Origin of the sequence: Azospirillum sp. B21, assembly GCF_008364825.1 — a bacterium.
GTDB lineage: Bacteria > Pseudomonadota > Alphaproteobacteria > Azospirillales > Azospirillaceae > Azospirillum.
The window spans coordinates 1-57,671 of the sequence record NZ_VTTO01000021.1 but is presented as its reverse complement, the minus strand read 5'-3'; the positions used below and the strand labels follow the sequence as shown (position 1 = coordinate 57,671).

Annotated in this window: 44 protein-coding genes (1 of these 44 running past the window's edge); 22 read left to right on the top strand and 22 right to left on the bottom strand. The window is 67.3% G+C overall.

Annotated elements, in window-relative coordinates; genetic code table 11:
* The 8 genes from treY to FZ983_RS29405 all read right to left on the bottom strand — a co-directional run.
* Positions 1-1,818, bottom strand: partial view of a malto-oligosyltrehalose synthase gene (treY, locus tag FZ983_RS29440; RefSeq protein WP_149228114.1) — the 5' portion only. Its footprint begins 963 nt before the window's first position; the window shows 1,818 of its 2,781 coding nt (coding positions 1-1,818); its start codon is at positions 1,816-1,818; its stop codon lies beyond the left edge, outside the window.
* Between the two features lie 65 nt (positions 1,819-1,883).
* Positions 1,884-7,490 carry a malto-oligosyltrehalose trehalohydrolase gene (gene treZ, locus FZ983_RS29435; RefSeq protein ID WP_149228112.1) on the bottom strand — a complete coding sequence of 1,869 codons (5,607 nt, stop codon included), beginning with the start codon at positions 7,488-7,490 and terminating at the stop codon, positions 1,884-1,886.
* Positions 7,491-7,623: 133 nt separating this feature from the next.
* Positions 7,624-7,932 carry a hypothetical protein gene (locus FZ983_RS29430; RefSeq protein WP_109086367.1) on the bottom strand — a complete coding sequence of 103 codons (309 nt, stop codon included), beginning with the start codon at positions 7,930-7,932 and terminating at the stop codon, positions 7,624-7,626.
* A 224-nt stretch (positions 7,933-8,156) separates the two neighbouring features.
* The gene (locus tag FZ983_RS29425; RefSeq protein ID WP_282187066.1) at positions 8,157-9,845 is read right to left on the bottom strand and encodes a hypothetical protein; all 1,689 of its coding nucleotides are present in this window, start codon (positions 9,843-9,845) and stop codon (positions 8,157-8,159) included.
* A 104-nt stretch (positions 9,846-9,949) separates the two neighbouring features.
* Positions 9,950-11,095 carry a hypothetical protein gene (locus tag FZ983_RS29420; RefSeq protein ID WP_149228108.1) on the bottom strand — a complete coding sequence of 382 codons (1,146 nt, stop codon included), beginning with the start codon at positions 11,093-11,095 and terminating at the stop codon, positions 9,950-9,952.
* A 2-nt stretch (positions 11,096-11,097) separates the two neighbouring features.
* Positions 11,098-12,399, bottom strand: a complete 1,302-nt coding sequence (locus tag FZ983_RS29415; protein WP_247884031.1) for an MBOAT family protein — start codon at positions 12,397-12,399, stop codon at positions 11,098-11,100.
* Positions 12,400-12,838: 439 nt separating this feature from the next.
* Entirely contained in the window at positions 12,839-14,209 is a 1,371-nt protein-coding gene (locus tag FZ983_RS29410; protein ID WP_149228104.1) for a sigma-54 dependent transcriptional regulator, read from the bottom strand.
* A complete protein-coding gene (locus tag FZ983_RS29405) occupies positions 14,206-16,050 on the bottom strand; it encodes an ATP-binding protein (protein ID WP_247884030.1) in 1,845 nt (614 codons plus the stop codon). Before FZ983_RS29405 ends, FZ983_RS29410 begins: the two co-directional genes overlap by 4 nt.
* Before the next feature lie 271 nt (positions 16,051-16,321).
* Here FZ983_RS29405 and FZ983_RS29400 point away from each other — a divergent pair, with 271 nt between their 5' ends.
* From FZ983_RS29400 to pseG, 6 genes are all read left to right on the top strand, one after another.
* On the top strand, positions 16,322-17,638 hold the full coding sequence (locus FZ983_RS29400) for a dicarboxylate/amino acid:cation symporter (protein WP_149228102.1): 1,317 nt from the start codon (positions 16,322-16,324) through the stop codon (positions 17,636-17,638).
* A gap of 240 nt (positions 17,639-17,878) precedes the next feature.
* The gene (locus FZ983_RS29395) at positions 17,879-20,191 is read left to right on the top strand and encodes an NADP-dependent malic enzyme (protein ID WP_149228100.1); all 2,313 of its coding nucleotides are present in this window, start codon (positions 17,879-17,881) and stop codon (positions 20,189-20,191) included.
* Positions 20,192-20,408: 217 nt separating this feature from the next.
* Complete coding sequence (locus FZ983_RS29390) at positions 20,409-22,412, top strand: tetratricopeptide repeat protein (protein ID WP_149228098.1); 2,004 nt, start codon at positions 20,409-20,411, stop codon at positions 22,410-22,412.
* On the top strand, positions 22,409-26,425 hold the full coding sequence (locus FZ983_RS29385) for a tetratricopeptide repeat protein (protein WP_149228096.1): 4,017 nt from the start codon (positions 22,409-22,411) through the stop codon (positions 26,423-26,425). Before FZ983_RS29390 ends, FZ983_RS29385 begins: the two co-directional genes overlap by 4 nt.
* Before the next feature lie 168 nt (positions 26,426-26,593).
* A complete protein-coding gene (locus FZ983_RS29380; protein WP_149228094.1) occupies positions 26,594-27,319 on the top strand; it encodes a nucleotidyltransferase family protein in 726 nt (241 codons plus the stop codon).
* Between the two features lie 147 nt (positions 27,320-27,466).
* On the top strand, positions 27,467-28,558 hold the full coding sequence (gene pseG, locus FZ983_RS29375; RefSeq protein WP_149228093.1) for a UDP-2,4-diacetamido-2,4,6-trideoxy-beta-L-altropyranose hydrolase: 1,092 nt from the start codon (positions 27,467-27,469) through the stop codon (positions 28,556-28,558).
* An 18-nt stretch (positions 28,559-28,576) separates the two neighbouring features.
* Here pseG and FZ983_RS29370 read toward each other — a convergent pair whose 3' ends face one another.
* Positions 28,577-29,086, bottom strand: coding sequence for an RT0821/Lpp0805 family surface protein (locus FZ983_RS29370; RefSeq protein ID WP_014188323.1), 510 nt, complete (start codon positions 29,084-29,086; stop codon positions 28,577-28,579).
* Between the two features lie 180 nt (positions 29,087-29,266).
* On the opposite strand from FZ983_RS29370, the gene FZ983_RS29365 reads away from it, so the two are divergent.
* Genes FZ983_RS29365 through FZ983_RS29355 form a run of 3 tightly spaced genes read left to right on the top strand, consistent with a single transcriptional unit; the run spans position 29,267 to position 32,386 of the window.
* Positions 29,267-30,883, top strand: coding sequence for an acyl-CoA synthetase (locus tag FZ983_RS29365; protein WP_149228091.1), 1,617 nt, complete (start codon positions 29,267-29,269; stop codon positions 30,881-30,883).
* A 4-nt stretch (positions 30,884-30,887) separates the two neighbouring features.
* Complete coding sequence (locus FZ983_RS29360) at positions 30,888-31,625, top strand: sulfite exporter TauE/SafE family protein (RefSeq protein ID WP_149228089.1); 738 nt, start codon at positions 30,888-30,890, stop codon at positions 31,623-31,625.
* Positions 31,626-31,681: 56 nt separating this feature from the next.
* Positions 31,682-32,386, top strand: a complete 705-nt coding sequence (locus tag FZ983_RS29355) for an ABC transporter ATP-binding protein (RefSeq protein ID WP_149228087.1) — start codon at positions 31,682-31,684, stop codon at positions 32,384-32,386.
* A 50-nt stretch (positions 32,387-32,436) separates the two neighbouring features.
* On the opposite strand, the gene FZ983_RS29350 is transcribed toward FZ983_RS29355, so the two are convergent.
* The gene (locus FZ983_RS29350) at positions 32,437-33,714 is read right to left on the bottom strand and encodes a tetratricopeptide repeat protein (RefSeq protein WP_247884029.1); all 1,278 of its coding nucleotides are present in this window, start codon (positions 33,712-33,714) and stop codon (positions 32,437-32,439) included.
* A 232-nt stretch (positions 33,715-33,946) separates the two neighbouring features.
* On the opposite strand from FZ983_RS29350, the gene FZ983_RS29345 reads away from it, so the two are divergent.
* The 4 genes from FZ983_RS29345 to FZ983_RS29330 all read left to right on the top strand — a co-directional run bounded on the left by FZ983_RS29345 (position 33,947) and on the right by FZ983_RS29330 (position 37,622).
* Positions 33,947-34,894: a L,D-transpeptidase gene (locus FZ983_RS29345; protein ID WP_247884028.1), complete on the top strand. Its 948-nt coding sequence runs from the start codon at positions 33,947-33,949 to the stop codon at positions 34,892-34,894.
* Positions 34,895-35,006: 112 nt separating this feature from the next.
* A complete protein-coding gene (locus tag FZ983_RS29340) occupies positions 35,007-35,876 on the top strand; it encodes a branched-chain amino acid ABC transporter permease (protein WP_149228085.1) in 870 nt (289 codons plus the stop codon).
* Complete coding sequence (locus FZ983_RS29335) at positions 35,873-36,892, top strand: branched-chain amino acid ABC transporter permease (RefSeq protein WP_149228083.1); 1,020 nt, start codon at positions 35,873-35,875, stop codon at positions 36,890-36,892. The genes FZ983_RS29340 and FZ983_RS29335 overlap by 4 nt, the downstream gene beginning before the upstream one ends.
* Position 36,893: 1 nt before the next feature.
* Positions 36,894-37,622, top strand: a complete 729-nt coding sequence (locus FZ983_RS29330; protein WP_149228081.1) for an ABC transporter ATP-binding protein — start codon at positions 36,894-36,896, stop codon at positions 37,620-37,622.
* A gap of 10 nt (positions 37,623-37,632) precedes the next feature.
* Here the strand turns inward: FZ983_RS29330 and FZ983_RS29325 are convergent, their stop codons facing one another.
* The 4 genes from FZ983_RS29325 to FZ983_RS29310 form a co-directional block, all read right to left on the bottom strand.
* On the bottom strand, positions 37,633-38,439 hold the full coding sequence (locus tag FZ983_RS29325; protein WP_149228079.1) for a family 16 glycosylhydrolase: 807 nt from the start codon (positions 38,437-38,439) through the stop codon (positions 37,633-37,635).
* A 145-nt stretch (positions 38,440-38,584) separates the two neighbouring features.
* On the bottom strand, positions 38,585-39,751 hold the full coding sequence (gene rodA, locus FZ983_RS29320) for a rod shape-determining protein RodA (RefSeq protein ID WP_149228077.1): 1,167 nt from the start codon (positions 39,749-39,751) through the stop codon (positions 38,585-38,587).
* A 207-nt stretch (positions 39,752-39,958) separates the two neighbouring features.
* A complete protein-coding gene (locus FZ983_RS29315; protein WP_149228075.1) occupies positions 39,959-41,152 on the bottom strand; it encodes a GGDEF domain-containing protein in 1,194 nt (397 codons plus the stop codon).
* 149 nt (positions 41,153-41,301) lie between these two features.
* Positions 41,302-41,931, bottom strand: coding sequence for a TetR/AcrR family transcriptional regulator (locus FZ983_RS29310; protein WP_247884027.1), 630 nt, complete (start codon positions 41,929-41,931; stop codon positions 41,302-41,304).
* Between the two features lie 235 nt (positions 41,932-42,166).
* Here FZ983_RS29310 and FZ983_RS29305 point away from each other — a divergent pair, with 235 nt between their 5' ends.
* The 3 genes from FZ983_RS29305 to FZ983_RS29295 all read left to right on the top strand — a co-directional run bounded on the left by FZ983_RS29305 (position 42,167) and on the right by FZ983_RS29295 (position 45,591).
* Positions 42,167-43,276 carry an HlyD family secretion protein gene (locus tag FZ983_RS29305; protein ID WP_149228071.1) on the top strand — a complete coding sequence of 370 codons (1,110 nt, stop codon included), beginning with the start codon at positions 42,167-42,169 and terminating at the stop codon, positions 43,274-43,276.
* A 138-nt stretch (positions 43,277-43,414) separates the two neighbouring features.
* Entirely contained in the window at positions 43,415-44,968 is a 1,554-nt protein-coding gene (locus FZ983_RS29300; protein WP_149228069.1) for a DHA2 family efflux MFS transporter permease subunit, read from the top strand.
* A 95-nt stretch (positions 44,969-45,063) separates the two neighbouring features.
* Positions 45,064-45,591: a hypothetical protein gene (locus tag FZ983_RS29295; protein ID WP_149228067.1), complete on the top strand. Its 528-nt coding sequence runs from the start codon at positions 45,064-45,066 to the stop codon at positions 45,589-45,591.
* Between the two features lie 170 nt (positions 45,592-45,761).
* Here the strand turns inward: FZ983_RS29295 and FZ983_RS29290 are convergent, their stop codons facing one another.
* From FZ983_RS29290 to FZ983_RS29275, 4 genes are all read right to left on the bottom strand, one after another.
* A complete protein-coding gene (locus tag FZ983_RS29290; protein WP_211103010.1) occupies positions 45,762-46,565 on the bottom strand; it encodes an ankyrin repeat domain-containing protein in 804 nt (267 codons plus the stop codon).
* A gap of 44 nt (positions 46,566-46,609) precedes the next feature.
* Complete coding sequence (locus FZ983_RS29285) at positions 46,610-46,825, bottom strand: hypothetical protein (protein ID WP_149228062.1); 216 nt, start codon at positions 46,823-46,825, stop codon at positions 46,610-46,612.
* A gap of 291 nt (positions 46,826-47,116) precedes the next feature.
* On the bottom strand, positions 47,117-48,331 hold the full coding sequence (locus tag FZ983_RS29280) for a homoserine O-acetyltransferase (protein WP_149228060.1): 1,215 nt from the start codon (positions 48,329-48,331) through the stop codon (positions 47,117-47,119).
* Between the two features lie 97 nt (positions 48,332-48,428).
* A complete protein-coding gene (locus FZ983_RS29275) occupies positions 48,429-48,749 on the bottom strand; it encodes a heavy metal-binding domain-containing protein (protein ID WP_014188340.1) in 321 nt (106 codons plus the stop codon).
* A 181-nt stretch (positions 48,750-48,930) separates the two neighbouring features.
* Between FZ983_RS29275 and FZ983_RS29270 the strand changes: the two genes are divergently transcribed.
* The 6 genes from FZ983_RS29270 (at position 48,931) to FZ983_RS29245 (ending at position 53,133) form a co-directional block, all read left to right on the top strand.
* On the top strand, positions 48,931-49,566 hold the full coding sequence (locus tag FZ983_RS29270; protein WP_149228058.1) for an XRE family transcriptional regulator: 636 nt from the start codon (positions 48,931-48,933) through the stop codon (positions 49,564-49,566).
* 317 nt (positions 49,567-49,883) lie between these two features.
* Positions 49,884-50,858, top strand: a complete 975-nt coding sequence (locus FZ983_RS29265) for a YqaJ viral recombinase family protein (protein ID WP_149228056.1) — start codon at positions 49,884-49,886, stop codon at positions 50,856-50,858.
* Positions 50,846-51,730 (top strand): hypothetical protein, encoded by an 885-nt coding sequence (locus FZ983_RS29260; RefSeq protein WP_247884026.1) that lies wholly within the window; start codon positions 50,846-50,848, stop codon positions 51,728-51,730. Before FZ983_RS29265 ends, FZ983_RS29260 begins: the two co-directional genes overlap by 13 nt.
* A 9-nt stretch (positions 51,731-51,739) precedes the next feature.
* Positions 51,740-52,069, top strand: a complete 330-nt coding sequence (locus FZ983_RS29255) for a hypothetical protein (protein ID WP_149228054.1) — start codon at positions 51,740-51,742, stop codon at positions 52,067-52,069.
* Positions 52,070-52,102: 33 nt separating this feature from the next.
* Positions 52,103-52,363, top strand: coding sequence for a hypothetical protein (locus FZ983_RS29250; RefSeq protein ID WP_149228052.1), 261 nt, complete (start codon positions 52,103-52,105; stop codon positions 52,361-52,363).
* A gap of 134 nt (positions 52,364-52,497) precedes the next feature.
* Positions 52,498-53,133, top strand: a complete 636-nt coding sequence (locus FZ983_RS29245) for a LysE family transporter (protein ID WP_149228050.1) — start codon at positions 52,498-52,500, stop codon at positions 53,131-53,133.
* 101 nt (positions 53,134-53,234) lie between these two features.
* Here FZ983_RS29245 and FZ983_RS29240 read toward each other — a convergent pair whose 3' ends face one another.
* From FZ983_RS29240 to FZ983_RS29225, 4 genes are all read right to left on the bottom strand, one after another.
* Positions 53,235-55,595 (bottom strand): Tex family protein, encoded by a 2,361-nt coding sequence (locus tag FZ983_RS29240; RefSeq protein ID WP_149228048.1) that lies wholly within the window; start codon positions 55,593-55,595, stop codon positions 53,235-53,237.
* Positions 55,596-55,997: 402 nt separating this feature from the next.
* Positions 55,998-56,441: a periplasmic heavy metal sensor gene (locus FZ983_RS29235; protein WP_149228046.1), complete on the bottom strand. Its 444-nt coding sequence runs from the start codon at positions 56,439-56,441 to the stop codon at positions 55,998-56,000.
* Positions 56,441-56,866 carry a hypothetical protein gene (locus tag FZ983_RS29230; RefSeq protein WP_149228044.1) on the bottom strand — a complete coding sequence of 142 codons (426 nt, stop codon included), beginning with the start codon at positions 56,864-56,866 and terminating at the stop codon, positions 56,441-56,443. The genes FZ983_RS29235 and FZ983_RS29230 overlap by 1 nt, the downstream gene beginning before the upstream one ends.
* Complete coding sequence (locus tag FZ983_RS29225) at positions 56,863-57,417, bottom strand: sigma-70 family RNA polymerase sigma factor (RefSeq protein WP_244442570.1); 555 nt, start codon at positions 57,415-57,417, stop codon at positions 56,863-56,865. Before FZ983_RS29225 ends, FZ983_RS29230 begins: the two co-directional genes overlap by 4 nt.
* Between the last annotated feature and the right edge of the window lie 254 nt (positions 57,418-57,671).

Here is a 57,671-nt window from a genome sequence, read left to right as displayed (position 1 = left end):
GGCGCGGGTGTCCTCGCCACGCTTGGTGTCGTGGGTGGTGCTGGCCAGCATGTTGCCCGGCCAGTTGCGCGCGCGGTCCTGGTTGGCGCGGTGGAAGGCGGAGACGCTGACGCCGAAATGGTCGGGATGGCCGCCGACCTCGTTCAGCGCCGCCAACCGGTTGTAGCGGTAGAAGGCGGTGTCCTCCAGCCCCTTGGCCATCACGGGGCCGCTATACTGCTGGAACCGCATGGCGAAGCGGGTGACTTGCCGGTGGCTGTAGCCGCTCTTGGGTGCGGCCACCAGATCGGTGGTCAGCAGCCGCTGCAGGAAATCATAGACCGATCCGTCCGGCCCCTGTTCCGCCCGCCGCGCCTGGGAGATCGCCCAGTCGATGTCGCGGCGGTCGAGATCACTCGGCACGCCGCCGTCGACATAGGTGCGGTAGACGGGGAAGCGGGCGATGGTCTCCTTCAGCGCCTGATGCAGGATGTTGGCGGTGAAGTCGGCGGTGGCGGGGTTGGAGCGGGCGATGCGCGCCGCCTTGCGCGACAGCACGTTCAGCTCGCTCGCCATCTCGCTTTCCATGATGCGGATCTTGCACTGCCGCACCACCTCTTCGAAATCGTCGCGCCGGCCGATGAAGTCGGCGTAGAGGCGGGTGAAGGCTTCCTCCGCCTTGGGATCGACGAACAGGCCTCCCATCAGGTTGGCGTATTCATAACCGGTGGTGCCGTCGATCGGCCAATCCTCGCGCAGCCGCTCATGCCGGGCCAGGATCTTCTCCACCACCAGATAGAAGGGCTTGGAGGACGCCGCGACCAGCCGCTCGCAATAGCCCTTGGGGTCGATCAGCCCGTCGATGTGGTCGATGCGGATGCCGTCGAGCGTGCCGTCCTCCACCATCTTCAGAACCATGCGGTGGGCGACGTCGAACAGCTCCGGCTCGTCCATGCGCAGGCCGGCCAGCTCGTTGATGTTGAAGAAGCGGCGATAGTTGATGTCGTCGGCCGCCACCTTGAAATAGGCGACGCGCCAGTTCTGGCAGCCGATCAGCTCGTGCAGGTGGACCCAGCTGTCGATTTCTCCCTGGTAGCCGCGGAAGACGGACAGGCGCTGGTTGATCGCGTCGGCCACGTCCGGCCGCGTCGCGACCAGTGTCGCCAGTTCCGCCTTCTGAACGCCGGCCCGTGCGATCTGATGGGGCCGGGCATAGGCGAGATGGGCGAATGCGTCGCCGATCCGCTCCAGATCCGGGTGGTCGGTGCCGAGGATGGTGCCGTAATCCTGCGGCCGCACCGGCAGCTTGTGGCTGTCATAGGCCCACACCGCGAAGCTGCCGGTCTCACTGTCGAAGCGCAGCTCCAGCCCGCCCGACACCAGCACCGCGCCATACTGGTCGCCCAGGAAGGGCACCAGCACCTTGCCCTGGAGATAGCGGTAATCTGATTCCCATTCGATGTCGAAATACCCGGCATACGGGCTATCAGGTCCCCACTCCAGCACGTTCAACCACCATTCGTTGTCGGACCCGCCGACACCCATGTGGTTGGGAACGAAGTCCAGGATTTGGCCGAGGTTGTTGCGCTTCAGCGCCTCCACCAGATCGCGGAAGTCGTTCTGGTCGCCGACCTCCGGGTTCAGTTCGTTGTGGTTGACGATGTCATAGCCATGGGTGCTGCCCGGCCGCGCCTTCATGTAGGGGGAGGCGTAGAGATGGCTGACGCCCAGGCGGGCGATATAGTCGGCGATGGCGGTCGTCCGGTCGAAGCCGAATTCGCCATTCAGTTGGACCCGGTACGTCGCACGAGGGATCGGCTTGCCGGCGGCGGGGGCCATGGGTGTGTGCTCCTCGGAGTATGGAAGGGCGGAGTTGGGAAGAGCCATTAGGATCGGCTGCGTGATCAGCGGCGAGCAGGGGAAGAGGACGGGCGCGCCGCGGCCAGGATGGCGGCGACCGCCGCCGGTTCGGGCGCGTCGGCCAACTCCTCCAGCGTCATCGACAGCTTGCGGCGCCAGTTGGGGTATTGGTCGGTGGTGCCCGGCAGGTTGACCTGATCGCGCTCGCGCGTCAGGTCGTCCAGCTGCGCCACCGCCAGCGCCGCATTGGTGCGGGCAAGGAAGGCATGCACCGCATGGTCCAGCGTGTCGTCATAGGAACTGTCGGCACCGAAGCCGGCGGGCAGGGCGATCTCGGCCGCGCGCAGTGCATCCACCAGGGCGCCGCGGTCCGCCGACCGGCGGACCTGCTGCTTCTCCTCCTCGTCATCCGCCGGGTAGAGGCCCTTCTCGGCCTTCAGCGCGATGTCGTCGCCCTCCCACCAGCCGCGCAGCGTGGCGAGGTCGTGGCTGCCGACGGTGGCGAGCGCCAGTTCCGGATACTCGTCCGGTCCCTTGAAGGCGCCGTCCTCGGTCCATTCGAAGAAGACGACGCGGTAGCTCAGCACCCCGGCCTCGGTCATCCGCTCGCGGAAGCCCTCCGGCACGGTGCCGAGATCCTCACCGACGACGAGACAGCGCTGACGCTGGCTCTCCAGCGCCAGGATGCCCAACAGATCCTCCATCGGATAGCCGACATAGGCACCCTCGCCCGGCGGATTGCCGTCGGGAATCCAGTAGACATGCTGGAGCGCCATCGCGTGGTCGATGCGCAGCGCGCCGGCATGGCGCATGTTGGCGCGCACCAGATCGATGAAGGGCTGATAGCCGGCATCGCGAAGTGCCCGCGGATGGAAGGGCGGCAGGCCCCAATCCTGGCCGGCCGGATTGAACAGGTCGGGCGGGGCGCCGACATGGGCGGCGTCGACCACCGCCTGCGGCGTCATCCAGGTTTCCGCCCCGCCGGCATCGGCCCCGACCGCGAGGTCGCGGTAGAAGCCGATCGTCATCCCGAGTTCCGACGCCCGCTCCGCCGCCGCGCGCAGCTGGTCGTCCGCCACCCATTGCAGCCAGGCGAAATAGGCGACGCGGTCAGAATGCTCATTCGCGAACTGCTCCACCGCCGGTGCCGCGGCATCGTGGAACTCGGCCGGCCACTGGTGCCAATCCGCCTTGCCCTCGACCGCGAATCGTTCGCGCAGCGCCTGGAAGGTGGCGAAGCGCTCCAGTCCGATGCCGCCCTCGGTCCAAAAAGCGTCGAAGGCGACGCGACGTTCCGGCTTGGCTGAGCTCTGGAAGGCGGCGAACAGCTTTTCCAGGATCGGCAGCTTCAGCCTGGATACGGCGGTGTAATCGACGTTGGTGGAGGCGCGCGCCGCGTCCAGCGCCTGCCGGAACTCGGGCGAGGCGACCTCCCGGCGCAACTCCGCATCGTCCAGGAACTCCGGCACCGCGGTGACGTCGATGTAGAGCGGGTTCAGGAACAGCCGGCTGGCCGGAGAATAGGGGCTGGCATGCTCGGGATTGTCGAGGAACATGGCGTGCAGCGGGTTCAGCCCTATCACCGCCGCCCCGCGCGATGCCGCGATGTCGGCCAACGTCCGCAAATCGCCGAAATCGCCGATGCCCCAGTCATGGTCGCTGCGCAGGGTATAGAGTTGCGCCGACAAGCCCCACAGCTTCTCCCCCACCAGCATCGGCGTCGGCAGATGGCAGCGGGCCGGCGCCAGAATCAGGCGGGTTTCCGCCACGCCATGCTCCGTCTCCACCCGCAGCGTGTGGTAGCCGGCCCTGTCGAGCTTGCCCAGCGGCAGGCGCCGCTCGGCATAGGTCACGTCGCCGACGGTGATGCAGCGGCAGCGAGGCAGGCTGCCGAAGCCGACCACGCCGCTCTGCGTCTCTCCGCTTTCCAGCGTCAGGGTATAGCGCAGGGTGCGGGTGCCGTGGGGCAGGGTGACCGGCGCCGTCACCGCCTCGCCGGCGCGGCGGACCACCACGGGGGGCAGTGCGCGGCCATACTCCTCCTCGTCCAGCCGGTCGAGCAGGGCAAGCGCGGCGGCCTCGTCCCCCGCCTCGACCCCCATTGCCGATAACAGGGCGCGGATGGTCTCCTCGCTGGCCGTTACCGTCTCCCCGGCGGCATTGTCGAAGGAGCGCTCGATGCCCATGCGGTCGGCGAGCCGGTCGAGAGCCGAGGCCTCCTCCAGCCACAGCACCACCGACCAGGAGCCGAGCGTGTCGCCGGTCAATCCAGCGCCCTCGGACCACAGCACGCGGCCCTTGGCCTCGGGGAAGCCGGATGCCGGGGTGTCGGCCAGATTGGCGAAGGCATGCAGCCGGCTGCCGTCGCCCAGCTTCCAGCAGACGGTCAGGCCTGTCTTGCCGACGACACCATGGCTGGCCGCTCCGCCGGGCACGCCGTCCAGCCGCGGCACGATCTCCGTCCGGCGCAGGGCGAGCGCCCGGCGATACCAGTCGAGCCACTCCGCATGCTCCGGCGTCGCGCGGGCGTCCCAATCCAGCTTGGCCGATTCCGCCGTTTCCGGCGCGGTGGGATCGGGGATGCGGGCGCGGGCGTCCGGGTCCTGGAACTCGGGGAACTTGGCGAACTCCTCCGCCCGGCCCTTGCGCACCGCCTCGGCCAACTCCTCGCCAAAGTCGCAGAAGAAGGGGAAGGGCTTGGCCGATGCCCATTCCTCGCCCATGAACAGCATGGGGATGCCGGGACCCAGCAGATAGAGGATGGTCGCGGCCCGCACCGCTTCGGCCTTGGCGATGTGGGAGATGCGTTCGCCGAAGGCGCGGTTGCCGATCTGGTCGTGGTTCTGGATGAAGGTCACGAAGGCGGTCGGAGGCAGATGCGCCGAGGGTTCCCCGCGCAACTCGCCGTCGCGGTACGCCGACGGGTCGCCCTGGAAGGCGAAGCCCTCCGCCAGGGCGCGGCCCCATTTGGCCGGATCATGGGCGTAGTCGGCGTAATAGCCGCCGTCCTCGCCCGTGGCCGCGCTGTGCAGGCAGTGGTGCAGGTCGTCGTTCCACTGGGCGGAGTGCCAGCGCGGGTCGCCCTCGCGGTGGCGGGTCAGGAAGCGCGCCTGGTTGGCGTCGTTCTCCAGCACCAGATGGACGTGGCGCTGGTTCTGGAAATGGCTGTGCACCCGCTCCGCCAGCTCTTCCAGGACGTGGCGGTCGCTGTCGTCGATGATGGCGTGGACGGCGTCCAGCCGCAGGCCGTCGAGGTGATACTCCTCCAGCCAATAGAGCGCGTTGTGGATGAAGAAGTCGCGCACCGGCCCGCTACGCTCGCCATCGACGTTGATGGCGGCGCCCCAGGGTGTCTTGTGGCGGTCGGTGAAGAAGCTGTTGGCGAAGGCGTGGAGGTAGTTCCCCTCCGGCCCGAAATGGTTGTAGACGACGTCGAGGAAGACCATCAGCCCGCGGGCATGCGCCTCCTGCACCAGCGTCTTCAGATCCTCCGGCCTGCCATAGGCGCTGTCGGGGGCAAAGGGCAGCACGCCGTCATAGCCCCAGTTGCGCGAGCCGGGGAAGTCGGCCACCGGCATCAGCTCGATCGCGGTGACGCCCAGCTCGACCAGATCGTCCAGCCGCTCGATGGCCGACAGGAAGGTGCCTTCCTCCGTGAAGGTGCCGACATGCAGCTCGTACAGCACCGTCTCGTGCCAGGGCCGGCCGGTCCAGGCGGCATCGGTCCAGGCATGGACGCCGGGGTCGATCACCTCCGACAGGCCATGCACGTCGTCCGGCTGGAAGCGCGACGCCGGGTCCGGCACCGCCAGCCCGTCCGGCAGGACGAAGCGGTATCGGCTGCCCGCCTGCGCCCGCGCGGTGGTCAGGCCGAACCAGCCGTCGCCCTGGTCCTCCATCCCAACCGGCTGGCCGCCGTCGTCGAGCGACAGCAGGACGGACGCCGCCGTCGGCGCCCAGATGGAGAAGCGGACGGAACCGTCGGCCTGCACCTCCGCCCCGAAAGGCATGGAATGGCAGCGGCGGCGCTCGTCCACCGGGGCGATGCGGTCACGGTCGCGGCTGGCGATCTCCGGCCCGGCATCGGCGCGGATGATGGCGGTGACGCCGGCCAGCGGAATCGCCACCCAGCCCGGCCGGTTGGCCAGCTCGTAGCCGACCTCGTACAGCGCCTTTTCCAGCAGGAACAGCTTCAGCAGCGTCGGGGCCGCCTGCGGATCGCGCGGGAAGCCGGGGCAATCGCCGATGGCGTTGCGGTAGCCGTCGAGGAAGGCGGCCGATGCCGCGCCTTCCCACCAGGACAGCCACGCCGTGCGGGCATCGCGGGACGGCCCATCGAGGTCGCCCGGCATCGCGTCGCGGGCCATGGCGGCGGCATAGGCGATTGAGCGCAGCATGCCGGCGACATCGCGCAGGATGCAGTGCTTGGCCCGCCGTTCGGCCAGCGGCCGCATCGGCTCGCCTTCGAAATCGACGATCTGCACATCGCCGCGCGACACCAGAACCTGCCCTAGGTGATAGTCGCCGTGCAGGCGCATGGCGCTGAGGTCGGGGGTCGGCGGGATCAGTGCGTCGATCTGGGCCATCATCGCCGCTTCGCTGGCGGCGAGGGCCGTGGCCTGAGGCGCGATGGCCGGGTCAAGCGTCGGCGCTGCGGCGCGCAGCCGCTCCAGCACCCGCTTCGCCAGGGTGCGCACGCCGCCGGCCCACTCCTTCAGCCGCTCCGCCGTCGCCGGCTCCGGCGTGAAGGCATCGCCGCCGCCGGGAGTGGCGAGCGCGCGGTGCAGCTCCGCCGTTCGCTGGCCGAGAAGGCGCAGGAAGGCGACGCTGTCGGCGTCGGCAGCCTGCGAGGCATCGCCGTCTGCGAAGTGGGCGACGCGGTCGTTCAGGTATCCGGTGACATGGCCCCAGGCGTCCTTGGCCTCCGGCACCAGTTCCTGCATCACGCACAGGGTCGTGGAGCCGGAGCTGTTGGCCCGCTCAACCCAGCCCAGCAGAGCCGGCGTGTTGGGGAACTGCGCCACCTCGGTGAGGAAGCGGCTGACCTCCAGTTCCGGATGGGTGCCGGGTTCCAGCTTGCGCAGGCCCTTCAGAATGGCGACATCGCCGATGCGGATGGAGGTGTTGGACTGTTCCGCCGTCATCCGGTGCAGCGGAGCGTCCGCGTCCAGCCGGTCGCCCAGCGCTTCGCAGGCGCGGGTGTGGCCGGCGGTGAGGCCGGGGGACAAGGCCGTTTCGCCCACTTCCAGGTCGCGGTTCAGGACGGCGCCCAGCAGCGCGCGGACCACGCCGTCGTCGGCATAGCCGTCGCGCAGGCGGCCGGCGACCGGCAGATCCTCGGTTCCCTTGATCACCGACGGATCCTCGCCCGTGCCGCGGTCGAGGATCAGGGGAAGCTGGTAGAGCTGCGGTTCCCGACCCGGCGGCTCGACGCGCAGCAGGCAGAGCTGCGCCTGCGATCCTCCGGCCAGCGGCAGAGGCAGGGCATCGACGATGCGGACGGCTGGCCGGCCGGCATCCTTGGCCGCATACCAGCGGCGGGTCAGCAGATGGTCAGGCAGCAGAGAGTCCTGGAGACGCGACAGGATCTCGCCTTCCAGAGGGCTCGCCAGGACATTCGAGTGGACGTGTGGCTGCGGCGCGGTGGGCACGAGGGCTCCTCCCCTGTTGAGCGCTGGGTGGCACGTCGCTCAAACAGAATGGAGGGGCAGCACGGAGGGAGGGAGTACCCGCACCCGCGAAGCCGCTTCCACGAACGACCGCGCCCTTCTCCCGAAAGAGTGGTCAGACAGTCCGCGGGTGGTGCGGCAGATGGGCGAGGCGACCGATCCGCTCGGCCACTTGCAACGCCTCGACGACATCGTCGAGCCGCCCGTCGCGCATCAGGTTGTGCGCGTGGGTGTTCAGCGCGGCGACGACGGCCCGCTCATCGGACACCCCGCGCGCCGGCTGACCGTCCGGGTCGAGCACGGTGGCGCCCAGCGCCGCCATTGCCTCCGCAGTCAGGTTCACGGCCTCGGACAGGGCCTCTTCGTCGTCTTCCGCTGCGGTCAGGATCGGTTCCAGAAGCTCCGCAAGGAGACGGGGGGTCATGGTGCTAATCCTCGGTGACATTCTCAGGCCGTCCCCATCGACGTCGATGCTGCATGTTCTTTCGATACAACAGCCGGAACGAAGGAAAGGTCCGTCCCGCCGCTCCACCCGCGGCGACAGCCGCGCAGGTGGAGACGGCACATGGGAATCGAGTGCGGAGCCGGCAAGCGGGAGCGGCCGTCAACTGCCCCGATGGGAGAGGGGCAGGGCGGCCGGCTACGTCGTCAGGTCGAAGAAACGGCGAACCAGTTCGCCGAGACCTGGGACCGGTTGAGGCCGTCGAGCGAGAGCGTGAAGGTGTTGTTGGCGTCGCCCGTCACCGACAGCCCGAATTCGCTGGTAGTGAAGCTCGCCACCACTCCCGTCCCGTCGGCGCGGTCGTTGAAGCGCGCCATGATGTCGGAAAGACCGAGCGAGCTGTGGCGGAAGCTCAGCACGTCGACACCCGGTTGGAAATCGGTGACCGTCGTCACCGACGTGCCCGACCACAGGACATAGGAAAGGTTGCCGCCGCCCCCCGGATAGGAGGTCCAAGCCTTCGGGTCCTGCCAGAGCAGGTTCGGGGGAGTGGCGAAGTCGACGAGGACGGTATCGGCACCGGCGCCGCCGGTCAGGCGGTCGTTGCCGGTCCAGGCCACCAGCGTGTCGTCGCCGTCACCGCCGTTCAGCGTATCGCTGCCCGATGCCAGCCAGGTATAGAAACGTGCGTCGTTGAATCCGACCGCCAGCAGATAGTCGTTGCCGGTGCCACCCTCCACGACCGCGCCGCCGCCGCTGCCGAGACCGCCATTCAACGTGTCATTGCCTGCGCCGCCCAGAAGGCGGATCGGGGCGGTGGTGCCGCCTGCACCGATCCAGTCGTCCCCGGCACTCCCGGCAACGGTGGGAACCGATGGATTGATGATCGGGGTGATGAACACCCGCAGCCGCTCGACATTGGCCGGCATGGAGTGGTTGAAATAGCCGCTGTTGCTGTCTTCGATCAGGACAACTTCATCGATCCCGGCATCGGCACCTTCGGTCACCAGAACGCCGGACGAATGCACGTAGTAGGTGTCGTTGCCGCTTCCGCCATTCAGGGTGTCGTTCTGCGCGCCGTACAGCGTGTCGTTGCCGGTTTCGCCGAACAGCACGTCGCTGAAGTCGCTGTAGCCGATGTAGGCACCGACCATCGTGCTGTTTGAGATCGTGTATCCGTCGATCCCGTCCAGGATGTCGTCGCCGGAACCGCCGTTCAGGATTCGGACATGGCCGGGCGCGCCGTCGAAGGCGATCCAATGATCGTTGCCGGCAAGGGCCGCCATGTCGTTCGGCATCCGGCCTTCCCGCTTGCCGAAAACGTCGTAATGGACGCGGGCGGTCATCAAGCCGGCATTCACCGCATCGCGTACATCCGGGTAGGCCTGGAGATACCACGCCTCGTCGAAATTCCCCGACGGGGCAGGGGGAAGCGGCGGGGTCGGCTTTGCGTAGAACGCCACCCCTTCATAGCGATAGCTCGGCAGGGTCGCCATCACCCCGTCCCGCTCGCTTTCCGACGCGGTGAGGAAATGGTTGCCGGTTGCCGTGTCCAGGAACCGGTAGACGGGCTGGGAGAATTGATAATCCGGCGTCGCGGAAACAAGAAATGCCTCCAAATCCTCCAGGCGGAAATTGTCCGACATGTTCTGGAGGATGTAATCCCGCTCGACGGCGCTGGCGGTGTAGAAATGCTCCCCCGTATCCAGCCTGATGAAGCGGGCCACCGACACCGGAGTGCTGGCACTGCCTCCCGGCAGGAAAGCGACGCCTTCATACGTCATGTCGGCTCTTGCGGCGATGATGCCATCCCGTTCGGCCGTGCTCCCCGTATAGAAATGCTCTCCCGTCCTACGGTTGAAGAAGCGGAAGGCTTTGGAGGATACAACGCCCATCTCAGTGGCCGCCATATGGTTAATTAACCACAAGTAGGCTAGGGCAATAACCCTTCAAAATCAAGACCCATTTGTTTCGCAGTATCGACAGAAGATTACTTGGATCATTCCGCCGGGATGGGAGCGTTGAGGGACCGCTCGACGAACTGGTAGACGACCACATCCGGCTTGCGCTCCTCGATCAGCGGCTTGTCGAAGCGCAGCCCCTTGTGCTCGGTGATCACTGCCTCGCGGAAGGTTTCGGCGATGTAAGGGATCATGGAGATGGTGAAGGAGTCCCGGAACCATACCACGGTCGGCGCCGTCGGCCGGTCGGCACGCAGAATGTTCTGGACGATGCCGTTTGGCATGGAGGCGTCGGCGCTGCGAAGCTTGGACGGTCCGGCGAAGTCATAGCGCACCTCCTCCTCCTGGTAAACCGCCGCCAATCCCAGCATGCGGGCGAGGTCGAGGTCTGCGCCCTGGCGCATGGCGAGGGTTCGCTTCATGTCGGCCGGGGTCAGCGGCGTGAAATCCGGACGGACCGTCTTGATCCACTCCATGATCCCCCGATAGCCGACGGCGAAGGCGGCCTCGACCGTCCAGTGCGTGTCGGCCTGGTGGTAGACCTTCATGTCCTTCTTGGCGGCGACGAGGTCCGCGGTCATGTCCTTGAACACCAGCGGCGAACGCCGCTCCGCCAGTCGCCGGACGATCTGGTCCATCCGGCTTTCCGGGTTCACCAGGGTGGCCCAGGCCGGCAGTTCCTCGCGGTAGACGCGCTCCTTGTTGGGGATGGCGACCATCAGCATGGGGATGCCGCGCTCCGCCAACCAGGCCTGCCGCCGCTCCATGACATCGATCCAGCGGTCCAACTCCTCCGGCGAGAAGCGGTCGATGCCGCGCGTCTGTTCGAGCGCATGTTCGCCCGTGTAGAACAGCCAGCCGTTCCGGCCGAGCACGACCAGCGGCGAGGTGCTCTGTCCAAAAACCTTGACCCGGATCAGGTTGTTGGCGAGCACGAGATGGTTGCGGAAGCCGAAATGGTCCTTCAGCCACGCCTCGAAGCGCTGCGGCAGGACGGAAACCTCCTCGACGGAACCGGGCAGGCCGGGCAGCGCGTTTGGCGCCCGCATCTCGGTCGCCGTCACGCCCGTTCCCACCGACACCATCTGGCCGATCATGGGCAGCAGGAGGAGCGCCAGGAAAAGTCCGATGCACAGCTTCTGCAAAAGCGTGCTGTGCACGATCCCGAGAGTCACCGTTCGCATGGTCAGAACCGGAAGTAGATGAACGGATTGTAGGTGCCGGCTGCGAGGCTCATGATGGCCAGCGCGAACATTCCGAGCAGACCGGCCAGATACAGCGCCTCGCCCGTGCCGACCAGGATGCGGCCGCCGGCCGCGCTCCGCGCCGCGTCCAGCCCGGCCCGCACCAGCCGGCCGAGCACCGGTGTCGCTGCGACCATGCCGATGACCAGCGCGGTGGCGGTCTCCGGCGTCAGAAACTGGAGGACGTGCGGCGCCAGTTGGCTCGGCTGGCCGGCCCCGGCCATGGCCTTCAGGAAGGTCCAGGCATGCCCCAGCGTGTCGGCGCGGAAGAACACCCAGCCGACCATCACCACCAGCAGCGTGTAGACGTGGCGGACCGCCGGCACGGACCGGTCGAGCAGCCGCGCTATGCCCAGCCGCTCGAACACCAGGAAGGCGCCGTGCCACAGCCCCCAGACCACGAAGGTCCAGTTGGCGCCATGCCAGAGGCCGCACAGGAGGAAGACGACGAGCAGGTTCCGGTAGGTGACCAGCGGGCCGGCGCGGTTGCCGCCCAACGGAATGTACAGATAGTCGCGGAACCACATCGACAGCGAAATGTGCCAGCGGCGCCAGAACTCGGTGATCGACTGTGCGATGTAGGGATAGTTGAAGTTCAGCGGGAAGTGGAAGCCGATCATCAGCCCCAGCCCGATGGCCATGGTCGAATAGCCGCAGAAATCGAAGAAGATCTGCAGCGTGTAGCAGAGGATGCCCAGCCAGGCGACCGGCAGGCTCAGCCCCGTCGGGTCGAGCGCGAAGATCTGGTCCGCCGCCACCGCCACCGTGTTGGCGATCAGCACCTTCTGCGCAAGGCCGATCACGAAAATCTGAATGCCCTCGGCGAACAGCCCGGCATTGACTCTGCGGTTGTGGATCTCATCCCGGATGTCGTGGAAGCGGATGATCGGCCCGGCCACAAGCTGAGGGAACATCGTGATGTAGACGGCGACGTAGATCAGGCTGCGCTCTACCGGAACCTGACGGCGATAGACATCGATCAGGTAGGACAGCGCGTGGAAGGTGAAGAACGAAATGCCGAGCGGCAGATGCACCTGCGGCGGACCGGAAAGCAGGCCCGGCGCCACTTCTGCCACCATTCCATAAAAGAATCCCAGGTACTTGAAATAGACGAGGATGCCCAGGTTGACGACGACGCCGGTGCCCATGGCAAGCTTGCGCCCACGCCCCTCTTGCCCGGCGATCCATAATCCGAGGGCGTAGTTGAGAAGGATCGACAACAGCATGACGTAGGTATAGATCACCTCGCCATATGCATAAAAAATCAAGCTAAAGAAAAGAAGAGTTGCGTGCTTGAATGGCAGCGAATAATAACAAAATAGGAAAATTGGAAGAAAATAAAAGATGAACAGGATAGAACTGAAAACCATAATTCACCCAAATTCCATATTCACTGCGCGCTCGTGGTGCCGGTACTTCCAGATCAGAAGCTCATCGGCCCGGAACGACACAGGGCATACCCAAAACTGGGAACGTGTCTAGACCCGCTCGACCGCGATGGTGGTGGGGAAATGCTCGCCTTCCATACGGTCGAAGACGCGAAGGGGTCTGGTCGATACGTGGTCTTGCGCCATAGCCATAGCCGCGGAAATGTTGGTCAACGGCAGGCAAATTGACGCAACATCATTCCTATAGCAAACCTCTTTTATTACCCCTTATGGGGTATAAAATGTCTTACCGCTTTCATTCGAGGAAATCGTCGCGGCTCAGCCCGTAACGCTTCAACTTGTCGTAGAAGGTCTTGCGCGGAATGTTCAGCGCTTCGATGGCGGCCTTCACGCTGCCGCGATGACGGGCGAGTTCGGACTGGATCAGCCCCTTTTCGAACAGATCCACCTGCTCGGCCAATGACAGAGTGGACGGTGCCGGCACCGGCACCGGTGCCACGTCCTCCAGCCCCAGAACGAAGCGGTCGGCGGCGTTGCGCAGTTCGCGGACATTGCCCGGCCATTCCTGGCTCATCAGACGCTGCATCTGCTCGCGAGTGGGCACGCGCGGTTCGCGGTTGTACCGTGTGGCGGCCTGAGCAACGAAATGCTGGAACAGCAGCGGGATGTCGTCGCGCCGTTCGCGCAACGGCGGGATGGTCAGCACCACCACGTTCAGCCGGTAATAGAGGTCGGCACGGAACGTCCCGGCATCCGCCGCCTGCCGCAGGTCCGCCTTGGTGGCGGCGACCACCCGCAGGTCGACCGGCACCTGCTCGTTCGATCCCAGCGGCTCGACCACCCGTTCCTGGATCACCCGCAGCAGCTTGACCTGCAGCGACAGCGGCATGCTTTCGATCTCGTCCAGGAACAGGGTGCCGCCGCTGGCATGCTCGATCCGGCCGACGCGCCGCTTGGCGGCGCCGGTGAAGGCGCCGGCCTCATGGCCGAACAACTCGCTCTCGAAGATCGATTCCGGCATGGCGCCGCAGTTCAGCGCGACGAAGGGGTTCTTGCGCCGACCGCTCGCCTCGTGCAGCGCGCGGGCCACCATCTCCTTGCCGGTACCGGTCTCGCCGAACACCAGCACGTCGGCATCGGTATCGGCGACCGCGGCGATGGTGGTGCGCAGCCGCTCGATACCCGGGGTGCGGCCGACGATGGTTCCGGCGGGATCGGCACCGCCGGCGATCTGCGCCCGCAGCCGGCGGTTCTCCATCACCAGCCGGCGCTTTTCCACCGCGCGGCGGGCGATCTCGGTCAGCCGGTCGGACGGGAAAGGCTTCTCCAGGAAATCATAGGCGCCGTTGCGCATCGCCTCCACCGCCATCGGCACGTCGCCATGTCCGGTGATCAGGATGACGGGCAGGTCGGGGTCGATCTCGCGCACCCGCGCCAACAAGGCCAGCCCGTCCATCTGCGGCATCCGCACATCGGTGACGAGGCAGCCCGGCCAATCACGGCCGAGATGGCGCAGCGCCCGCTCCGCCCCGTCGCAGGCGGTCACTTCGAACCCCGCCAGTTCCAGCGCCTGCTGCCCGGCCACCCTCACCGCGCGTTCGTCGTCGACGAACAGGACGCTGCCGGCGTCGTCATGGGCGATGCTATCCAACAGGGACCGGGTCATGCAGGCTGCTCCGTGGTCTTGAGCCGCAAAGTGAAGACGGCGCCCTGGCCGGGCTTCCCGTTCCGGTTGGCGGCGGTCAGGCTGCCGCCGAAATCCTCGACGATGCCGTGGCTGATCGACAGGCCGAGCCCCAGCCCCTCACCAGCCTCCTTGGTGGTGAAGAAGGGGACGAACAGGCGGGGCAGGTCGGCCTCGGCGATGCCGCTGCCGGTATCGGCGAGGCTCAGCAGCGCCTCCCCGTCCGCCGTGACCAGCCCGATGCGCAGGCGGCGCACCGGACAGCCGCGCATGGCGTCCGCCGCGTTGCCGATCAGGTTGACCAGCACCTGCTGCAGCCGCACATCCTCGCCCACCACACGGACCGGCCGGTCGGGCAGGTCGACCTCGACCGTGATGTCGTCCCGCCGGAGTTTGGATTCCAGAAGCGCCAGGGCTTGCCCGACGGCGGCATGAACCGACACCGGCCCCAGCGTGCCGGAGGCGCGGCGGGCGAACCCCTTCAACTGGCGGGTGATGGCCGCCATGCGGTCGGTCAGCTCCGCGATCTCTGCCAGATTGCCGCGCACCGCGTCCATCCGTCCGCGCTCCAGCAGAACCACCGCATTGTCGGCGAAGCTGCGCATGGCGGCCAGCGGCTGGTTGATCTCATGCGCGATGCCCGCCGACATCTGGCCCAATGCAGCCAGCTTCGCCGCCTGGGTCAGCTCGTTTTCCGCCGCGCGCAGATCGGCGGTGGCGGCGGCGACCCGACGTTCCAGCTCCGCCCGCGATTCCTCCTGCAGGGCGATGCGCTCGACCAACGCCACCCGGCGCAGGGCCACGGCATAGGCGGTGAGGGCGGCCATCGCCACCACTGCCGCGGCGAGCAGCCCGGCGACCCAGGCGCGGGCGGTGACCGGATCGAGGCTGGTCAGGCTGTGCAGGGTCCAATCGCCGCCGGGCATGGCAACCGAGGTCAGCAGATAGTGGCGGAGCCCGCCCTTCTCCTCCAGCGCGATGCGGTCGGACGCGCCACCGAACACCCAGGGCAGTACGTCCAGCCCTTCGCTGGTGCCCTGCGGGACGATCGGCAGGCTGATCGGCAGCCGGCGGGGCAGGGCGTGATAGCGCCAGGACGGCATGCTGGTGATGAAGACCACCCCGTCCCGGTCGGTCACCAGCAGCTTTTCCTGCCCCGGCGCCCAGGCCCGTTCCAGCCGGTCGAAGCCCAGTTTCAGCACCACCGCGCCCACTGTGCGGTTTTCCGCCACCACCCGATTGGCGGTGTAGTAGCCCGGCACCAGCGAGGTTGTGCCCCGCGCGAAATGGTGCCCCTCCCCCTGATCGATCGCCATGCGGAAATAGGGCCGGTAGGAGAAATTCTCGCCCACGAAACTGGCGGCGTCGTTCCAGTTGCTGGCCGCCACCGTCGTGCCCTTGGCATCCATCACATAGAGCGCCAGCGCGTCCAACGCCCGCGCGATGTCCTCCAGCTTGCGGTTCAGCCGGTCCATCGCCGCCGGCGACGGATAGGCCAGCAGGGCGCGAACCTCGGCATCCTGGGCCAGCGCCAGGGGAACGGCGGCATGCCGCTCCAACTCCGCACGGAGATTGGCGTTGTAGAGTGTCAGCTGCGCCCGCGCACTGTCCCGCAAATCGTCCTGCGCCAGCGACGACGCCCAGCCGGCCGCCAGAGCCGCCGCCACCGGCACGCCCAGCAGCAGCGCCGCCATCAGCAGCTGGCGCGGTCGTTCCAGCGCCCGCGCCACCATCTGCGCCGCGCCGGACGGCGGGGCGGGTGCCGGTGGAGCGACGGACTGGACGGTCGAATCTGTCGCCGGGTCGTTCGAATTGCTAAGCAACGGCGTCTTTCGTCATGCTGCGCCGCAACAAGCATGCCGCAGCGCTGTGAAGTGTGCGGATTTTCGCACATCGGAAAGCCGCCTGTCGTGCGGATTCTCGCCCTCCGCCATTCACCAAATGCTTGATGTTGCTGGATTCAGCAATTGGCCCACCGCTTGCTTTCACTGGCAATCAGTTGGGGGCCGCCCGCCCAGCCGGCGCCAAAGCCGGACGAAAGAACGGGCACCCCGCCAGGAACGCCGTTCCAAGGAACGCCACGAGGAGAGTAGCATGAGCGCAGAAGCGACCGCCGGCCGGCCGGGCACGGCGAAGAAGCCCTTCTACACCAACCTGACCTTCCAGGTTCTGACCGCCATCACCATCGGCATCCTGCTGGGCCATTTCTATCCGTCCGTCGCGGTGCAGATGAAGCCGCTGGGCGATCTGTTCATCAAGATGGTCAAGATGGTGATCGGCCCGATCGTCTTCCTGACGGTCGTGACCGGCATCTCCTCGATCGGCAACCTGAAGAAGGTCGGCAAGGTCGGCGGCAAGGCGCTGCTGTACTTCGAGGTTGTGACCACCTTCGCGCTCGGCATCGGCCTGCTGGTCGTCAACCTCGTGCGTCCGGGCGCCGGCATGAACATCGTGCCCGGCCAGTTGCAGGCCGATTCGGTGCAGAAATACGCCACGACCGCTAAGGAGCACGGCTTCATCGACTTCGTCGTCGGCATCGTGCCCGACAACGTCGTCGGCGCCTTCGTTCAGGGCGACATGCTGCAGATCCTGTTCTTCGCCGTGGTGTTCGGCGTCGCGCTGTCCGCCATGGGCCAGAAGGGCAAGGTGGTCGAGGACATCTTCGACAAGATCGGCCATGCCCTGTTCGGCGTGATCGGCATCCTGATGCGCGTCGCCCCGGTCGGCGCCTTCGGTGCCATGTCCTTCACCATCGGCAAGTACGGCATCTCCTCGCTGACCGCGCTCGGCCAGCTGATGGCGTCGGTCTACATCACGATGGCGATCTTCGTCTTCGTCGTGCTGGGCGGCATCGCCAAGGCCTATGGCTTCAGCATCTGGAACTTCATCCGCTACATCCGCCAGGAACTGCTGATCGTGCTCGGCACCTCCTCCTCGGAGTCCGTGCTGCCGCGCATGATGGAGAAGATGCAGAAGTTCGGCTGCTCCAAGCATGTCGTCGGCCTCGTCATCCCCACCGGCTACTCCTTCAACCTGGACGGCACCTCCATCTACCTGTCGATGGCCGCGATCTTCATCGCCCAGGCCTTCAACGTCGACCTGACGATCTGGCAGCAGCTCTACATCCTGGTCATCCTGATGCTGACCTCCAAGGGCGCGGCGGCGGTGACCGGCGGTGGCTTCGTGACGCTGGCCGCCACCCTGTCGGCAACCGGCGTGCTGCCGATCGAAGGTCTGGCCCTGCTGCTGGGCGTCGACCGCTTCATGTCGGAAGCCCGCGCCCTGACCAATCTGGTGGGCAACGGCGTCGCCACCGTCGTCGTCGCCAAGATGGAAGGCGAGTTCGACGAGACCAAGGCGGTCGCCGAGTACCAGCAGCACTTCAAGGAGCCGGCGCTGGCCCGGCTCTGACGATACGCAAAAGACACGCGTCACACATGCGGGGCCGGATTTGGAAATTCCAAAGATGATCCATCCGGCCCGTCCAAGGATCCTGTAAGGTAAGGGGGACGGTTCGATTCGGTTCGAATCGTCCCCTCACCGTTTGTGGGCGATGGTTGGCGCATCAGTCCGAATGGGCTATAACCGCCAATCAGGTAACGCGAACGCAAAGAATTAACTGAAATCTCGTTAACCGGAGGAAGAGACCCGATGTCCGGCGATTTTGAGGCGATGGCGCTTGAGTATCACCGCAACCCGCGGCCCGGTAAGCTGGCGATCGTCGCGACCAAGCCCATGGCCAACCAGCGCGATCTGGCGCTGGCTTATTCGCCGGGCGTGGCCCACGCCTGCACCGCCATTGCCGAGGACCAGTCGAAGGCGGCGGAGCTGACCTCGCGCGCCAATCTGGTCGCGGTGGTCACCAACGGCACCGCCGTGCTAGGCCTGGGCCACATCGGTCCCTATGCCGCCAAGCCGGTGATGGAAGGCAAGGCCGTCCTCTTCAAGAAGTTCGCGGGCATCGACTGCTTCGACATCGAACTGAACGAGCTGGACGTCGATGCGCTGGTCGACACCATTGTCCGTCTGGAGCCGACCTTCGGCGCCATCAACCTGGAAGACATCGCCGCCCCCGCCTGTTTCGAGATCGAGCGCCGCTGCCGCGAGCGCATGAAGATCCCGGTGTTCCACGACGACCAGCACGGCACCGCCATCGTGGTGGGCGCCGCCGTTCTGAACGGTCTGGCCCTGGTCGGCAAGGACATCTCCAAGGTCAAGGTGGTCTCGACCGGCGGCGGGGCCGCGGGCATCGCCTGCCTCGACCTGATGCTGTCTCTCGGCGTGCGGCGTGAGAATGTCTGGCTGGTCGACCGCATCGGGGTGGTCCACAAGGGCCGCAACGAGGAGATGAACGAGTACAAGGAGGCCTACGCGCACGACACCGAGGCGCGCACGCTGTCCGACGTCATCGACGGCGCCGATATCTTCCTCGGCCTGTCCGGCGCCAAAGTGCTGAAGCCGGAGCTGCTGTCCCGCATGGCCGACAAGCCGCTGATTCTGGCGCTCGCCAACCCGGAGCCGGAGATCATGCCGGATCTGGCCCGCGAAGCCCGCCCGGATGCCATCATCGCCACCGGCCGGTCGGACTTCCCCAACCAGGTCAACAACGTCTTGTGCTTCCCCTTCATTTTCCGCGGCGCCCTGGACGTCGGCGCCACCACGGTGAACGAGGAGATGAAGATCGCGGCGACCCACGCCATGGCCAATCTCGCCCGCGCCGAACCGTCGGACGTGGTGGCGGCGGCCTATGTCGGTGAATCGCTGCGCTTCGGCCCGGACTACATCCTGCCCAAGCCCTTCGATCCGCGCCTGATCGTCGAGGTGTCGTCTGCCGTCGCCAAGGCCGCCATGGAATCCGGCGTCGCCACCCGGCCGATCCCCGATTTCCGCGCCTATCGCGACCAGCTGAACCAGTACGTCATCCGCTCCGGCCTGTTCATGAAGCCGGTCATCACGAAGGCCAAGACCGCGCCCAAGCGCGTCGTCTACGCCGAGGGCGAGGACCCGCGCGTCATCCGCTGCGCCCAGGTGGTGGTGGACGACGGCATCGCCCAACCGGTGCTGATCGGCCGCCGCGAGGTGATCGAGCGTATCATTTCCGAGATGGGCCTGCGTCTGAAGATCGGCCAGGACGTGGAAGTCATCGAGATCATCCGCGACCCGCGCTATCACAACTTCTCCGAACATTACCGCAAGCTGATGGGCCGCCGCGGCGTGTCCCCCAGTCATGCCGCCAACGTGGTGCGCACCCAGCCGACCGTGTTCGGCGCCCTGATGGTCCGCCGCGGCGAGGCCGACGCGCTGGTCTGCGGCACCACCGGCCGCTTCAACGAACATTGGGCGCACATCTGCGGCCTGATCGGCCTGCGCGACGGCGTGAAGGTCGCGGCGACGATGAACGCGCTGATCTCGCAGAAGGGCGTCCACTTCATCACCGACACCTACGTCAACCCCGACCCGACCGCCGAGCAGGTGGCCGAGATCGCCCGGCTGGCGGCGGACGAGGTGAAGCGCTTCGGCATCGAGCCGAAGGTGGCGCTGCTGTCCCACTCCAACTTCGGCAGCGCCGATACGCCGTCGGCCCGCAAGATGCGCGCGGCGGTTGAACTGGCGTATGAGCAGATGCCGGACGTGGAGATCGACGGAGAGATGCACGCCGACGCCGCCCTCGCCCCCGCCATCCGCAAGGAACTGCTGCCCGACAGCCGCCTGAAGGGCGAGGCGAACCTGCTGGTGATGCCGACGCTGGACGCCGCCAACATCGCCTTCAACATGATGAAGATCCTGGGCGAGGCGCAGAATGTCGGCCCGATCCTGCTGGGCGTGCAGCGGCCGGTCCACATCGTCACCCCGTCGGTCACCACCCGCGGTCTGGTCAACATGACCGCCGTCGCCGTGGTTGACGCCCAACTCGCCGATCCGGTCAACGCCGCCCCGACCCCGCCGGTGGGCGTGGGAGCGTAAGAAGGGGTTTTTGCCCCCACCCTAACCCTCCGTCGCTCTCGGCCGGCCGAAGTCCCGTCTGATCGCGGGAGAGGGATTTCCGCCGCTCTGCCACTCAACTCCCTCTCCCACCGAAGGTGGGGGAGGGTTGGGGAGGGGCAAGCGCAGCGCCATACCCCTTCCACCGCACCCAATTCGTGCTATCCCTTACCCGTAGCCAACAAAATCGGCACGGGGCATGAGCAACCAGCGCAAATCCGGCAACTCCGCCGCCGCCAATGCCGCGGCGCTGGTGGGACGAGCCGTGCCGCTGCATCAGGCAGGCCGCTTGGCCGACGCCGAAGCTCTCTATCGGCAAGCAATCGCCGCCCAGCCGCGCCATCCCGACGCGCTCCATCTGTTGGGCATGATCGCCTGCCAGACCGGCCGTCTCGAAGAGGCCGCCGACCTGATCGGACAGGCGGTGGCGGCCAAGCGCGACGTTCCCGATTACCACGCCAACCTCGCCTACGCCCTCCAGGCCCTTGGCCGTTCGGCGGAGGCGGAGCGGGCGGCCCGCAATGCAATGCGCTTGCGCAACCCGTTTTCCGAAGCCGCCAACACGCTCGGCAATGCCCTGAACGCCCAGGGAAAGGCGGAGGCGGCGGCAACCGCCTACCGGGCAGCCCTGCGCGCCCGCCCCGATTATGCGGAGGCGGAGGGCAATCTCGGCGCAGTGCTGCGCAGCCTCGGCCGTTCGGCGGAGGCGGAACCGTTGCTTCGCCACGCGCTGGCAACCAGCCCGATGCTGACCGAGGCGCGCGCCGCATTGGGTCTCGCTCTGCTCGACCTCGGCCGTGCCGACGAGGGTGAGGCGGCACTGCGCGCCGTACTGGCCCGCCGACCCGACCACGCTGCCGCGGCGTTGGCGCTGGCCGGTTGCCTCCAGCGTCGCTGTGAGGATTCCGAGCCAGTCTATCGACGCTATATGGCGTTGGAACCGGCGGATGCCGAAGCGTGGAACGCCTTCGGTCTCGCCCTGCAAAACGCCGATTGCATCGAACCGGCGGCGGAGGCTTTCGCCCGCGCGCTGCGGCTGACGCCGGAAATGGCGGAGGCGATGACCAACCTCGGCACCATCAGGCGCATGCAGGGTCGAACCACGGAGTCCGCCGATCTGCAGCGCAGTGCGCTGGACCAGCGCCCCGGCTATGCCGCCGCCCATACCAATCTGGCACTCGCCCTTCAGGATTCGGGCGACGAGGATGGAGCGGAGGAGGAATTCACCCGTGCACTCGACGCCGATCCGGCGCAGGCGCTCGCCCGTTTCAACCGCGCCATCCTGCGCCTGCGCCAGGGGCGGCTGGCGGAGGGGTGGGAGGACTATGCCGCCCGCTTCGACTCCGGCCGGCTGCGGCCCAAGCGACCGTTCGGCATCCCTGAATGGGAGGGCGACGATCTCGCCGGCCGGCGCCTTCTGCTGTGGGCGGAGCAGGGGCTGGGTGACGAATTCATGTTCGGCGCCCTGCTGCCGCAGGCCATTGCCCGGTATCCCGACGCGATCGTTGAATGCGAACCGCGCCTAGTCTCGCTGTTCCAGCGCTCCTTTCCCGACAGCATCATTCGCGCCCCGACACGCCGGCCGACCGATGCCGATTGCCATCTGCCCTTTGGTTCGCTGCCGCGGCTGATGTGGAGGACGGCGCCAGTTCCGACGCCGCCCGCCGGTTGGCTGAAGCCGGATCCGGAACGGGCGGCGGCATGGAGGCAGCGTCTGGATGCGCTCGGCCCCGGTGTGGCGGTCGGCATCGCCTGGACCAGCCAGCGCATCACCACCGAACGCCGTCAGTCCTACACCGTGTTTGAGGATTGGCTGCCTCTGCTGCGCCTTCCGGGCCTGCATCCGGTCAGCCTGCAATATGACGGACGCGAAGACGAAATCGCGGCGGTCGAGGACAGCTTCGGTCTGCGCATCCACCGCTGGCCCGATCTGGACCAGATCGGCGATCTGGAGAACACGGCAGCCCTGATGGCGAACCTGGATCTGGCGGTTACAATAGCGTCTTCCGCCGGAGAGATGGCAGCGGCGCTCGGCGTGCCGGTCTGGCGGATTGGCCGGCGGGACTGGACACAGCTGGGCACCGCGGTGCGTCCCTGGTTCCCGACCATGCGCTGCATCCACCCCCAGGCCGGCATCGGCATTGGCGAAACCATTCCTCAGGTGGCACAGTTGCTTGCAAAACTTTCTGCAGGTGGTTTGTGAGCATCACCGACCGCTTCGCGGAGGCGCTTCGTCACCATCAGGCGGGTGCCCTGGCAGATGCCGAACCGCTGTATCGGCAGGTTCTCGATGCGGACCCGCATCATGCCGACGCTCTGCACCTGCTCGGCGTTCTCAATCACCAACTCAACAAAGACGATCAATCTATTGTTTTTATTGATAAAGCAGTTTCGCTCGCCCCGCAGGTTGCAGACTATCACGCCAACCGCGGCATTGTTCTGCAACGGCTCGGCCGAGTGGTCGAGGCGGAGGCGGCCCAGCGGCAGGCGTTGGAGTGCGACCCCGGCCATGTGGGCGCCCATTTCAATCTGGGGCTGGTGCTGGCGGTACAGGACCGCTTGTCGGAGGCGGCTTTCCATTATGCGGAGGCCGCACGCCTGTCACCCGGCTTGGCCGATGCCCACCTGAACCTTGGCGCTGCCCTGCAAGGGCTTGGCCGGGCCGAAGAGGCGCTTGAGGCGCATGGGAAGGCGGCGGAACTGCTGCCCGGCGATCCACGCCCGTGGACCAACCTTGCGGTCAGTCTGCGTCATCTAGGACGGATGACGGAAGCAGCCGACGCGCTGCGCGTAGCCGCGACACTGGGCGGCGGCGGCAACGACCCCGCAACCTTGTCGGCATTGGCTGCTACGCTCCACGCGGCGGGACGGACGGAAGAGGCCGCCGAACGCTACGCCGACACGCTGCGGCTCGACCCAAAGAACGCGTTCTGCCTCAATGGGTTGGGTCTTTGTCTTAAAGAGCTTGGCCAGCTGGACGATGCCGCCGCCTGCTTCGATGCGGCGACCGCCATCGAGCCCGCCCATGCGGACGCCCTGGACAATCTCGGCAGCATCCGCAACGCCCAAGGCCGCTATGCCGAAGCCGAGGCACTGCACCGGCAGGCAATCGGCCACCGCTCCGATTTCGCCGGAGCGTGGAACAATCTGGGCAACGCCCGCCATGCCGCCGGCCGAACAGCGGAAGCATGGCGGACTTGGCATACGGCACTGGCACTCGATCCCGCCCTTGCCGAGACCCACACCAACCTCGGCAACGCCCTGCGCAACGGCGAGCGCTTCGTGGACGCCGAACGGTCACAGCGCCGCGCGATCCTCCTTGACCCGCTGGAGGCGCGGTCCCGCAACAACCTGGGCCACCTGCGACAGGGCCGGCACGACCATGCCGGGGCGGCTGCCTGCTATCGCAGCGCCTTGGCGCTGGAACCCGCCTATGGCGAGGCCTGGAGCAATCTGGGGCTGGCGCGCCAGCGGCTCGGCGACGCCACAGGGGCGGAACGCTGCTATGACCGCGCCTTGTGTCTGCGCCCGGATCTGTCGCTGTCCCACTTCAACAAGGGCCTGCTGCGGCTGGAGGCCGGCGACCTCGACCGCGGCTGGCCCGGCTATGCCTGGCGCTTCGGATCGGGGCAGGTCGGGCAGGGGCGCCAGCCCCGTGCCCAGCCATGGCGGGGAGAGGTTCTGACCGGCCGGCGCCTGATGATCTGGGGGGAGCAGGGGGTGGGCGACACCATCCTGTTCTCCGCCCTCTGCGCTGAGTTGGCCGGCCGCGCCGTCTCCACCATCCTGGAGGTCGATCCCCGGCTGGTGCCGCTGTTCGCCCGCTCCTTTCCTACCCTCAGGGTCAGGGCGGAGACCTTGGACGGTCAGGGGCGGGAGGCGATGGCGATCCCGGACTACGACCGCCATGTGCCGATGGGTTCCCTGCCGCGGGTCCTGCGCCGCCGGCTGGCCGATTTCCCGCCGCGCCCATCCTGGCTGGTCCCCGACGCCGCCCTGGTCGAGCGATGGCGCCGCCGGCTGGAGGTGCTCGGCCCAGGCCTGCGGGTGGGCATCGGCTGGCGCAGCCAAATGATGACGGCGGAGCGCAGCACCGCCTATCTGCCGCTCGATGCCTGGGCGCCGCTTTTCGCGCTGCCCGGCATCCAGTGGGTGGTGCTGCAGTATGGCGACGTGGAAGCCGAGGTCCGACAGGCGGAGCAGCGCTTCGGCATTCCCCTGCACCGCTGGGACGACCTGGACCGCAAGGACGATTTCGACGGCGTGGCTGCACTGATCGCCGGGCTGGACCTCGTCATCTCGCCGGCGATGTCGGTGGGCGAACTTGCCGGCGCGCTCGGCACGCCGGTCTGGCGCTTCGGCAGCCGTGATTGGACGCAGCTGGGGGCGAAGGTGCGCCCTTGGTATCCATCGATGCGCCTGTTCCAGCCCCGGCCCGGCGAACCGCTGTCGGCGACGCTGGAGGACATGGCCCGCTGCCTGACGAGGCTGGCTCCCAAAGCCGATCTTCCTTCAGGAGGTGGTTCAGCAAAATCCGGCAAGGCATTGTCGGAGCAGGCAATATCCTTGCATCGGCAGGGTCGGTTGGCCGAGGCCGCCGCCCTCCACCGCAAGGCCGTTGCCGCCGACCCGCTGGGCCCGCCGGGCTGGACCAACGGCGGGCTCACCCTGCTCGGATCGGGTCAAGCCGAGGCCGCCATCCACTGGCATCGGCGGGCACTGGCACTGAACCCGGCCTTCGCGGAAGCGATGGGCAATCTCGGCGTCGCCCTCCAGGCTGGCGGCACACCGCTGGAAGCCGCGACCCTGCACCGCCGCGCCGTCCGGCTGCGTCCACACACCGCCGAAAACTGGGGCAACCTCGCCGCCGCACTGCTCGCAGACCGGCGCTATGGGGAGGCGGAGGCCGCCTGCACCCGTGCGGCGGCGCTGTCGCCGACCCTCGCCGGGGCGCTCATCACGGCCGCCGCCGCACTGAAGGGGCAAGGACGATTCGACGCCGCCGCCCGCCACAGCCGCAGGGCGTTGCGCATCGTCCCGGTTTCGGCCAAGGGCTGGTCGAATTTGGGCATGGCTCTGGCCGGGCTCGGGCTGTGGAGCGAGGCCTTGCACGCCCACCGCCGCGCCGCGGCTCTTGCCCCCGCTCTGCCGGACATCCTGCTCAACCACGGCCATACTGCGTTGATGCGGGGCGAGCGCAGGCTCGCCCGCGCCTGCGCCGAAAGAACCCTGCGGCTCGCGTCCGGCCGGGGAGAGGCGCGCATGAACCGCGCCTTGCTGCGGCTTGCCGAAGGCGACATCGCCCGTGGCTGGGAGGATTACGCCCACCGCTTTGCCGCCGGCGACGCGGCGCCCCGCCGCTTCTGCATCCCCGAATGGCAGGGCGAGGATCTGGCGGGCCGCAGCATCCTGGTGTGGGGCGAGCAGGGGCTTGGCGATGAAATCCTGTTCGGAACCGTGCTGCCCGATCTGGTCCGCCAAGCCGAACGGGTGATCGTCGAGTGCGACCAGCGCCTGACCGGCCTGTTCGCCCGCGCGCTTCCGGAGGCCGAGGTGCGGGCGCCGACGCCGGATCATCGGATCGGCTCGCAGGATGCCGATGTCCATGCGCCGATGGGTACGATCGCCGCCCGGCTGCGGCCCGGCCTGCGGCACTTTCCGGCAACCTCCCCGTTTCTGACGCCCGACCGGACGTTGGCCGCAGCGTGGCGTGCGCGGCTGGCGGCTCTGGAGCCCGGCCTGAGGGTGGGCATCTGCTGGCGCAGCAGCCGCATGACGGCGGACCGCGCCGGCGCCTACAGCCGCATCGACCAGTGGGAACCGCTCCTCACCATGCCCGGCATCACCTTCGTCAGCCTTCAGTATGACGAGCATGCGGCGGAGCGGGCCGACGCCCTGCGCCGCTTCGGCACGATCCTTCACCACTGGCCCGACCTCGACCAGCGAAACGACCTGGACGGCGTGGCGGCGCTGATCGCCGGCCTCGATCTCGTCGTTACCGCACCCACCTCCGTTGGGGAACTCGCGGCCGCGCTGGGCGTTCCCGTCTGGCGGATCGGCGTGGGGGCCGACGACTGGTCGTCCTTGGGAACGGCAGTTCGGCCGTGGTTTCCGTCCATGGAACTGGTCGGCGATCCGGCCGGCCATGACGTCGCCCTATCCACGGTGGCACAGCGCCTTCGCCGTCTGGCCGACGCCCATCGCACCACGACCTGACCATCCGAGCGGAAGCGTCAGCGCGATTCCGCATTGCGATTCCCGTGCGCGCCCATTATCGACTATGCCCGCCGGGTCCCGCGCAGGGCGGATGACCCGGCGCCCGCGCCGTCGTAGGCTCATCGTTGGCCAGCGGACATCAGCGGGAATTGAGGGAAAGGACGGTCGGTGCGGTCTGAGGACGCTCTTGCCAACATAGACGTCGCGGTGCTCGCCGGCGGGCTGGGCACGCGTATCCGGAGCGTTCTGGGCGACACGCCGAAGGTCCTGGCCCCGATCGCGGGCCGCGCCTTCCTCGGCCATCTGCTCGACTATTTGTCCACGTACGGATCGCGCCGCGTGGTGCTGTGCCTCGGCCATCTGGCCGACCGGGTGACCGCTTGGCTCGCCCGCGGCGATTCGGCCGGCACCATCGACGTGGTCTGCCAGATCGAGCCGCGCCCGCTGGGCACTGCCGGGGCGCTCGGTTATGTGCGCAAGGAACTGCGCAGCAGCACCATCCTGGTGGTGAACGGCGATACCTTCCTGGATGCCGATCTGCGCGCCTTCGTCGCCTCGCATCGCCTGTCGGGGGCGGAGGCGTCGGTCCTGTGCGTGACGGTCGAGGATGCCTCCCGCTTCGTGCGGGTGGAGATCGGACCGGACAGCCGCATCCGCCGCTTCCCGGCGAAGGCGGCGGGGGCCGGCACCATCAATGCCGGGGTCTACCTGTTCTCCGCCGCCTTCCTCGATCGCTTCATCGCGGCGGGGGCGGTCTCGCTGGAACGCGACGTGCTGGAGAAACTTCCGCCCGGCACGCTGAACGCCCATGTCGCCAAGGCACGCTTCCTCGACATCGGCACACCGGAAAGCCTTGCCACCGCCGCCAGCGTGATCGCCGGCCGGGAAACCTGAAGTCGGGAAACCTGACGGCCGCTATTTGCCTCTGCGCGCGCCGCGGTCTGTCGCTGGACAGGAGCAGGGTGCCGGGCCAAGATGCAGACCGACTCGATCCCGCGTGCCGTGGCAGGACTGCCGCGCCGCCTCTTCCGGACCAGTGCCATGGCCGTCATCCTCATCCGAGCCGACGCTTCCCCCACCATCGGCACCGGCCATGTCATGCGCTGTCTCGCCGTTGCCGAGGCTTTGCGCGACCAGGGGCACGAGACGCTGTTCGCCGCCGTGGAATCCACCCCGGCCATCGACCGCCGCCTGTCGGCGGACGGCTTCCGCCATGTCGCAATCGCCGGCCCGGTGGGGGAGGCGGCGGATCTGGCCGCCACCCGTTCGCTGCTGCGGCGGGAGCATGGCAGCGCCGTGATGCTGGACGGCTACCGCTTCGGCGAGGCCTATCGCGCCGGGTTGCAGGCTGCAGGCGCGCGGGTGCTGGCTTGGGACGACCTGGGCGACGGCACCCCGTTGCATGCCGACCTCGTCGTCAATGCCGCGCCGCAGGCGTCGGCGCTGCCCTATGAGGCGATGGCACCGGGTGCCCTGCTGCTGCTCGGTCCCGGCTATGCCCCACTGCGGCGGGAAGTCCGCCTGGCGGCTGGCCAGCCACGGCGGAGCATCGCCGAACGGCCCGTGCTGCTGGTGACCTTCGGTGGTTCAGACCCGCTGGGGCTGACCTGTCCGGTGGTGGAGGCGCTCGCCGCGGGCCGGCCGGACGGCTGCCGGATCGTCGCGGTCGTCGGCGGCAGCAACCCGCGCGCGACGGAACTGGCGGCACTCGCCGGCCGTCTCGGCCCCGATGTCACGGTGGAGATCGATTGCCCGCGCATGGGCGCGCTGATGGCGAATTGCGGGCTCGCGGTTTCAGCCGGCGGCGGCACCATGGGGGAACTGGCCGCATTGGCAGTGCCGACCCTGCTGGTGGTCACCGCCGACAATCAGGCGATGGCGAGCGGCGATGCCGCGGAACTCGGCTGGAGCGAGGCGGTGGACGCCCGCGGCAGCGATCCGGCCAGCGCGGGAAAGACAATTGCCGAGCGAGCGCTCGCTCTATGGGCCGACGCCCCGCGGCGGCAGCGGATGCAGGATGCCGCCGCCGCGCTGCCGCTGGATGGGGAAGGGGCGGTGCGCATCGCCCGCGCCCTGACCGGACCGGCTCGGTTGACCGGCGCCACCGCCCGGCGACGGACGGCGCTGGCCTGAGCCTTCCCCCTCACGCCGTCAGCTGACCACGCGCCAGGTTCCGTCGCCCTGTTGGCAGGCCGTGCCGAAGCCCTGCTGAGTGCGCCCCTGAACCACGATGGTGGTCTGGTATTCGCGGCAGAGCTGGCCCTGCGGCCCGGTTCCCTCGCGCACCGGCGTGTAGCTGCCGTAATTGCCGGTATCCGGGTTGTTCCAGCGCACGGTGCTGCCGGTGGGGGCGCTGTAGGCATTGACCGCCGCCTGCTGGGCGTAGGTCTGGTCGGCGCGGTCGAGCGAGGCGCCCGCAGCACTGCCCAGAGCCGCACCCAGCAGCGTGCCGACGCCGACCGCCACCAGCTTGCCGCTGCCGCCGCCGAAGCGCGAGCCGGCCAGACCGCCGACCACGCCGCCCAGCACGGTGCCGGCGGTCTGCTTGTTGGCGCTGACGCCGCCATAGGAATCGCCGTAGCCGGGCTGGGCGCAGCCGGCAAGCGGGGCCGCGAGCAGGCTGGCGGACAGCGCGGCGGCGAGGAAGGGGCTGGCTTTCATGGTGGCTCTCGTCCTGTTGGGTCCTGTTTGGATCGGCACGAAACCGTTCGTTCCTGACGCCATCAACATGGCAGACCCGCGACTTATTCCCGGTGCGTGACGCGGTGCCTCGCTTGCCCCTATGATCGGGTCAACGGTTCCGCAAAGGAATCGACGACAAACCCTTGGGAGGGAACGAACATGCTGCCCAACGCGGACAGCTTTGAAGGGGTGTCCCGCGCCTTCGCCTGGCGCGTCCCCGATCGCTACAACATCGGCGTCGACGTCTGCGACCGCTGGGCCGAGTCCGAGCCGGACCGCATCGCCCTGATCCACAAGCGGCGCGACGGGGGGGTCGAGGAATACCGCTTCGCCGACATCCGCGCCCTGTCCAACCGGTTCGCCAACGCGCTTGCCACCCAGGGCATCGAACGCGGCGACCGGGTCGGCATCCTGCTGCCCCAGGCGCCTGAAACCGCGGTCAGCCATGTCGCCGTCTACAAGCTGGGCGGCATCGCGGTGCCGCTGTTCTCGCTGTTCGGGGTCGAGGCGCTGGAGTACCGGTTGGCCAATTGCGGCGCCCGCGCCGTGGTGACCGACGCCGCCGGGGCGGCGAAGATCGCCCAGATCCGCGATCGCCTGCCGGAATTGCGCGCGGTCTTCCGCATCGACGGGGCGGGGCCCGGTTGCCTCGACTGGCACGCGCTGTGCGACGCGGCGTCGGACGACTTCACCCCGGCGGACACCGGTCCCGACGACCCGGCCCTGATCATCTACACCTCCGGCACCACCGGCCAGCCGAAGGGGGCGCTGCATGCGCACCGGGTGCTGCTGGGCCATCTGCCGGGCGTGGAGATGTCGCACGACCTGTTCCCGCAGCCGGGCGACCGCATCTGGACGCCGGCGGACTGGGCGTGGATCGGCGGGCTGCTCGACGTGCTGCTGCCGGCTTGGCACCATGGGGTGACGGTGGTGTCCCACCGGTTCGAGAAGTTCGATGCGGAGGCCGCCTTCGCCCTGCTGGCCGAATTCCGGGTGCGCAACGCCTTCCTGCCGCCGACGGCGCTGAAGATGATGCGGTCGGTGAAGACCCCGCGGGCACGCCATGCCATCGCCATGCGCTCCGTCGCCAGCGGCGGCGAGACCTTGGGTGCCGGGCTGCTCGACTGGGGGCGCGAGACCTTCGGCGTCACCATCAACGAGTTCTACGGCCAGACCGAGTGCAACATGATCGTCTCCTCGGCCGCCACGCTGATGGCGCCGAAACCGGGCATCATGGGCCGGCCGGTGCCCGGCCATGACGTGGCGGTGATCGACGGGGAGGGGAACCGCCTGCCGCCGGGGCGGATCGGCCTGATCGCCGTGCGCCGCCCAGACCCGGTGATGTTCCTCGGCTACTGGAACAACCCGGACGCCACCGCCGCCAAATTCGTCGGAGATTGGCTGGTCACCGGCGACCAGGGGGAGATGGACGAGGACGGCTACATCCGTTTCGTCGGGCGTGACGATGACGTCATCACCTCGGCAGGCTACCGCATCGGCCCCGGCGAGATCGAGGATTGCCTGATCGGCCATCCCGCCGTGCGCATGGCGGCGGTTGTCGGCGTGCCCGACCCGCTGCGCACCGAGATCGTCAAGGCCTTCGTCGTGCTGCAGGAGGGGGTGACGCCGGACGACGCGCTCGTCGCCTCGATCCAGGAGCATGTGAAGACGCGGCTGGCCGCCCACGAATATCCGCGCGCGATCGAATTTCTCGAAAGCCTGCCTATGACCACCACCGGCAAGATCATTCGCCGGGAGTTGAGGAACCGCTCCTAACATCATGATCGAAATTATCTTATTGGCTGCGGCCTTCCTGGCCGGAGCGATGAATGCCGTTGCCGGTGGGGGCAGTTTCCTGACCCTGCCGGCCCTGATCTACGCCGGGGTGCCGCCGGTCGCCGCCAACGCCACCGGCACGGTGGCCCTGCTGCCCGGCTATGCCAGCGGGGTCTATGGCTACCGGCAGGATCTGACGCCGGTCGGCAACCTCAGCCTGCCGCTGCTGTCCGTGGTCAGCCTGGTCGGCGGACTGGCCGGGGCGGGCCTGCTGCTGGTGACGCCCGATTCGGTGTTCCGCGGCATCGTCCCGTGGCTGCTGCTGCTGGCGACCGGGCTGTTCGCCTTCGGCAACATGCTGGCGCAGCGGCTGCGCAGCCTCGGCCTGCACGGCAACGGGGCGATGCTGGGCACGCTGTTCGTGGTGTCGGTCTATGGCGGCTATTTCAACGGAGGCCTCGGCATCCTGCTGCTGGCGCAGCTCAGCCTGTTCGGGATGACCGATCTGAACGCCATGAACGGGCTGAAGAACCTGTTCTCGGCCGTCCTGACCGCCATCGCCGTGGTGGCCTATGCTGCCGGCGGGGCTGTGGAATGGCGGGAAGCGTTGCTGATGACGGTCGCGGCGGTGGCCGGAGGCTATGTCGGCGCGCGGGTGGGGCGGAAGATCCCGAAGCCGGTACTGCGCACGGGCATCATCGCCGTCGGGCTGGTGATGAGCGCGGTGTTCTTCCTGAAATGATCGCGCTATAGAGGGCTCCACCCGCCCTTGGCCCTGCTGCGACCGGATCCGTTGCCATGCTGACCGTTTCCGACCTCGACCTGTACTATGGTGACGCCCAGGCGCTCGACGGCGTCACGCTGCAGGTGGCGGCGGGGGCGACCACCGCCATCGTCGGCGCCAACGGGGCAGGCAAGACCTCGCTGATCCGCGCCATCGCCGGAATCCTGAAGCCGGCGCGCGGAAGCATCCGCTTCAAGGACCGCGAGATCGCCGGCCTGCCCAGCCATGTCGTCTGCGACCTCGGCATCGGGCAGGTCGCCGAAGGCCGGCAGATCTTCCCCAGCCTCAGCGTACGGGAGAATCTGGAGATGGGCGCCGTCATCCCGCGGGCGCGCGCCACCGCCCGCCAGACCTACGACCGCGTGCTCGACCTGTTCCCCCGCCTGCGCGAGCGGCTGGACCAGGCCGCCGGCACCCTGTCCGGCGGCGAGCAGCAGATGCTGGCGATCGGCCGCTGCCTGATGGGCAAGCCCGACCTGATCATGTTCGACGAGCCGTCGCTCGGGCTGTCGCCTGCCCTGGTGCAGGAGCTGTTCCGCATCATCCGCGCGTTGGCGGCCGACGGGATGACGATCATCCTGGTCGAACAGAATGTCGCCGCTTCGCTGCGGATCGCCGGGCGGGCCTATGTGCTGGAGAACGGCCGGGTGGTGCTGTCGGGAAGCGGCGAGGCGCTGCTGGCCGATCCGGCGGTGAAGCAAGCCTATCTGGGGCTGTAACGGAGGAGGGGGCGCGCGATGGCCCCCGCCCTCGGCCCGCAGCCGATCCGTCAGAACATCCCCTGTGCCTCGCGCGCATAGTCGAGCAGCTTCTCCACCGAGCGGGAGTTGAAGGAAAAGGGGCGGAAACGCGCCTGCGCCTCGGCCGGCCAGCCGGCGGCGCTGTCCTCCGGCGCATAGCCCAGCAGAATCGTGGCAAGCGACGGCGGCAGGCCGCTGGAGGTGGGAAGGAACACCACCGGGCGGCTGCGCGTGAACAGGTCCGCGACGGTGTTGGAACCACCGAAGGCGACGATCACGTCGGGATCGAAACGCTCCACCGCGTCGACGATGGCGGTCAGCTTCTCCTCGTCGAATCGGGGCTGGGGGAAGGACAGCATGCGCACCGTCGCGCCATGGGCGGCGATGGTCTGCTCCCCGTCATACTCCTCGGTGATGTTGTAGCTGTACTCCGGGACGAAGCCGTTCTCGCCCGACACCGCCATGGCGTTGGGGTTCAGGATCAGCACCTCGCAGCCCTGGTCGTCCTGCAGGCGGCGGGCGTAATCGAAGGCGTCGGCGGTGGGCTGGTGCCCCTCGCCCAGCATCTGGTTGGTGATCAGCACCACGCGTTTTATCTCGGCGCGCGGGGCGGTTCTGCGCAGCTTGGGTTCCAGCCCATAGCGGCGCGCCGTCTCCTCGACCAGCAGGCGGTAGAAGCGGCGGAACTCGCCATTGGTGAAGGCGCCGACGTCACCCTTGCGGACATCGTCCTGGAACAGCCGCATGGCGATGCCCCAATAGGCGTAATGCAGCGACGGCACGGAGAAGCGAAGGGGATCGTCGAGCACCGCGTTGACCAGAACGCGATAGTGGGCGATGTCCCCGGTCAACAGGAACAGCAACGACTGGCGCCGCATCACGTCGCCCATGGCATAGCGGGCATCGACCTCCTCCGCCGCCGCGGCACGGATGTCGTCGTCGTAACGGCGGATCAGGTTGGCCAGCGCCCCGACATTGCCCCATCCCTCTCCCTCGTTGGTCAGCAGGCTGAGCGCGCGCGCGAAACTCAGCGCCGCCTCGCGCTGTCGTCCGCAAGCGTGCAGGGCGTGGCCCAGATTGGCATGGAACAGGGGAGAGCCGTCGTCGCCGGCCACGGCCTGGGCGATGCGGTCCACCGCCTCCTCCGCCCGGCCGGATTGCAGGGCGATGACCCCCAGCAGATGCAGGGCGTCCGGATGGCCGGGCGACGCGTCCAGCACGTCGCGGTACAGGCGCTCCGCCTCCGCGGTGCGGCCGGCGCGGTGATGTTCCGTCGCGACGGCCAACGTCTGCTCGATCTGGTCCATGATGCACGTCCTTGCTGTCGGGGCGGCCCCCATCCCCCGGAAGCCGTCGTCCCCTGCTGTTTACCCTGTTTTAGGAAACACGCGATCAACTTTCCGCATGCGTGGATCTACGACCATTCGGGGATGCGGCGGACAAGGCGCCACCCCCCGACCGACAACAGCCCTCGGGCACATCCCGGCACGGTGCGTTTTATGGGGTCTTGCCGCCCTTTTCATCGCCATCGGCGCGCCGATGGCGCCGGCGGCGGCACGGAGTGTTGCCCAGGCGGCGGAGGAGATCGCAGGCGATGGGCCGTCGATCGCCATCAGCCTTGCCGACCGCCGCCTGTACCTGACCGGAGCGGACGGCACGACCCGCAGCTTTCCGGTGGCCATCGGCCGCCCCGGCGTTCCGATTCCCCTCGGCGACAGCACCATCATGCGCAAGCGCCGCGACCCGACCTGGAGGCCGACCGCCAACCAGCGGCGGGAGAAGCCTTCGCTGCCGCGGGCGGTGCCGCCGGGACCGAACAATCCGCTGGGCAGATTCGCGCTCGACCTCGGTTGGGCGGCCATCGCCATCCACGGTACCAACGATCCGGACTCGGTGGGGCGGCAGGCCAGCGGCGGCTGTTTCCGCATGCTGCCCGCTGACATCGAAACCGTCTTCGCCGCGGCGGAGGTGGGGACCCCGGTGCGTGTGGTGCGAGGCTCGCTGGGGGAAGGCATGCCGAAGCCAACGGCGATCCAGTCGGCAAGAACCCTTCCCGTCGCAGTCAAGGCAATGCCGCAAACCGCGCAGCAACCGCCGAAGCCGTTGGCGATCCCAGAGCCGCCGCCCCAGCCGGTGCCCGATCCGCGCTGCCCGACGGTCACGGCGCCGCTCAGGCGGATGATTTGCGATGAGCCGGCGCTTGCCTTGCTCGACGGCCGTGCCCGCGGGGCGCAGGAGCGGTTCCTGGCCGGCATCGCCGATCCGGCCGCCCGCGCCGCCGCGGCCTACGACCTGATCCAGGAGGAACGGCGCTTCCACGAGAGGATCGCGGCGCTTTGCTGGATCCGCAGCGGAACGGAAGGCGACCCGGATATCGCAGCATCGGCGCGATCCTGCTTGACCACCGCGCTCGACCGCCGGCTTGACGACGTGTCGGAGCGGATCGCGGCGTTGCGCGGCGGTGCACGTATGGCGGCCCGGCCATAGGATCACCTATCGGAACGGTCGAATCGCATGGCGGCATCGTCATTCTGACTTGCCTGCATCCCCCTTGGGCTGCTAACCCGCAGAACCTCACCGTTCGGACAATCCGCCACCCATGCCGATCGACTATTATCTGAACATCGCGGCCTCCGGGCTGCTGACCGGCCTGGTCTATGGGCTGGCGGCGCTGGGGCTATCGGTCATCTTCGGCGTTGTGCGCGTCGTCAACTTCGCCCATGGCGAGATGATGGTGGCGGGCATGTACGGCGCCGTGCTGCTGGGCGGCTGGTGGGGGCTCGACCCATTGCTGTCGGCGCCGGTCATGGCCGCGCTGCTGTTCGCCTCCGGCTGGCTCCTGCAGCGCGGATTGGTGAACAAGTTCGTCGAGCGGCCGGAGCACATGCAGTTCATCCTGCTGCTGGGCATCGCCACCATCCTGGTCAACGCCATGCTGATGCTGTTCGGCCCGGACGCCCGCAACGTGCAGGTGCCCTACAGCTTCGACACGGTGGAGATCGGGCCGATGCTGCTGGATGCCGTGCGGCTGCGCGCCGGGGCGGCGGCCATCGTGGTGGCGGCGGCGCTGTTCGCCTTCTTCCGCTTCAGCCGCACCGGCAAGGCGATCCGCGCCTGCGCCGACAACCCGCTGGGCGCCCGCGTGGTCGGGCTGAACATCGACAGGCTTTATGCGCTCACCTTCGGCATCGGCGCCGCGGTGGTCGGGGTGGCCGGTGCGCTGATGACGCTGCTGGTCGATGCCCGGCCGCAGCTGGCCCCGGAATACACGCTGCTCAGCTTCATCATCGTCATCGTCGGCGGGCTGGGCAGCCTGCCCGGCGCGCTGCTGGGCGGCGTGCTGATCGGCATGTCCGAGGCGCTGGCCGGCTTCCTGCTGACGCCGTCCCTGAAATCCCTGTTCAGCTACGGGGTGCTGATCGTGGTTCTGCTGCTGCGCCCGCAAGGGCTGTTGGGGAAACGGTCATGATCGGCCTTTCGGGAGTGGGTTTTTCGGGAGTGACGGGCCGCGGGATGGTCCTGCTGGTCCTGACGGCTCTGGGGCTCGCGGTGGCTCCGCTCGTCGCCGACCGCTATCTGGTGTCGGTGCTGACCACGGTGCTGTGGTTCGCCTATGTCGGGCAGGCCTGGAACGTGATGATGGGCTTTTCCGGCCTGCTGTCGCTGGGCCATGCGCTGTATGTGGGGCTGGGCGCCTATGTCAGCGCCGCGCTGTTCGTCCATTTCGGCATCGGCCCGTGGGCCGGCATGATCCTGGCGATGCTGGTCGCGGTGGCGGCCGGCTGCATCATCGGCTTCCTGGGCTTCCGGTTCGGGGTGAAGGGCGTTCATTTCGCCCTGCTGACCATCGCCTTCGCCGAGGTGGCGCGCATCGGCTTCGACCACATCACCTGGGTCGGCGGCTCCGGCGGCTTCTTCCTGCCGGTGGAGGCGGGGGCGAGCGATCCGCTGAACCTGCGCGGTTCGCCCCTGCTGTTCTACTATGTGGCGCTGGCGCTGGTGCTGGGCGCGCTGGTCCTGTCGCGCGTGCTGCTGCACAGCCGGCTCGGCTACCAGTGGCTGGCTGTGCGGGAGGAGCCGGACGCGGCGGAGGCGTCGGGCGTCGACCTGTTCCGCGCCCGCATGACCGCGGTGGCGGTGTCGGCAGCCCTGACCGCGCTGGGCGGGGTGTTCCAGGCCTTCTATTTCAACAACCTGTTCCCGGAGCAGGTCTTCTCCATGGGCCGCTCCATCGAGATCATCCTGCCGGCCATCGTCGGCGGCATCGGCACGCTGGTCGGCCCGATCCTGGGCGCCTTCATCCTGACCCCGCTGGGCGAATTGCTGACCTTCCTGATCGAGGCCGGCGGGCTGGATCTGCCGGGGCTGAAGCAACTATTCTACGGCGTGGCGCTCGTGGTGATCGTGGTGTTCCGGCCGGAGGGCGTGTGGCCCTGGCTGGCCCGCCGCCTGCGTCTTGTCCGCCAGCCGGGGGAGGGCGCCTGAGATGACCGCATTGCTGGAGGTCGAAGGCCTCTCCAAGCGCTTTCGCGGGCTGAAGGCGGTGTCCGACGTCAGTTTCACCGTGCCGGAGGGGCGCATCCTTGCCCTGATCGGCCCGAACGGCGCCGGCAAGACCACCACCTTCAACCTGATCGCCGGCGTCTTTCCGCCCGACGAGGGGCGCGTGACGCTGAAGGGGCGCTCGCTGACCGGGCTGAAGCCCAATCAGGTCTGCGCCGCCGGGATCGGCCGTACCTTCCAGATCGTCAAGCCCTTCGGCCAGCTGACGGTGGAGGAGAATGTCGTCGTCGGCGCACTGGCCCGCGAGCGGTCGGTGGAGACCGCGCGGCATCAGGCCCGCGCCGTGCTGGAGCGGCTGGAACTGGCCGATCAGGCCAACCGGCCGGCGCGCAGCCTGACTCTGCCCGACCGCAAGCGGCTGGAGGTCGCCCGCGCGCTGGCCACCCGTCCGACCCTTCTTCTGCTGGACGAGGTGCTGGCCGGTCTGCGCCCGACCGAGGTCGACCGCATGGTCGGGGTGCTGCGCGACCTGAACCGCCGCGAAGGCCTGACCATCCTGATGATCGAGCATGTGATGCGCGCGGTGATGGCGCTGTCCGACCGCGTCGTCGTGCTGGACCATGGCGAGAAGATCGCCGATGGCGCCCCGGCGGAGGTCGTGGCCGACCCCCGCGTGGTCGAATCCTACCTGGGGGCCGAGGCGCTGGACTGACGGCTTCCAATCAGTTGCTGAGGTTCGACGGGTCTTCGCGGTAGCTGACGGCGGCGACCTCTGCGGTCAGCGGATGGCCGGGGTAGGTGAAGCGGCGCAGCCATTCGGTATCGCCGGACGCGCTCCAGAAGCGCAGCATCAGCCGGCCCGGCATGCGTGGCAGCAGTTCGCCCTCCTTGGCAGCGACCTGATGCACCGTCTTGCCGTCGACCGTCCAGACGATGCCGTCGGGTTTCCAGTCGAAGCCGTAGCTGTGGAAGCCCTTGGCGGCGTCGAACCCGAGATCGACCACCGTGTTGCGGTGCCCGACGCCGTTGGCGACCCAGCTGATCTCCAGCTTGGTGGTGTCCTTGCCGGCGATGCCGAAGGTGATCTCGTCCCAGGGATCGCCGAAGGGCGGGCCGGTGTAGTGGGAGACCGAGGTCATCACTCCATCCGCCTTCACCGCCTTCAGAGACACCGCGTAACTGCCGTAACCGTAGAAGCGGTGGGTGGAATACTCGCCGCAGGAATAGCGGTCCCGGCCACTGAGCTGGTCGCTGACCGACAGGGCGAGATGCCCCTTCTCCAACGTGACATTGGCGCGGTTCCAGCTGCAGTTCATGTGCCCGCCGGCCTTCCAGCCGTCGGAGCGCTGCCAGCGTGAGGCCTCGAACTTCCCCGACTTCTCGCTGAAACTGCCGCCGAGGTGGCTGAACAGCCCATCGGCCAGCGCCGGTCCGCCGGCACCCGCCAGCAGGGTCGAAAGCCCGCCGGCAAAGAAGGTGGCGATGATGGCTGCTTTCCGCCTGCCCCGTCCGGTGGCGTCGTTGCGCATGGCTGATCCTCCCGCTGAGAACGGGCCGGCGCGCAATTTCGGTCGGCCCACACCCCCATATCGCGAGGGCGGGGCGGGGCGGCAACGATGCGGGCGGAGGATGGACGCCTCCGGCGGACTTACCTCCGCCGATAATCATCGATCCTCAGTCGTCGGTGACTCCGCTCTTCGGGATGCGCACGTCGCGGTGAACCGACATGCTCAACAGCAGTCCGACGCCCACCATCAGCGTCATCATCGCCGACCCGCCATAGGACACCAGCGGCAGCGGAATGCCGACCACCGGGATCAGCCCCATCACCATCGCCACATTGACGAAGACATAGAGGAAGAACTGCGCGGTCATGCCGACCGCCACCAGCCGGCCGAACTGGCTGCGGCTGTTCAGCGCGATGACCCAGCCATAGATGAACAGCAGCAGATAAAGCGCCAGCAGGGTCAGCGCCCCGACCATCCCGAATTCCTCGGCCAGCACGACGAAGATGAAGTCGGTGTGCTTTTCCGGCAGGAACATCAGCTGGCTCTGCGAGCCGGACATGAAACCCTTTCCGAACATTCCGCCGGACCCCAGCGCGATCTTCGACTGCAGGATGTTGTAGCCGGCGCCGAGCGGATCGGTTTCCGGATCGAGGAAGGTGTAGACGCGCTGCTTCTGGTAGTCGTGCAGGAACTCCCAGGCGATGGGGATTGCGCCGAGGCCACCGCCGATCACCACCAGGAACTTCCATACCCGCACGCCGGCGGCGAAGAACACGGCGCCGCTGCCCAGGATCAGCAGCAGCGAGGTGCCCAGGTTCGGCTGCATCAACACCAGGGCGACCGGCGTGAAGACCAGCAGCAAGGGCGGGATCAGCAACAGCGGGCGGCCGATCTGGTCCAGCGTCACCCCGTGGAAATAGCGGGCGAGCGCCAGCGTCAGCGCCGGCTTCATCAGTTCCGACGGCTGAAGCTGGAAGAAGCCGAGGTCGATCCAGCGCTGCGCGCCCATGCCGATGCGGCCCATCAGTTCCACCGCGACCAGCAGGCACAGCACGATGAAGAAGATGATGTAGGCCGACTTCATCAGGTGCCGGATGTCCACCAGCGCGATGCCCAGCATCAGGACGAAGCCGGGGATGGCGCGGACCAGCTGCGGCTGGGCCCAAGGCTTCCAGTGGCCGCCGGCAGCGGAATAGAGCAGCCCGACCCCGACCCCGGTGATCGTGCAGATCAGCAGGACCAGCCCCCAGTTGATGAGCCTGAACTTGGTGCCGAGCGTCAGCTGCGACCGCTGCGGCTCCAGACCGCCGGAGCCGAGATGGGAAAGAACCACGACCGTACGCCGATGTTGCCGGTAAAGGGGACAGTGCCGGATCAGCTCCGGCGGGCGGCCGGAGGAGACCGCGGCGGAGGTGACCGGGGCGGATAATGCGGCAAGCCGCTTCGCGGGTAAAGCCGGCCGGTGCGCCGGCCGATTTTTCTAACCGCTATCGGACCCGGGGCAGGGGAAGATGGCAGGGGGAGACGGCAGGGTGCCGGCTCAGGCAAGGACCGCCGCCGTGCGCAACGCTGCGGCCGGGAAGAAGCGCACCTGGTTGCGGCCGCCGTTCTTGGCATCGTAGAGCGCGCTGTCGGACTGGGCGATCAGGTCGGAGAACTGGCTGTGGTCCCGCGTCATGCTGACGCCACCGATGCTGCAGGTCACCGTCACCCCGCCCTCGGCCCCGAGTGGCGCCAACTGGCGTTCGATGGCGTTGCGCAGCCGTTCGGCCAGCATCCGTCCGGCCTCCGCCCCGGTTTCGGGCAGCAGGACGGCGAACTCCTCCCCGCCCATGCGGCCGATCGAATCCTCCTGCCGGATCTGGCCGGCGCAGGTATCGGCCACCGCCTGGATCACCCGGTCGCCGAAGGGATGGCCGGCCCGATCGTTGATCGCCTTGAAGCGGTCGATGTCCAGGATCAGGACCGTCAGGTCCCGGCCATACCGGCGGGCACGGCGAAACTCGACCTCGCCCAGTTCGAACAGGCGGCGGCGGTTGAGAGCGCCGGTCAGACCGTCGGTGTGGGCAAGCTTGGTGAGTTCCCGATTGAATTCGTCGCTTGCCATCAGGATGTAGTTGATGGCGCCGATCACCGTGCCCAGCAGGGACAGAAGGAAGGTCGCACGCTCCACAGTGTCGTCGACGAGTTGGCCGAGCGGCGCCTCCTGGCTGAGGCCGGCCCCCATGCGGACCAGGTAGACGACAGCGAGCGCGGCCGACAGCAGGCCGGTGACATAATGCGGAACGCCGCGGTGCTCGTAACGGACCAGCACTTCGAAGGCGATGACCAGCAGAACGGCGGAAGCCGCGAAACTGACCAGCGTGCGGACCGCGGACAGATCGCTGCCGGTCAGGAGCAGCAGCAGGCAGCAGAGCGCGACGGCACCCCCCACCGCCACCGGCGCGAACGGCCGGACCGGCCGATTCTGCAGATGGCGGACGCAGGTGTAGTTCAACGTCAGCCCGGCGAGCCCGATTCCGTTGGCGAGCGGGATGAACAGTTCCGGCATCCCGCCGCCGCGCAGTCCGGCGATGAGAAAGGCCGAGCCCAGCAGGAATTTGCCGTAGGAATAGGCGCGCAGTGAATTGCGGATGTGGCGCGGATAGCGGCCGGACGCCACGACAATGGACAGGCCCACCGCAAAGCCGATGACGGTGATCACCTGCGCGATGAAGGTCGTGTCGAAATTCATCCGCCGGTCAGCCACGCCCCATTACGTCAGTATGTCGTTGGCACGCTATACGAACTCTATGCCGCTGACAAGGCGCGCGGAGCGAAGTCTGGATCGGGAGTTCTCGCTATTGCCGATCCATTGTTATCGAGGACGCCAGCGGCGAGAGCTCACCGCTTGTCCGGCGCATAGCCCTTCACGAACAGGTCGACCGCGGCATCGACGAAGCGTTCCAGTTCCTCGTCGCTCGGCCGCTCGCTGAGGCACAGCAGCAGCTTCATGTGCATGTTCGCCTTCAACAGGCCGAAGAACTGATGGGTGGCGAGGTCGAAGTCGGTGATCGCCAACTCGCGCTTGGCCGCCACATGGGCCATGAACTGGCGCGCACGCTCGAAGGTCTCGGCCGGGCCGCTCTCGTAAAAGGCTTGGGCGAGCTGGGGTTGGCGCAGCACCTCGCCCAACACCATCCGGTATACCCCCAGCGCCTTCGGCGAGGCGATGAAGCGGACGAAGGTCCGTCCGATCAGGCGAAGTCCGTCCGCCACCGGCAGACGCATCGCGTCGTCCCAAACGCTGCTCATAACCGAATTGGCGCATTCGCAGGCGACCATCGCCCGGAACAGCTCTTCCTTGCTGCCGAAATGCGCGTACAGCGTGGCCTTGGACACGTTCGCCTTTTTGGCGACCGCATCCATGCTGACGGCGCTGTAGCCATGCTCCAGGAACAGGGCGCCCGCCGCTTCCATGATCTGGGCCGGCTTCGAACCTGCTTCGGGAGTGGGGGCAACCAAGGTGGTCATACGCGCCTCGCCTGAGTCCATGTTCTTGGCCCCTACCGCGTTCCGCATCGCCCGACAAGCCCCCAGACACGCTGTTTTCGAAAACTGAACCGTTCAGTTCTGTCTTGACAACAGATAGGCCCTTCGCCATCTTCCGGCAAGACTAAACTGAACGGTTCAGTTTCTTTTCCGCGGCGCCGGCAAGAGCGTGTTCGGGAGAAGGGGCGGGGACCGCGGTGGATTGGGGATAGAGACAATGGCGAATGGCGTGCGGAAGATCGTGCTGTCGGGCGTCGCGCTGGCCGTGCTGGCCGGCGGCGCCGTCGCCGGCGAACAATGGTGGCGGGAAGGCCGGTTCATGGAATCGACCGACAACGCCTATGTGCAGAGCGACATCACCGTGGTCAGCCCGAAGGTCTCCGCCTATGTCCGGGACGTGAAGGCCGCCGAGAATCAGCTTGTGCGGACCGGCGACGTGCTGGCGGTGCTGGACGACCAGGACTTCCGTGCCAAGGTGGCGGAGGCAGAAGCCGCGGTGACCGCTCAGAAGGCGGCGCTCGGCACGCTGGACAGCAAGCTGGAACTGCAGCGCACGGTGATCGATCAGGCCGCCGCCACGCTGGCGAGCGCCGAGGCCGAACAGCGCCGCGCCCAGCAGGAATTCGAGCGCAGCCGGTCGCTCGCCAACGACAGCTGGACCAGCCGCCAGAAGCTGGAAACCGCAGACGCCGACCTGCGCAAGGCGGTGGCGCAGGTCGCCAAGTCGCGGGCGGCACTTGCCGCGGAGAACGAACAGGTCAACGTCCTGCACGCCACGCGGACGGAGACGGAGGCCCATCTGGCCCAGGCCGAGGCGACGCTGCGGACCGCACGCATCGACCTGGAGAACACCGTTGTGCGGGCGCCGGTCGACGGCGTGGTCGGCAACCGCGGCGTCCAGGTCGGCCAGTATGCCCGGCCGGGCGTGCAACTGCTGTCGCTGGTTCCGCTGCCCGACGTCTATGTGGTCGCCAACTTCAAGGAGACCCAGCTGTCGCGCATGCGCCCCGGCCAGCATGTCAGCATCTCGGTCGACGCCTTCCCCGACCGCCATCTGGAAGGGACGGTTGAGAGCTTCGCCCCGGCCTCGGGCTCGAAATTCTCGCTGCTGCCGCCGGAGAACGCGACCGGCAACTTCACCAAGATCGTCCAGCGCGTTCCCGTGCGCATCGCTTTGCCGCGCGACAATGCGCTGGCCGGCTTGCTGCGCCCCGGCCTGTCGGTGGTGGCGGAGGTCGACACCCGCGGTGCCGACGCCCTGCCGCATATGCCCGCCGGCGGCGTGTTCGGCGCGCTCGCCGACAAGCAGGCGGTGGCCGCCAAGTAACGGCGGCCACGGTCCAGCGGGGACGCCGCCCACCTCCCCCCTTCTGGGGCGGCGTCCCCGTCAACCATCCAAGCGACATTTTGGCCGGAGCCATCCCCGGGCGGGATTCCGTCGGCCGCGATCGAAGGCAGCGGTTCCATGGCGACTCCGGCCCAGGGCATGCGCCCGCTCACCACGCGCGACATCGTCGGCTTCTTCGCGATGGTCGTCGGCATGTTCATGGCGATTCTGGACATCCAGATCGTCTCCAGCTCGCTGTCGGAAATCCAGGCGGGGCTGGCGGCAAGCGCCGACGAGATCTCGTGGGTGCAGACCTCCTACCTGATCGCGGAGGTCGTGATGATCCCGCTGTCGGGCATCCTGTCGCGCATCATGTCAACGCGCATCCTGTTCACCGTGGCGGCCGCCGGCTTCACCCTGACCAGCGTCGCCTGCGCCTTCGCCGGCAGCATCGAATCGATGATCGTCTGGCGTGCGCTCCAGGGCTTCATCGGCGGGGCGATGATCCCGACGGTCTTCGCCACCAGCTTCATGATCTTCCCGCCGGAAAAGCGGGCCGGCGTGTCGGTGATGATGGGCCTCGTCGCCACCATGGCACCCACCATCGGCCCGACGCTGGGCGGCTATCTGACCCAGCACATGTCCTGGCACTGGCTGTTCCTGGCCAACGTGATCCCCGGCATCATCGTGACCTCGCTGGTCTGGCTGCTGGTGGACGTCGACCGGCCGAATCCGGAGCTGCGCAAGGGCTTCGACTTCCCCGGTCTGCTGCTGATGGCCACATTCCTGGGCAGCCTGGAATATGTGGTGGAGGAAGGACCGCGCAACGACTGGTTCGACGACGAGGCCATCCTGGCGCTTGCCATCGTGGCGGCGATCGGCGGCATCGGATTCTTCTGGCGGGTGCTGTCCTACCGCAATCCCATCGTGGAGCTGCGGGCCTTCGCCGACCGAAATTTCGCCATCGGATCGCTCTACAGCTTCATCCTCGGCATCGGGCTCTACGGATCGGTCTATCTGCAGCCGCTGTTCCTGGCGCGCGTGCGCGGCTTCAACAGCCTGCAGATCGGCGAGATCATGTTCGTGACCGGCGCCTTCCAGTTCCTGTCGGCCCCCATCGCCGGCGCCCTGTCGAAGCGGATGGACCTGCGCGCCATGCTGGCGCTGGGGCTGATCCTGTTCGGCAGCGGCGTGTGGATGAACAGCCACTTCACCGCCGAGACGGGATTCTGGGAGCTGTTCGTGCCGCAGGCGGTGCGCGGCATGTCGCTGATGCTGTGCTTCATCCCGATCAACAGCGTGGCGCTGGGCACCCTGCCGCCGGACAAGCTGAAGAACGCGTCGGGCCTGTACAACCTGATGCGCAACCTGGGCGGGGCCATCGGGCTGGCGGCGATCAACACGGTGCTCACCGACCGCAACGCCTTGCACCTGAACCGACTGGGCGACAACGTGAACCTCGCCCGGCCCGAGGTGCAGCAGATGGTCGACAATCTCAGCCAACGTTTCGACGGGCTGGTCGCCGATCCGACCGCCGCGGCGATGGCCCGGCTGGTCGGGCTGGTCCAGCGCGAGGCGCTGATCCTGACCTTCAACGACGCCATGCTGCTGATGTCGGCGGTGTTCTTCGGCGCGCTGCTGTTCATGCCGCTGGTGCGCCGTCCGGGCGGGCCGGTGAAGGCCGATCACTGAACGCGAGGCCGGCGAGCGGCGTAGGTTGTCGCCCGCGGGTTGTGCTATAGCTTGGCCCGGTCCGTCCGAACCCTGCCGAGCCCCCGCCGATCACCATGAGCAAGCGCCAATACACCCGAGCCGAGGTCAAGGAACTGCTGGGCGCCCTGGAGCGCCAGTGCCGCGAAGCATCCAAGCTGGCCCAGCTGGCGGAACATGAGGCGAGTAAGCACAGCTTCGGCGCCTACCGCGATTTCCGCGACAAGGTCGGCGAATTCCAGGCCCTGGTGATTCTGATCGAGCAGCGCATGCGCAATCTGGTCGATGCGCGGTCCGACGACCTGCGCGACCAGTTCGAAAAGCTGGACATGGTGATGCTGGCCCTGCTGGTGCGCGCCAGCATGCGCTTCTTCTTCGTGCTGTCGGCAAATCCGATCCTGCCGATGGGCGCGCGCGAGATCTTCGTCGCGGAGCTGCGCAGCCTGCACGACGCGGCGGAAAAGCTGAAGCGGCCCAACTATGTCGGCAAGCTCGGCCCGGAACTGGACCGCGATCTGGAAACCGCCTCGCTGATCCTGGAAGAGATCATCGACAAGGCGCCAAGTTTGCTGAACTTCCGCGGTGCGCCGGTGAGTGGGGAGTAGGCGGCTCTGCAACTGCCCACCCTACCTGATCTCGTCCGCCGTTGGCAGCAGACCCGGTCCGCCTGTCGCGAAGCTGGAGTGCGAAAAGGTTCACGACCCGGCGATAGCACTATCAATACCGCCGGTGCTGGCAGGTCATCGCCGGCAGGATTGTCGTATGGCATGTATGGTTAGGGCCAGCGTCCGGTGCTCTTGCATTCCTGGGCGTCGTTTGCCGCTCGGATACGGCAAAAGCTTCCAGCACTGCCCGTATCGCACAAGCGCGTCGCCTCGTGATACATACGCGTACAATAGTTATCTTGCGTAGACTTTGGCTTTGAAGAGACTTCCTTCCCACCTCCCAGAAACGCACGTACATTGGCGTCGGAGGTAAGTTGAGCGGCTGTTTCCCCCTTGTTGTTTCGCGCGCGTTGATCCGCACCACGTCCGACCAGATACTCCACGCTTTTCAAACTGCCTTTCCAGGCAGCGATCATCAGCAGCGTCCATCCATCGCTGTTGCGGGCGTTTACATCCAACCCAGTGTCGAGAAGTCGCGCCAATTCATCCTGTTGATTATACTCGATGGCCCAGCGGGCTTCCGACCAGGCCTTCGCAGGATCGAAGGTGGGCAATCCGCCGCCACCGCGAGCAGCCATCGCATCGGTCAGCATCTGTTTGATCTGAGCGGAGCCGGCAACATCAAATGCTGTCTTGCCGTAGTTGGTCTTGATCGAGGGGTCGGCACCACGGTTGAGCAGCAGGCGTACGAAAGCGGGCTTCCCTTGGTCGGATGCGATGTGCAGCAGGGTCCAGCCGTCGCTGTTCCGGGTATTGATATCGACGCCCTGCTCAAGGAGAGAAATCAGTTTCTGGTCGTTCTGCTGCCACATTGCTGAGTTGAGGGCGCCATAAAGATCGTTCCAATCATCTGCATAGGCGGGCGCGCTGTTGAACATTATCGCAGACAGCACGGCTATTTTAGCAATTTTCATCATCTCTCCGAATGTGGCCGGTACCAATTCATTTTACGATGTTCTTATTTGATCCGCTCGTCATCTGCCGCAGAGAGAGTGAGCAACAAATCAGGATTCCGCACCCGACGCCCGAAAAGGGTCCGGTAGGTTCCATCGGGTTGACGATAATAACGCTTTCCCTCGAAGACAACCGGTGTGGGAAGCGCTTTCCAACCGCGCCATGCACCATAAGCCAGCCCTGCAACCACGCCCAGACGCAATAAATCGATCGCTTCCATCAGCAATTCCTTGGCTGAGGTGCTATGGCGCACGTGCGGAAAAGCGCACATTTTCTGAGGCAGCAGGCCACTCGGCTCTGGATGGAGCGTGTCTCCGGTTAACCACCTGCCGGAGAGACTACGTAACGAATATTAAAAAACTGTGCAGATTACTTTTCAGCGCCTGAACGGGACGACATGGGCCGCCGGCTATGCGACGACGGCCCTTTAAGGTCGATGGACCTCATTCCGTCAAGCAGTTGAAAAACGGACGGAAGGCAATCTGGTCCCGGAATAGTCCTGGAGGATCCCTCACTTCGCAAGGAACTGCGAGATCGTCTCCCCCGCCTTGGCGATGTTCGCGACACCGTCCAGATGCCCCAGCGTCGAGGTGATCGACTCGGTGTACTCTACGCCATTGCCCTGCTTTTCCAGCCGGTCCTTCAGCGGGCGCATGTTGCGGTCGGGCGGGAAGACGAGATCGTCGGCGGACGGGATCAGAAGGACCGGCGCCTTGATCTTCGCCAAGCCATCCTCGAGCGAGGCGCCGTTGCCGGTGACGAAGGTCTGGTTAGCCTTCACCAGATAGAGGAAGTGATTGGCATCGCTGACCGCGGCGCGGCCGGATGCCGCCTTGTCCAGCCACGCTTCGATGGCGTACTGGTTGCCCATCGCAGCCTTCGGGTCCTTGCCCTCTTCCGCCCATTTGCGGCCGAAGGCGGCGTCGGCCCATTTCCAATGGCGGGCGTGCAGCGTGACCAGCTTCAGCGCCTCGGTCAGGCCGGCCTTCGGTTCCGCCTTGCCGTAATAGTCGCCGTTGCTCCAGTTTGGATCGAGCTTGATCGGCGCCGCCCACAGATTCAGCCAGCCGATCAGGAAGGGATCGGCCTCCGGCCCGCCGATGGCGGCGATGACGCGCTTGACCATGTCCGGATGATCGGCCGCCCATTCGAAGGCCTGGAGCGAGCCCATCGATCCGCCCATCACCGCCTGCAAGGACTTGATGCCCAGGCTGTCGATCAGCGCCTTCTGGACATTGACGAAGTCCTTGATGGTGACGATGGGGAAGCTCATGCCATAGGGCTTGCCGGTGTCCGGGTTGATGCTGGCCGGGCCGGTGGTGACGACGGTGGGATCCTTGGGCGACAGGTTCACCAGCGTGTCGGAGCTGATGATGAAGTATTTATCGGTGTCCAGCGGCTTGCCCGGCCCGATGATGCTGTCCCAATAGCCGGGCGCCGCATCCTCTACCTTGTATCTCCCGGCGGCGTGGCTATTGCCGCTGAAAAAGTGGGTGATGAGGATGACGTTGTCCTTCGCCTCGTTCAGCTTGCCGTAGCTTTCCCAGCCGATGCGGACATTCTTGATCGTCCCGCCGCCCACGGTGGTATAGGACGGCATCTCGAAAACCTTCTTTTCGACGATGCCGTCCAAGGCCAGCGCCGGCAACGCGCCGAACAGGCATGCGGCCATGGCGAGGCCGCCAAGACGAGCGGACCAGGTGGACCCGCGGACAAGCCGAGGCATGGGCAACCCCCTCCCAATTGTTTGCTGGACGGGCAGTCTACCCATACGGTTGTGTCTGTCCAGACGGCTTTGCTGACGCTTACGGTTAGGTGTGCCGTCAGCGCAGGCGGACGGCGGTGCCGTTGACCGACACCATCAGCATGCCGTTCTCCTTGCCCAGCACCTCGTAATCGACATCCACCCCGACGATGGCGTCGGCGCCGAGCGACCGTGCCGCATCCTGCATGTCGGCGAAGGCCGCCTCGCGCGCCTCGCGCAGGGCCGCCTGATAGCCGCCGGCCCGGCCGCCCACGATGTCGCGGACGGAGGAGAACAGGTCGCGGAACACGTTCACGCCCATGATCGCCTCGCCGGCGACGATGCCCAGATACTGGGCGACCGGGCGGCCTTCCACGGAATCGGTGCTGGTGACGATCATGGTCGCGTTTCCCCTGACGGTTTCGATGCCGCACAGATGGGGCCTCTACGGCGGAGTCCAAGGCGGCACTGCGAATTCGCATGCAGGCTTAGCCCATCGCGCCTTCCCCCACCCCGTCGGTACCGTGTAGGACAGGGGTAGGCTCGCCGGGGGGCGATAAGGGCAGGTCAGGGGGAAAGCGATGGACGACACGCGGCGCGCCATCCTGCGCTGGATGACAAGCGTCATGGAAGCGAAGGGCTGGAGTGCCGGCGGCTGGGCACGGCTGGCCGGCGTCACCGCCACCAACCTGACCCGCTTCCTGCGCGATCCCGTGATGGGCAGCCTGCCCAGCGCCGACACGCTGGCCCGGTTGGCCCGCGTCGCCGGGTCGGAGCCGCGCTTCCTCGACGACCATGCCTATGCCCCGGTCTCCCGCGTGCCGGTGCTGACCCTGGAGCAGGCCCACATCTTCCTCGATCTCGGCAGACGGGCAGGGGAGGCGTTCCTCGCCGGAGCGCTGAAGGACGGCGCGTCGTCGGTCGCCATGGACGGTCGGACCTCCCGCCGCGCCTTCGCGCTCCGCATCCTGTCCAAGAGCCTGGATGCCGCCGGCGTTCTGCCGCGCGACTGCGTGGTGCTGGAGCCGCTGGACATTTTGACGCCGCAGACCGGCGACGTGGTGGTGACGGTGGGGGAGGGCAGCATCTGCGGATACCGCTTCTTCCCGCCGCACCTGATGCCGGTTTCGACCGATCCCGACTGCCGCCCGACCGCCATCGACCGCGCACAGGTGGCCGGAGTCGCCGTCCACGTGGTGCGAGCGCTTCGCATATAAATCTCCGCTGCACCACGAGTCGCAGCGCGCGTTCCAGTCCCGCGCGACTCGCAAAAACGGGCGCCTCTACTCCGTCCGTTTTGTCTTGTGACGACTCCCACCAGAAGACACCAAATATAGCGTGTTTTCAGGACTTTGGGCTGGTCTACGGCCAAGTCAAAGGTTCACGTTTTGTTCTTGAAAGCTGCGTGTTCGCATTCCATATTCAGGGTCCGGTAAGGCGGTCCGAATACGATGCTGCGATATCGCAGTAACGGTCACGCTTCGAAGCCGGAATGGCAGCCCGTCAGGGCCGGAACCGGGGATGTCGGGGCAGCATGGCGATCACTCAGGCACAGCGGGAATTGCGGGCGGGGCGGATCGGCTCGTCGGACGCCACGCGCGTGATGGCCGGCGACTGGCTGTCGCTGTGGCGCGAGAAGACCGGCCGGGTCGAGCCCGACAACCTCGACCTCATCGCCGCCGTGCAGATCGGCATCGCGACCGAACATCTGCACCCTCGCTTCGTCGCCCATACCACCGGGATTCCCTGCGTGGCCGCACCCGACACCTACCGCCATGCCGATCATGACTGGATGGTGGCACACCCCGACTTCCTGACCGGCAGCGAGGCGGGTGGGGCGCTCGACACCATCGTGGAGGCAAAGTTCAACAGCGGCTTCCAGAGCGATGCCGACCTCGCCCGCCGCTACCACTGGCAGATACAGCATCAGTTGGAGGTGGTCGGGCTGGACCGCGCGCTGCTGTCGATCCTCCGCCCGACCGGCCACAGCCTGGTGACGGTGGAGCGCCGGCCCGACGATGTCGAACGGCTGGTGGAAACGCTGGAAGCCTTCTGGTGGCACGTCGTCAACGACGTCGAGCCGTCGGACCCGCTTCCGGTGGACGGGCCGTCCTATGAGAACGGCCGCGTCTTCGACATGGGCCGGCACAACCGCTTCCGGGCCCTGGCCGACCGACTGGTCGCCAACCGGGCGGCGGCACTGGAGGTGAAGGAGGATGAGGCCGCCCTGAAGGCGCTGATGCCCGACGACGCCCGCATCGCCTTCGTCGCTTTTGACCAGCCGGACGGCCGGTCCGGTGGCCTCTATCTCGCGCGCGACCGCGAAGGCCGGCTCAGCCTGCGCTATTGCGCGCCGCCGCGCCGGGCCCTGGCCGACGCGCAATCCTGGAGCCCCTCCGCTGACCCGAACGCGGTGGAACTCAGCCTGGAAACAGTGCTGACCGCCGGCTGGGGTGAGGGGAGAGCCGAAACGTTTGGACAAGAAGGACCCAAATCATGGGACGCATGAGCAAGACCGACCACGTCATCGCCGACACTGAATCCGCCGAATCCAGCGTGGCAGAATCCGGCGCAACCGAGTCCAACGTGACGGAGACCGCTCCGGTCGAAGCGAAGGCCGGCGGCAGCCGTGGCTCGCAAGGGTCCAAGGGGTCCGCCGGCGGCAGCCGGGCGGCGGAACCGCAGCGCATCGACACCATGTTCCTGTGGAACCGGCTGAAGCGCACCGACCCGAAGGCGACCAAGCCCTTCACCCGCTCCGGCGGCTTCCGCGGCACGCAGATCGACCCGACCTGGCGCTTCCAGATGATGACGGAGGTGTTCGGTCCGATCGGCAAGGGCTGGGGCTACGAGCAGGTGGACTGGACCATCGCGGAACGGATGATCTTCATCTGCGCCCGCGTCTGGTACATCGACCCGGAAACCAGGGAGAAGTGCTTCACCGGTCCGCAGTGGGGCGGGACCGAGATGGTCCGCCGCCGCAACGGCATGGAGATGCCGGACGACGAGTGCTTCAAGATGTCGATGACCGACGCGGTCGGCAAATGCCTGCTGCAACTGGGTCTGGCCGCCGACGTCTACATGGGTCAGTTCGACGACAGCAAGTATCGGGAGGAGTCGGAGGCCTTCTATGCCGCCAAGTCCAACCCGGACCTGCAGCCCGCCGCCGTCGAGGCTTTCGAGGCGGAGGTGAAGCGCCGCCTGGGCGCTTGCCTGGACCTGGACGACCTGGAAGAGGTCTGGCGGTCCGGCGTCGGCACCCGCCTGCGGGAGATCGGTACTGTGGACCGCGCCGCCCAGCACCGCATCACCGGCCTGTTCGCCCAGAAGAAGGCCGAGATTCTGAAGCGCGAGGAAGAGGACGGGCGGGAAGCCGCCTGACGGAACGCCATGACCCAGACGACTCATAACACCGGCGACTGGTCGCCCAGCGGACTGTTCCGCATGAGCGCCTGGGAAGGTGAGTTCGAACGCGCCAACGCCCAGCTGCCGCGCTGGTACTGGAACCGCGATCAGCGCCGCCGCCACTACGCCCGCTGGGTGGAGGCGGAGGCCGAAACGCTGGCGATTCGGCTGTCGGGACTGTTGCGGTCCGACAGCCCGGCGGAAACAGCAGGGGCGGCCCGCGTGCTCGTCGACTCTCTGGCGCGTGACATCGACTGGGCTCGCCGGTTGGAAGACTCGGATTCGGAAGACGACAAGTTCGCTCACGCCGCCTGACCGCAGGCGGCATCAAGGGAAGGATATCATCCCATGACGATAGAAGAGGTCCAGGCGCGTCTGCGCGCCGCTCAAGCCCGCATCGGGCGTGAGGGCCGCTTCGCCCTCACCCTCAGCCTGGACGGGCGCGAGGAATGCTACATCACCCATTGGTTCCGCCCCGAGCCGCACGCCTTCGAGGACTGCCGCGCGGTCGGTTCCGGAGCCCTCAGCGAATGCCTCGACGCGCTGGACCGCTATGTGGCATTGAACCGGGTGCGCGACGAGGCTCCGGTGCTGATGGCCGCCGAATGACATCCCCGTAACGGCCAAGCCATCGGCCTTTGTCCCCTCGTTCCCCCCGCGGACGAGGGGACTTTTTTGTCGAGCGTTCGTGCGCGCCTGCGGTTGTGCTATTGTCTCCACTTTCAAGCGGAAGGGGAGCGATCATGGATCCCGTACTTGCCTTCGTCAGAATCGCCGGGGCCATAGCGGTCGGTGCAGCCAGCCCGGGGCCTAGCTTCGTGCTGGTCGCCCGCACCTCCATCGCCGTATCCCGCCGGGCCGGCTTGGCCACCGCGCTCGGTATGGGGATCGGCGGGGTGTTCTTCGCGTCCCTGGCCCTGCTGGGGCTGCATGCGCTGCTGTCGCAGGTCGGCTGGCTCTACGCGGTCCTGAAGCTGGCGGGCGGCGCCTATCTGCTCTATCTCGCGTATCGCATCTGGCGCGGCGCGGCCGAGGCTCTCGTGGTGGCGGACGAGGGAAAGACCGCGCCCGCCGGATTGTTGCGGCCGCTGCTGTTCGGTCTGCTGACGCAACTGAGCAACCCGAAGACAGCACTGGTTTACGGCAGCATCTTTGCCGCGCTGATGCCGGCCGAACCGCCGCTTTGGCTATTCGTCTTCCTGCCGCCGGCAGTCTTTCTTATCGAGGCCGGCTGGTACGCGATCGTCGCCGCGGCATTTTCCGCCGGCCGGCCGCGCGCCGCCTACCTGCGGTCCAAACGCTGGGTCGACCGGGTTGCCGCCGCGGCCATCGGCGGACTGGGCGTCCGCCTGATGTCGGACGCTCTGCCCCCTCCCTAACCCTCCCCCACCTTCGGTGGGAGAGGGGACTGCCGCCGCATCGCATACTTACCCTCTCCCGTCGAAGACGGGGGAGGGAGGGGGCATCCGCTCCCTAACCCTTACTTCTTCTTGCCCGACTGCGCCCTGGCGAATGCCTCGGCGAAGGCGCTGTTGACCGGCTCCGGCGCCTTTGCCGGCTTCGCCGCCACCTTCGGCGCGGGCGCCGCCGGACGACGGTCCTGCTGCGGCGCCCCCTGCTGCGGACGCGCCGGTCCCCGTTCCTCACGGCGCTCCTCCCGGCGGGCCGGGCGCGGGGCTTCCTCGCCCATGCGCATGGTCAGGGCGATGCGCTTGCGGGGGATGTCGACCTCCAGCACCTTCACCTTCACCACATCGCCGGCCTTCACCACCGTGTGGGGATCCTTCACGAAGCTGTTGGCCAGCTGCGAGATATGCACCAACCCGTCCTGGTGGACGCCGATGTCGACGAAGGCGCCGAAGGCGGTGACGTTGGTGACGACGCCCTCCAGCATCATGCCGGGCTGGAGATGCTTCAGCTCCTCCACGCCCTCCTTGAAGGTGGCGGTCTTGAACTCCGGGCGCGGGTCGCGGCCGGGCTTCTCCAGCTCCTTGATGATGTCCTCCACCGTCGGAACGCCGAAGCGTTCGTCGGTGAACTCCTCCGCATTCAGCCCGCGCAGGAAGCGGGCGTCGCCGATGACGCTGCCGAGATCGCGCCCAGTGGTCTTCACGATGCGCTGGACCACCGGATAGGCTTCCGGGTGGACCGCCGAGCCGTCGAGCGGATTCTCGCCGTCGCGGATGCGCAGGAAGCCGGCGGCCTGTTCGAAGGTCTTCGGCCCCAGCCGCGCCACGTCGAGCAGCTGCTTGCGCGAACGGAAGGCGCCGTTGCGGTCGCGATGCTCGACGATATTGCGGGCGATGGTCTCGTTCAGGCCGGACACGCGGGTCAGCAGCGGGATGGAGGCGGTGTTGAGATCGACGCCGACCGCGTTCACGCAATCCTCGACCACCGCATCCAGCGAGCGCGCCAGCTTGCCGCCGGCGACGTCATGCTGGTACTGACCGACGCCGATGGATTTCGGCTCAATCTTCACCAGCTCGGCCAGTGGATCCTGCAGGCGCCGGGCGATGGAAACGGCGCCGCGCAGGCTGACGTCCAGGCCGGGGAACTCGTGCGCCGCGGTCTCGGAGGCCGAATAGACCGACGCGCCGGCCTCGCTGACCACCAGCTTGGTCAGGGACAGCTCGGGATGGCGCTTCATCAGGTCGGCCGCCAGCTTGTCGGTCTCGCGCGAGGCGGTGCCGTTGCCGATGGAGATCAGTTCCACCTTGTGCCGCGCCGCCAGCGCGGCCAGGACGGCGATGGAGCCGTCCCAGTCGTTGCGCGGCGGGTGCGGGTAGATCGTCGTCGTCTCCACCAGCTTGCCGGTGGAATCGACGACCGCGACCTTCACGCCGGTGCGGATGCCGGGATCGAGCCCGATGGTGGCGCGCTGGCCGGCCGGGGCGGCCAGCAGCAGATCGTGCAGGTTGCGGGCGAAGACTCGGATCGCCTCGTCCTCCGCCCGTTCGCGCAAGGCGCCCATCAGGTCGGTTTCGATGTGCGGGCCGATCTTCAGCTTCCAGGTCCAGCGCACCACGTCGGACAGCCATTTGTCGGCCGGGCGCCCCTGGTCGCGGATGCCGGTGTGGACGGCGATGGCGCCCTCCGCCGGGTGCGGCTGGCCCTCTTCGACCGGCAGATCCAGGCGGATGTCGAGCACCCCCTGCGCCCGGCCGCGGAACAGGGCGAGCGCCCGGTGCGACGGCAGCTTCGACCAGTTTTCCGAGAAGTCGAAATAGTCGGAGAACTTGGCACCCTCGGCCTTCTTCTCCTCGATCACCTTGGAGGTGACGACGCCCTTCTCCGCCATGGCGGTGCGCAGGCGGCCGACCAGTTCGGCATCCTCGCCGAAGCGTTCGACCAGGATGTGGCGAGCGCCGTCCAGCGCCGCCTTGACGTCGGCGACGCCCTTCCCGGCATCGACGAAGGCGGTGGCCTCTGCCTCCGGCTGCTTCCTGGGCTCGGCCAGCAGCGCGTCGGCCAGCGGCTCCAGCCCGGCTTCGCGGGCGATCTGCGCCTTGGTGCGGCGCTTCTGCTTGTAGGGGAGGTAGAGGTCCTCCAGCCGGGTCTTGGTGTCCGCCTGCTTGATCTGGCGTTCCAGTTCGGGCGTCAGCTTGCCCTGTTCCTGGATGGTCGACAGGATGCTGGCGCGGCGGTCCTCCAGCTCCCGCAGGTAGCCCAGCCGCTCTTCCAGGGTGCGGAGCTGGGTGTCGTCCAGGCCGCCGGTCGCCTCCTTGCGGTAGCGCGCGATGAAGGGAACGGTCGATCCCTCGTCGAGCATGGCTATGGCGGAAGCGACCTGGGACTCGCGGACCGACAATTCGTCGGCGATGCGCTGGCTGATGGACAGCATGAGGCAGGGTCCTGCGGACTGGTGACGACATGAAAGGGCGTCTGTCATAGCGCGTCGGGGTAGGGCGGCGCCACCCCGCCCTTTCGGCAGAAAGCCGGATGGAGCAAAGCTGAAGCGGAGCTATTCGATGCTGCATTTCGCAAAAAGGTGGTAAGGGCCTATTTTCCGCATCCCTTCACCCGTCGTTAACCATATCGGCCATATACCTCTGCTTGCAACTTGGTTGCGTTTCCTCCCGAACCAAACTTACGGGCGGCCCGGCGGCGATAGCGCGGGGCCGCTCTTTCTTTTTGTCCGACGGGATGCCGCGACCGGACCTCGCTGGCAAAAAAAGGGCCGGAACGGACATGCCGCCCCGGCCTTACCCCGGAAGTGTCTGCCGCCGGTCGGAAACCGAAAGGATCAGGGAAGGCGGCTTTCAGCGAGACGCAGGCGGCCTTCCGGGGACAAGCGTGACAGGGTGTCGGCGACGCGTGCCTCGAACTCACTCCGAAGTGCGGCGTCGTTGGCGTGGATGCTCTCGAACAGCGCTTTCAGGCGCTCCGGATCGAAGGGTTCCGCCATCAGTTCGGTGCGCAGGCGCGGCGCGAATTCCTCGCGGCCGACGCGGATGCGGACGAACAGCGGACGCGCATCGTCGAGCGCCTTGCGCAGGATCGCCGCATCGGCCGGCGACAGGCGGTCCGACACCTCATCGACCAGCCGTTCCAGCTTGTGCTCCGGTCCGGGCGGCGGCGGGGGCGGCCGGAAGGCGTGGGCGACGATGAAGCCACCTGCCAGCATGTTCAGCGCAAGAGACCCGACCAGAAGGAACCAGGGCCAACGGCGCCGGATGGACGGCGTCATCACACGTCTCCCAGATAGCTGACGATCATCACGCCCGACAGGCTGGGCGTGCTCGTCTTTTCGAAGGTGATAAGACCCTGGCTGTAGCTGAGGAATCCGACCACTGCCATGCCGGCCAGGAATCCGGCGAGCGGGGCAGGGCGGAAGGGCGGTCGCGACAGGAACCACGGCACGAATTCGGGAACGACCCGCTGGGCCAGACAGTCGGCAATGCGGGCATAGACCTGCGCCTCCCGCCTGGAAGAGACCAGCGGGGTCGATGCGGCATCCAGCAACGTGTCGGTGACGGCGGCATCGGCCAGCAGGTTGCGGGCCTCGGCGCTGTCGTCCAGAAGGGTCAGCGCATCCACCCGGACGGAGCGCGGCCACCGGTCCAGAACGGCGCCATAGGCCGCGGCATAGCGATTGAACTCTTTGAGCGTCATGACCGTGCACCGTCCTTCTGACGGATCAGGGGTTGAAGCCGGGCCCGCACCACACGGCGTGCCCGGACCAGCAGACTTTCCATGGCCGAAACAGACACCTGCAATATTTCCGAAGCCTCAGCGCACGTCATCTCCTCATGGTAGCAGAGACTGAGCGCCGCCCGTTGGCGTTCGGGCAGCGCCGCGATGGCGGCGTCCACAGCAGCACCGATCCTGATGCCGTCGATCACCGTTTCGGCGCTCCAGGCCGGATCGGCGATCTCGCCGGCATCGTCGAGCGGAGCGAAGCTGCGCCGCCGTTTGTAGTCGATGGCGCGGTTCACCACGATCCTGTACAGCCAGGTCGTGAAGCGGGTTCCGTCGCCGCGCCAGCGGTCGGCGTTGGCCCAGATCTGCAGGAAGGCGTCCTGCGCGACCTCCTCGGCGTCGGCAGCGTTCCCGACCACCCGCTGGGCCAAGGCGATGCTGCGGCGCAGATGTCGGCGCGTGAGCGTTCCAAACGCTTTCCGGTCGCCGGCCGCGGCGCTCGCCATCAGGGCCTCGTCCGTCACCGTCTCCTCGGTAGGCTCCACGCCGTCTTCCGCCCGCTCCCGGTTGCTGTCACGGGATTATACGCCGTAAGTGCAGGATCCCTGCGCAGGCACCCCGCGATTTTTCGATCATGGATTACCCTGAGCCCTGCCCCAGTCACGCTAAAGTTTCCATAAGAACAGTTATGTGTTTTTTGTCCGTGTAGGCGCAAAGCTAAAATGTCAGTCCAGCGCAACATAGAAGCGTCAGTCTTCCATCCCGTTTTCGACGGCTG

Coding starts and splice junctions, on each gene's coding strand:
- FZ983_RS29240 (WP_149228048.1), bottom strand. CDS start 55,595: ATGCTGTCCATCAGCCAGCGCATCGCCGACGAATTGTCGGTCCGCGAG.
- FZ983_RS29340 (WP_149228085.1), top strand. CDS start 35,007: ATGCCGATCGACTATTATCTGAACATCGCGGCCTCCGGGCTGCTGACC.
- FZ983_RS29420 (WP_149228108.1), bottom strand. CDS start 11,095: ATGCGAACGGTGACTCTCGGGATCGTGCACAGCACGCTTTTGCAGAAG.
- FZ983_RS29295 (WP_149228067.1), top strand. CDS start 45,064: ATGAGCAAGCGCCAATACACCCGAGCCGAGGTCAAGGAACTGCTGGGC.
- FZ983_RS29355 (WP_149228087.1), top strand. CDS start 31,682: ATGCTGACCGTTTCCGACCTCGACCTGTACTATGGTGACGCCCAGGCG.
- FZ983_RS29310 (WP_247884027.1), bottom strand. CDS start 41,931: ATGACCACCTTGGTTGCCCCCACTCCCGAAGCAGGTTCGAAGCCGGCC.
- FZ983_RS29395 (WP_149228100.1), top strand. CDS start 17,879: ATGTCCGGCGATTTTGAGGCGATGGCGCTTGAGTATCACCGCAACCCG.
- FZ983_RS29270 (WP_149228058.1), top strand. CDS start 48,931: ATGGACGACACGCGGCGCGCCATCCTGCGCTGGATGACAAGCGTCATG.
- FZ983_RS29260 (WP_247884026.1), top strand. CDS start 50,846: ATGGGACGCATGAGCAAGACCGACCACGTCATCGCCGACACTGAATCC.
- FZ983_RS29390 (WP_149228098.1), top strand. CDS start 20,409: ATGAGCAACCAGCGCAAATCCGGCAACTCCGCCGCCGCCAATGCCGCG.
- FZ983_RS29350 (WP_247884029.1), bottom strand. CDS start 33,714: ATGGACCAGATCGAGCAGACGTTGGCCGTCGCGACGGAACATCACCGC.
- FZ983_RS29410 (WP_149228104.1), bottom strand. CDS start 14,209: ATGACCCGGTCCCTGTTGGATAGCATCGCCCATGACGACGCCGGCAGC.
- FZ983_RS29235 (WP_149228046.1), bottom strand. CDS start 56,441: ATGACGCCGTCCATCCGGCGCCGTTGGCCCTGGTTCCTTCTGGTCGGG.
- FZ983_RS29430 (WP_109086367.1), bottom strand. CDS start 7,932: ATGACCCCCCGTCTCCTTGCGGAGCTTCTGGAACCGATCCTGACCGCA.
- FZ983_RS29285 (WP_149228062.1), bottom strand. CDS start 46,825: ATGGAAGCGATCGATTTATTGCGTCTGGGCGTGGTTGCAGGGCTGGCT.
- FZ983_RS29280 (WP_149228060.1), bottom strand. CDS start 48,331: ATGCCTCGGCTTGTCCGCGGGTCCACCTGGTCCGCTCGTCTTGGCGGC.
- FZ983_RS29345 (WP_247884028.1), top strand. CDS start 33,947: ATGGCGCCGGCGGCGGCACGGAGTGTTGCCCAGGCGGCGGAGGAGATC.
- FZ983_RS29330 (WP_149228081.1), top strand. CDS start 36,894: ATGACCGCATTGCTGGAGGTCGAAGGCCTCTCCAAGCGCTTTCGCGGG.
- FZ983_RS29300 (WP_149228069.1), top strand. CDS start 43,415: ATGGCGACTCCGGCCCAGGGCATGCGCCCGCTCACCACGCGCGACATC.
- FZ983_RS29255 (WP_149228054.1), top strand. CDS start 51,740: ATGACCCAGACGACTCATAACACCGGCGACTGGTCGCCCAGCGGACTG.
- FZ983_RS29360 (WP_149228089.1), top strand. CDS start 30,888: ATGATCGAAATTATCTTATTGGCTGCGGCCTTCCTGGCCGGAGCGATG.
- FZ983_RS29245 (WP_149228050.1), top strand. CDS start 52,498: ATGGATCCCGTACTTGCCTTCGTCAGAATCGCCGGGGCCATAGCGGTC.
- FZ983_RS29250 (WP_149228052.1), top strand. CDS start 52,103: ATGACGATAGAAGAGGTCCAGGCGCGTCTGCGCGCCGCTCAAGCCCGC.
- FZ983_RS29365 (WP_149228091.1), top strand. CDS start 29,267: ATGCTGCCCAACGCGGACAGCTTTGAAGGGGTGTCCCGCGCCTTCGCC.
- FZ983_RS29425 (WP_282187066.1), bottom strand. CDS start 9,845: ATGGGCGTTGTATCCTCCAAAGCCTTCCGCTTCTTCAACCGTAGGACG.
- FZ983_RS29315 (WP_149228075.1), bottom strand. CDS start 41,152: ATGAATTTCGACACGACCTTCATCGCGCAGGTGATCACCGTCATCGGC.
- FZ983_RS29230 (WP_149228044.1), bottom strand. CDS start 56,866: ATGACGCTCAAAGAGTTCAATCGCTATGCCGCGGCCTATGGCGCCGTT.
- FZ983_RS29370 (WP_014188323.1), bottom strand. CDS start 29,086: ATGAAAGCCAGCCCCTTCCTCGCCGCCGCGCTGTCCGCCAGCCTGCTC.
- FZ983_RS29290 (WP_211103010.1), bottom strand. CDS start 46,565: ATGAAAATTGCTAAAATAGCCGTGCTGTCTGCGATAATGTTCAACAGC.
- FZ983_RS29275 (WP_014188340.1), bottom strand. CDS start 48,749: ATGATCGTCACCAGCACCGATTCCGTGGAAGGCCGCCCGGTCGCCCAG.
- pseG (WP_149228093.1), top strand. CDS start 27,467: ATGGCCGTCATCCTCATCCGAGCCGACGCTTCCCCCACCATCGGCACC.
- FZ983_RS29265 (WP_149228056.1), top strand. CDS start 49,884: ATGGCGATCACTCAGGCACAGCGGGAATTGCGGGCGGGGCGGATCGGC.
- FZ983_RS29335 (WP_149228083.1), top strand. CDS start 35,873: ATGATCGGCCTTTCGGGAGTGGGTTTTTCGGGAGTGACGGGCCGCGGG.
- FZ983_RS29325 (WP_149228079.1), bottom strand. CDS start 38,439: ATGCGCAACGACGCCACCGGACGGGGCAGGCGGAAAGCAGCCATCATC.
- FZ983_RS29400 (WP_149228102.1), top strand. CDS start 16,322: ATGAGCGCAGAAGCGACCGCCGGCCGGCCGGGCACGGCGAAGAAGCCC.
- FZ983_RS29305 (WP_149228071.1), top strand. CDS start 42,167: ATGGCGAATGGCGTGCGGAAGATCGTGCTGTCGGGCGTCGCGCTGGCC.